Origin of the sequence: Streptomyces pseudovenezuelae, from assembly GCF_029892565.1 — a bacterium.
GTDB classification, from domain to species: domain Bacteria; phylum Actinomycetota; class Actinomycetes; order Streptomycetales; family Streptomycetaceae; genus Streptomyces; species Streptomyces pseudovenezuelae_A.
This window is the reverse complement of sequence record NZ_JARXVH010000017.1, coordinates 1-56,679: the sequence shown is the minus strand read 5'-3', so window position 1 is coordinate 56,679 and position 56,679 is coordinate 1. Positions and strand designations below refer to the sequence as shown.

Annotated in this window: 54 protein-coding genes (1 of these 54 only partly in view); 21 read left to right on the top strand and 33 right to left on the bottom strand. The window is 70.5% G+C overall.

The features are described 5' to 3' along the window. Nucleotides 1-330: the 3' portion of a hypothetical protein gene (locus M2283_RS39215; protein WP_432423187.1), read on the top strand. The gene continues 180 nt to the left of window position 1, outside the view; only the last 330 of its 510 coding nucleotides appear in the window; its start codon lies beyond the left edge, outside the window; it ends in the stop codon at nt 328-330. A 79-nt stretch (nt 331-409) separates the two neighbouring features. Here the strand turns inward: M2283_RS39215 and ppc are convergent, their stop codons facing one another. After that, the gene (gene ppc / locus M2283_RS39210; protein WP_280881300.1) at nt 410-3,169 is read right to left on the bottom strand and encodes a phosphoenolpyruvate carboxylase; all 2,760 of its coding nucleotides are present in this window, start codon (nt 3,167-3,169) and stop codon (nt 410-412) included. A gap of 317 nt (nt 3,170-3,486) precedes the next feature. Here ppc and M2283_RS39205 point away from each other — a divergent pair, with 317 nt between their 5' ends. Both M2283_RS39205 and M2283_RS39200 read left to right on the top strand, forming a co-directional pair. Beyond that, nucleotides 3,487-4,500 (top strand): acyl-CoA desaturase, encoded by a 1,014-nt coding sequence (locus tag M2283_RS39205; RefSeq protein ID WP_280881299.1) that lies wholly within the window; start codon nt 3,487-3,489, stop codon nt 4,498-4,500. After that, the gene (locus tag M2283_RS39200) at nt 4,497-5,174 is read left to right on the top strand and encodes a TetR/AcrR family transcriptional regulator (protein ID WP_030967668.1); all 678 of its coding nucleotides are present in this window, start codon (nt 4,497-4,499) and stop codon (nt 5,172-5,174) included. Before M2283_RS39205 ends, M2283_RS39200 begins: the two co-directional genes overlap by 4 nt. A 118-nt stretch (nt 5,175-5,292) precedes the next feature. On the opposite strand, the gene M2283_RS39195 is transcribed toward M2283_RS39200, so the two are convergent. The 3 genes from M2283_RS39195 to M2283_RS39185 form a co-directional block, all read right to left on the bottom strand. After that, the gene (locus M2283_RS39195; protein WP_280881298.1) at nt 5,293-5,466 is read right to left on the bottom strand and encodes a CsbD family protein; all 174 of its coding nucleotides are present in this window, start codon (nt 5,464-5,466) and stop codon (nt 5,293-5,295) included. A gap of 73 nt (nt 5,467-5,539) precedes the next feature. Next, on the bottom strand, nt 5,540-5,902 hold the full coding sequence (locus tag M2283_RS39190; RefSeq protein WP_280881297.1) for a glyoxalase: 363 nt from the start codon (nt 5,900-5,902) through the stop codon (nt 5,540-5,542). Nucleotides 5,903-5,904: 2 nt separating this feature from the next. Then, nucleotides 5,905-6,717: a trans-aconitate 2-methyltransferase gene (locus M2283_RS39185; RefSeq protein WP_280881296.1), complete on the bottom strand. Its 813-nt coding sequence runs from the start codon at nt 6,715-6,717 to the stop codon at nt 5,905-5,907. Nucleotides 6,718-6,806: 89 nt separating this feature from the next. Between M2283_RS39185 and tamR the strand changes: the two genes are divergently transcribed. Continuing rightward, on the top strand, nt 6,807-7,304 hold the full coding sequence (gene tamR, locus M2283_RS39180) for a MarR family transcriptional regulator TamR (RefSeq protein WP_280881295.1): 498 nt from the start codon (nt 6,807-6,809) through the stop codon (nt 7,302-7,304). A gap of 261 nt (nt 7,305-7,565) precedes the next feature. On the opposite strand, the gene M2283_RS39175 is transcribed toward tamR, so the two are convergent. Continuing rightward, on the bottom strand, nt 7,566-8,339 hold the full coding sequence (locus tag M2283_RS39175) for a response regulator transcription factor (protein WP_280881294.1): 774 nt from the start codon (nt 8,337-8,339) through the stop codon (nt 7,566-7,568). 258 nt (nt 8,340-8,597) lie between these two features. Here M2283_RS39175 and M2283_RS39170 point away from each other — a divergent pair, with 258 nt between their 5' ends. Next, complete coding sequence (locus M2283_RS39170) at nt 8,598-9,053, top strand: GNAT family N-acetyltransferase (RefSeq protein ID WP_280881420.1); 456 nt, start codon at nt 8,598-8,600, stop codon at nt 9,051-9,053. On the opposite strand, the gene galK is transcribed toward M2283_RS39170, so the two are convergent. The 3 genes from galK to galT are packed head-to-tail and all read right to left on the bottom strand — an operon-like array spanning nt 9,046 to nt 12,223. Beyond that, complete coding sequence (gene galK, locus M2283_RS39165; RefSeq protein WP_280881293.1) at nt 9,046-10,200, bottom strand: galactokinase; 1,155 nt, start codon at nt 10,198-10,200, stop codon at nt 9,046-9,048. The genes M2283_RS39170 and galK overlap by 8 nt on opposite strands. Then, nucleotides 10,200-11,165: a UDP-glucose 4-epimerase GalE gene (gene galE / locus M2283_RS39160; protein ID WP_280881292.1), complete on the bottom strand. Its 966-nt coding sequence runs from the start codon at nt 11,163-11,165 to the stop codon at nt 10,200-10,202. Before galE ends, galK begins: the two co-directional genes overlap by 1 nt. Then, entirely contained in the window at nt 11,162-12,223 is a 1,062-nt protein-coding gene (gene galT, locus M2283_RS39155; RefSeq protein WP_280881291.1) for a galactose-1-phosphate uridylyltransferase, read from the bottom strand. The genes galE and galT overlap by 4 nt, the downstream gene beginning before the upstream one ends. Before the next feature lie 125 nt (nt 12,224-12,348). On the opposite strand from galT, the gene M2283_RS39150 reads away from it, so the two are divergent. Together M2283_RS39150 and M2283_RS39145 are read left to right on the top strand one after the other, a co-directional pair. Beyond that, nucleotides 12,349-14,058 (top strand): sodium:solute symporter family protein, encoded by a 1,710-nt coding sequence (locus tag M2283_RS39150; protein ID WP_432423186.1) that lies wholly within the window; start codon nt 12,349-12,351, stop codon nt 14,056-14,058. A gap of 21 nt (nt 14,059-14,079) precedes the next feature. Then, nucleotides 14,080-14,400, top strand: coding sequence for a hypothetical protein (locus tag M2283_RS39145; protein ID WP_280881289.1), 321 nt, complete (start codon nt 14,080-14,082; stop codon nt 14,398-14,400). 14 nt (nt 14,401-14,414) lie between these two features. Here M2283_RS39145 and M2283_RS39140 read toward each other — a convergent pair whose 3' ends face one another. The 12 genes from M2283_RS39140 to rsmI form a co-directional block, all read right to left on the bottom strand. Continuing rightward, nucleotides 14,415-15,107, bottom strand: coding sequence for a helix-turn-helix transcriptional regulator (locus M2283_RS39140; RefSeq protein ID WP_280881288.1), 693 nt, complete (start codon nt 15,105-15,107; stop codon nt 14,415-14,417). Between the two features lie 322 nt (nt 15,108-15,429). Further along, nucleotides 15,430-17,253 (bottom strand): PQQ-binding-like beta-propeller repeat protein, encoded by a 1,824-nt coding sequence (locus tag M2283_RS39135; protein WP_280881287.1) that lies wholly within the window; start codon nt 17,251-17,253, stop codon nt 15,430-15,432. A gap of 49 nt (nt 17,254-17,302) precedes the next feature. Then, complete coding sequence (locus M2283_RS39130) at nt 17,303-19,114, bottom strand: PQQ-binding-like beta-propeller repeat protein (RefSeq protein WP_280881286.1); 1,812 nt, start codon at nt 19,112-19,114, stop codon at nt 17,303-17,305. Nucleotides 19,115-19,303: 189 nt separating this feature from the next. Further along, complete coding sequence (locus tag M2283_RS39125; protein ID WP_280881285.1) at nt 19,304-21,106, bottom strand: ABC-F family ATP-binding cassette domain-containing protein; 1,803 nt, start codon at nt 21,104-21,106, stop codon at nt 19,304-19,306. Nucleotides 21,107-21,177: 71 nt separating this feature from the next. Further along, nucleotides 21,178-22,269, bottom strand: coding sequence for a peptidoglycan recognition protein family protein (locus M2283_RS39120; RefSeq protein WP_280881284.1), 1,092 nt, complete (start codon nt 22,267-22,269; stop codon nt 21,178-21,180). 143 nt (nt 22,270-22,412) lie between these two features. Continuing rightward, nucleotides 22,413-23,681 (bottom strand): hypothetical protein, encoded by a 1,269-nt coding sequence (locus tag M2283_RS39115; protein WP_280881283.1) that lies wholly within the window; start codon nt 23,679-23,681, stop codon nt 22,413-22,415. Between the two features lie 61 nt (nt 23,682-23,742). Beyond that, nucleotides 23,743-24,642 (bottom strand): 4-(cytidine 5'-diphospho)-2-C-methyl-D-erythritol kinase, encoded by a 900-nt coding sequence (locus M2283_RS39110; RefSeq protein ID WP_280881282.1) that lies wholly within the window; start codon nt 24,640-24,642, stop codon nt 23,743-23,745. Further along, nucleotides 24,639-25,676, bottom strand: a complete 1,038-nt coding sequence (gene rsmA, locus M2283_RS39105) for a 16S rRNA (adenine(1518)-N(6)/adenine(1519)-N(6))-dimethyltransferase RsmA (RefSeq protein ID WP_280881281.1) — start codon at nt 25,674-25,676, stop codon at nt 24,639-24,641. The genes M2283_RS39110 and rsmA overlap by 4 nt, the downstream gene beginning before the upstream one ends. A gap of 118 nt (nt 25,677-25,794) precedes the next feature. Then, nucleotides 25,795-27,120, bottom strand: coding sequence for a resuscitation-promoting factor (locus tag M2283_RS39100; RefSeq protein WP_280881280.1), 1,326 nt, complete (start codon nt 27,118-27,120; stop codon nt 25,795-25,797). Nucleotides 27,121-27,228: 108 nt separating this feature from the next. Continuing rightward, nucleotides 27,229-28,128, bottom strand: a complete 900-nt coding sequence (locus tag M2283_RS39095; protein WP_280881279.1) for a TatD family hydrolase — start codon at nt 28,126-28,128, stop codon at nt 27,229-27,231. Between the two features lie 63 nt (nt 28,129-28,191). Next, on the bottom strand, nt 28,192-28,605 hold the full coding sequence (locus M2283_RS39090; RefSeq protein ID WP_280881278.1) for a hypothetical protein: 414 nt from the start codon (nt 28,603-28,605) through the stop codon (nt 28,192-28,194). A 248-nt stretch (nt 28,606-28,853) separates the two neighbouring features. Next, complete coding sequence (gene rsmI / locus M2283_RS39085) at nt 28,854-29,711, bottom strand: 16S rRNA (cytidine(1402)-2'-O)-methyltransferase (RefSeq protein ID WP_280881277.1); 858 nt, start codon at nt 29,709-29,711, stop codon at nt 28,854-28,856. 127 nt (nt 29,712-29,838) lie between these two features. On the opposite strand from rsmI, the gene M2283_RS39080 reads away from it, so the two are divergent. From M2283_RS39080 to M2283_RS39070, 3 genes are all read left to right on the top strand, one after another. Next, the gene (locus M2283_RS39080) at nt 29,839-31,581 is read left to right on the top strand and encodes a dolichyl-phosphate-mannose--protein mannosyltransferase (protein WP_280881276.1); all 1,743 of its coding nucleotides are present in this window, start codon (nt 29,839-29,841) and stop codon (nt 31,579-31,581) included. 170 nt (nt 31,582-31,751) lie between these two features. Next, on the top strand, nt 31,752-33,371 hold the full coding sequence (locus M2283_RS39075; RefSeq protein WP_280881275.1) for a penicillin-binding transpeptidase domain-containing protein: 1,620 nt from the start codon (nt 31,752-31,754) through the stop codon (nt 33,369-33,371). Nucleotides 33,372-33,469: 98 nt separating this feature from the next. After that, nucleotides 33,470-35,146 (top strand): penicillin-binding transpeptidase domain-containing protein, encoded by a 1,677-nt coding sequence (locus tag M2283_RS39070; protein ID WP_280881274.1) that lies wholly within the window; start codon nt 33,470-33,472, stop codon nt 35,144-35,146. Here the strand turns inward: M2283_RS39070 and M2283_RS39065 are convergent, their stop codons facing one another. Continuing rightward, nucleotides 35,147-35,494 (bottom strand): SsgA family sporulation/cell division regulator, encoded by a 348-nt coding sequence (locus M2283_RS39065; RefSeq protein WP_280881273.1) that lies wholly within the window; start codon nt 35,492-35,494, stop codon nt 35,147-35,149. Nucleotides 35,495-35,662: 168 nt separating this feature from the next. Here M2283_RS39065 and M2283_RS39060 point away from each other — a divergent pair, with 168 nt between their 5' ends. The 6 genes from M2283_RS39060 (at nt 35,663) to M2283_RS39035 (ending at nt 40,664) form a co-directional block, all read left to right on the top strand. Further along, on the top strand, nt 35,663-36,748 hold the full coding sequence (locus M2283_RS39060) for an energy-coupling factor ABC transporter permease (RefSeq protein ID WP_280881272.1): 1,086 nt from the start codon (nt 35,663-35,665) through the stop codon (nt 36,746-36,748). Between the two features lies 1 nt (nt 36,749). Continuing rightward, entirely contained in the window at nt 36,750-37,511 is a 762-nt protein-coding gene (gene cbiQ, locus M2283_RS39055) for a cobalt ECF transporter T component CbiQ (protein ID WP_280881271.1), read from the top strand. Continuing rightward, nucleotides 37,499-38,284, top strand: coding sequence for an energy-coupling factor ABC transporter ATP-binding protein (locus tag M2283_RS39050; RefSeq protein ID WP_280881270.1), 786 nt, complete (start codon nt 37,499-37,501; stop codon nt 38,282-38,284). The genes cbiQ and M2283_RS39050 overlap by 13 nt, the downstream gene beginning before the upstream one ends. 133 nt (nt 38,285-38,417) lie before the next feature. After that, complete coding sequence (locus tag M2283_RS39045) at nt 38,418-38,873, top strand: organic hydroperoxide resistance protein (protein WP_280881269.1); 456 nt, start codon at nt 38,418-38,420, stop codon at nt 38,871-38,873. 122 nt (nt 38,874-38,995) lie between these two features. Continuing rightward, a complete protein-coding gene (locus tag M2283_RS39040) occupies nt 38,996-40,162 on the top strand; it encodes a serine hydrolase domain-containing protein (protein WP_280881268.1) in 1,167 nt (388 codons plus the stop codon). A gap of 85 nt (nt 40,163-40,247) precedes the next feature. Next, nucleotides 40,248-40,664, top strand: coding sequence for a RidA family protein (locus M2283_RS39035; RefSeq protein WP_280881267.1), 417 nt, complete (start codon nt 40,248-40,250; stop codon nt 40,662-40,664). A gap of 9 nt (nt 40,665-40,673) precedes the next feature. Here M2283_RS39035 and M2283_RS39030 read toward each other — a convergent pair whose 3' ends face one another. Continuing rightward, entirely contained in the window at nt 40,674-41,378 is a 705-nt protein-coding gene (locus M2283_RS39030) for a Clp protease N-terminal domain-containing protein (RefSeq protein ID WP_280881266.1), read from the bottom strand. A gap of 280 nt (nt 41,379-41,658) precedes the next feature. Between M2283_RS39030 and M2283_RS39025 the strand changes: the two genes are divergently transcribed. Continuing rightward, entirely contained in the window at nt 41,659-42,522 is an 864-nt protein-coding gene (locus tag M2283_RS39025) for an LLM class flavin-dependent oxidoreductase (RefSeq protein ID WP_280881265.1), read from the top strand. A 27-nt stretch (nt 42,523-42,549) separates the two neighbouring features. Here the strand turns inward: M2283_RS39025 and M2283_RS39020 are convergent, their stop codons facing one another. Then, complete coding sequence (locus M2283_RS39020; RefSeq protein ID WP_280881419.1) at nt 42,550-43,080, bottom strand: kinase; 531 nt, start codon at nt 43,078-43,080, stop codon at nt 42,550-42,552. Between the two features lie 136 nt (nt 43,081-43,216). Here M2283_RS39020 and M2283_RS39015 point away from each other — a divergent pair, with 136 nt between their 5' ends. Further along, nucleotides 43,217-43,555, top strand: a complete 339-nt coding sequence (locus tag M2283_RS39015; RefSeq protein ID WP_280881264.1) for a hypothetical protein — start codon at nt 43,217-43,219, stop codon at nt 43,553-43,555. Nucleotides 43,556-43,559: 4 nt separating this feature from the next. Here the strand turns inward: M2283_RS39015 and M2283_RS39010 are convergent, their stop codons facing one another. The 5 genes from M2283_RS39010 to M2283_RS38990 are packed head-to-tail and all read right to left on the bottom strand — an operon-like array spanning nt 43,560 to nt 46,545. Further along, nucleotides 43,560-44,405, bottom strand: coding sequence for a DMT family transporter (locus tag M2283_RS39010; RefSeq protein WP_280881263.1), 846 nt, complete (start codon nt 44,403-44,405; stop codon nt 43,560-43,562). Beyond that, the gene (locus M2283_RS39005) at nt 44,402-44,917 is read right to left on the bottom strand and encodes a YbaK/EbsC family protein (protein ID WP_280881262.1); all 516 of its coding nucleotides are present in this window, start codon (nt 44,915-44,917) and stop codon (nt 44,402-44,404) included. The genes M2283_RS39010 and M2283_RS39005 overlap by 4 nt, the downstream gene beginning before the upstream one ends. 55 nt (nt 44,918-44,972) lie before the next feature. Further along, nucleotides 44,973-45,527 (bottom strand): isochorismatase family protein, encoded by a 555-nt coding sequence (locus M2283_RS39000; protein WP_280881261.1) that lies wholly within the window; start codon nt 45,525-45,527, stop codon nt 44,973-44,975. Next, the gene (locus M2283_RS38995; protein WP_280881260.1) at nt 45,524-45,703 is read right to left on the bottom strand and encodes a DUF397 domain-containing protein; all 180 of its coding nucleotides are present in this window, start codon (nt 45,701-45,703) and stop codon (nt 45,524-45,526) included. The genes M2283_RS39000 and M2283_RS38995 overlap by 4 nt, the downstream gene beginning before the upstream one ends. Next, complete coding sequence (locus tag M2283_RS38990) at nt 45,700-46,545, bottom strand: helix-turn-helix domain-containing protein (protein ID WP_280881259.1); 846 nt, start codon at nt 46,543-46,545, stop codon at nt 45,700-45,702. The genes M2283_RS38995 and M2283_RS38990 overlap by 4 nt, the downstream gene beginning before the upstream one ends. Before the next feature lie 139 nt (nt 46,546-46,684). Here M2283_RS38990 and M2283_RS38985 point away from each other — a divergent pair, with 139 nt between their 5' ends. Both M2283_RS38985 and M2283_RS38980 read left to right on the top strand, forming a co-directional pair. After that, nucleotides 46,685-47,134 carry an ATP-binding protein gene (locus M2283_RS38985; RefSeq protein ID WP_280881258.1) on the top strand — a complete coding sequence of 150 codons (450 nt, stop codon included), beginning with the start codon at nt 46,685-46,687 and terminating at the stop codon, nt 47,132-47,134. A gap of 25 nt (nt 47,135-47,159) precedes the next feature. Further along, nucleotides 47,160-48,275 carry a protein kinase family protein gene (locus M2283_RS38980; protein ID WP_280881257.1) on the top strand — a complete coding sequence of 372 codons (1,116 nt, stop codon included), beginning with the start codon at nt 47,160-47,162 and terminating at the stop codon, nt 48,273-48,275. Here the strand turns inward: M2283_RS38980 and M2283_RS38975 are convergent. The 3 genes from M2283_RS38975 to M2283_RS38965 form a co-directional block, all read right to left on the bottom strand. Then, nucleotides 48,257-48,670: a hypothetical protein gene (locus M2283_RS38975; protein ID WP_280881256.1), complete on the bottom strand. Its 414-nt coding sequence runs from the start codon at nt 48,668-48,670 to the stop codon at nt 48,257-48,259. The two genes, M2283_RS38980 and M2283_RS38975, sit on opposite strands and share 19 nt — an antisense overlap. Before the next feature lie 173 nt (nt 48,671-48,843). Beyond that, on the bottom strand, nt 48,844-51,060 hold the full coding sequence (locus tag M2283_RS38970; protein ID WP_280881255.1) for an MMPL family transporter: 2,217 nt from the start codon (nt 51,058-51,060) through the stop codon (nt 48,844-48,846). A gap of 167 nt (nt 51,061-51,227) precedes the next feature. Continuing rightward, a complete protein-coding gene (locus M2283_RS38965) occupies nt 51,228-51,830 on the bottom strand; it encodes a TetR/AcrR family transcriptional regulator (RefSeq protein WP_280881254.1) in 603 nt (200 codons plus the stop codon). Nucleotides 51,831-52,032: 202 nt separating this feature from the next. Here M2283_RS38965 and M2283_RS38960 point away from each other — a divergent pair, with 202 nt between their 5' ends. Next, nucleotides 52,033-55,275 (top strand): S41 family peptidase, encoded by a 3,243-nt coding sequence (locus M2283_RS38960; RefSeq protein ID WP_280881253.1) that lies wholly within the window; start codon nt 52,033-52,035, stop codon nt 55,273-55,275. A 158-nt stretch (nt 55,276-55,433) separates the two neighbouring features. Here the strand turns inward: M2283_RS38960 and M2283_RS38955 are convergent, their stop codons facing one another. Further along, nucleotides 55,434-55,619 (bottom strand): hypothetical protein, encoded by a 186-nt coding sequence (locus M2283_RS38955; protein ID WP_280881252.1) that lies wholly within the window; start codon nt 55,617-55,619, stop codon nt 55,434-55,436. A gap of 87 nt (nt 55,620-55,706) precedes the next feature. Then, a complete protein-coding gene (locus tag M2283_RS38950) occupies nt 55,707-56,591 on the bottom strand; it encodes an SDR family oxidoreductase (protein ID WP_280881251.1) in 885 nt (294 codons plus the stop codon). Nucleotides 56,592-56,679: the final 88 nt, after the last annotated feature.

Sequence of the window (56,679 nt, the reverse complement as noted above, 5' to 3'; positions counted from 1 at the left end):
GTCGAGGTCGCGCGGTGCGACGGGGACACCTGCACCGGCGCCTACACGCCCCTGTCCGCGGGTTCGCAGGCGCGCTCGCGGGTCGTCATGGTGAAGACGGTCGCGGTGCGGAAGGGCCAGTCCTACACGGTGGTCGTGAAGCCCGGCACGGACGAGGTCTTCCGCTGCGGCCTGGCGGGGGTCCTGTACGCGTGGGTGCCGCTGGGCGGCGCGCTGCTGCTCGCGTCGGTCGTGGTGGCCGGCGGGCTCGGACGGATCCGGCTCGGCTGGGTGCTGGCGGGGTCGGGGGTCGCGCTGCTGACGGCCACGTTCGTCGCCGTCCAGTCGTAGACGTACAAAAGAAGACGTACAAAAAAGGGGTGCCCCCGGGATTCGTACGATCCCGGGGGCACCCCCATGTCCGAGCGGCTCAGCCCGTGTTGCGCAGGCCCGCGGCGACGCCGTTGACCGTGAGCAGGAGGGCTCGGGCCAGCAGCGGGTCGGGGGTCTGGCCGGCGGCCGCCGCGTCGCGCTGGCGCTTGAGCAGGGTCACCTGGAGGTAGGAGATCGGGTCCAGGTAGGCGTCGCGGATGGTGAAGGTCTGCTTCAGCACCGGGGTGGCGGCGAGGAGTTCGCTCTCGCCGGTCACCGTCAGCACCTCGCGGACGGTCAGGTCGTGCTCGGCCCTGATGGTCTCGAAGACGTGCTTGAGCTCGTCGGGGACCAGGGTGTCGACGTAGTGCTGGGCGATCCGCAGGTCGGTCTTGGCGAGCGTCATCTCGACGTTGGAGATGAAGTTGCGGAAGAAGTGCCACTGCTCGTGCATCTCGTCGAGCACGCCCTCTCCTCCCAATGTCGCAGTCAGGCCCGCCTCACGCAGCGCCTTCAGGCCGGAGCCGACGCCGAACCAGCCGGGCACGATCTGCCGGGACTGGGTCCAGCCGAAGACCCACGGGATGGCGCGCAGACCGTCGAGCGAGACGCCCGAGCCGGGGCGGCGGGAGGGCCGCGAGCCCAGGTGCAGGTCGGCGAGCTGGTCCACCGGCGTGGAGGCGAGGAAGTACGTCGGAAGGTCCGGGTCCTCGACCAGCCTGCGGTAGGCCGCGTGGGCGGCATCGCTGACCACGTCCATGGCCGCGTCCCAGCGGGCGAGCGCCTCGTCGGACTGGCGGGGCGCGGTGTGCAGGGCGGACGCCTGGAGGGTGGCCGCGACGGTCAGCTCCAGGTTCTCCCGGGCCAGCGACGGCACGAGGTACTTGTCGGAGATGACCTCGCCCTGCTCGGTCACCTTGATCTCGCCCTCCAGGGTGCCCCACGGCTGGGCGAGGATCGCGTCGTGCGAGGGGCCGCCGCCGCGGCCGACGGTGCCGCCACGGCCGTGGAAGAGGCGCAGGCGTACGCCGTACCGGTGCGCCACGTCACGCAGGCGCCGCTGCGCCCGGTGGATCTCCCACTGGCTCGTCGTGATGCCGCCGAACTTGGAGGAGTCGGAGTAGCCGAGCATGACCTCCTGGACATCGCCCCGCAGCGCCACCAGGCGCCGGTAGGACGGGTCGGAGAGCATGTCCTCCAGGATCGTGTCGGCGGCCTTGAGCTCGTCCGTGGTCTCCAGGAGCGGCACGATGCCGATCTTCGCCCACCCGGCGTGCAGGTCGAGCAGCCCGGCCTCGCGGGCCAGCACGGCGGCGGCGAAGACGTCGTCGGCGCCCTGGCACATCGAGATGATGTACGACTCGATGACCTCGGGCCCGAACACCTCAAGAGCCCGCTTCACGGTCTGGAAGACACCGAGGGTCTTCTCGCCCGCCGCGTCCACCGGCGCCGGGGTCGGGGCCAAAGGCCGCCTCGACCGCAGCTCCTTGGCGAGCAGCTTGCCCCGGTACTCGCGGGGCATGTCGGCGTACCGCCAGGACTCCTCGCCGAGCCGGTCGAAGAGCTGGCCGAGGGCGTGGTGGTGGGCGTCCGCGTGCTCGCGCACGTCCATGGTGGCGAGCTGGAGGCCGAAGGCGGCCAGGGTGCGGATGGTGCGGTTCATCCGGCCGTCGGCGAAGAGGCCGCCGCGGTGCTCGCGCAGGGAGGTCTGGATGAGCGTGAGGTCCGTCAGCAGCTCGCCGGTGCCCAGGTAGTCGCGGCCGGGCTGGTGCGGGGTGCCCTTGGCCAGGCGCTGCTTGGTGTTCTCCAGCTTCTGCCGGATGCAGGTGGCCTTGAGCCGGTAGGGCTCCTCCGCGTTCAGCCGCTTGTAGCGGGGGCTGATCTCCGGCAGGCGCTGGAGGTCGGTGCCGAGGGAGTCCAGGAGCTCGTCGGTCGCGCCGGTGTAGCGGATGGAGTTGGACAGGAAGCCGCGCAGCTCGTCGATCTGCTCCAGGGCGTCGTTGATGCCGTGCTCGTGCTGGAGGATCAGGACGTCCCAGGTCACCTGCGGGGTGACGTTCGGGTTGCCGTCGCGGTCGCCGCCGATCCAGGTGCCGAAGGTCAGCGGGCGGGTGGCGTCGGGGAGTTGGACGCCGACGCGCTCCAGCTCGGCGGTGAGGTCTTCGAGTACGTCGCCGACGGCGCCGGCGTGCAGTTCGTCCAGGTAGTAGATCGCGTTGCGGGCCTCGTCGGCCGGCTCGGGGCGTACCACGCGCAGTTCGTCGGTCTGCCAGACCAGGTCGATGTTCTCGGCCAGCCTGGTGTCGTAGCGGCGGCGGTCGGCCTCGATGACGGGGGTCTCCAGGAGCGCGGCGATGCGCCGGAGCTTGTTGAGGACGGACCGGCGGGCGGCCTCCGTCGGGTGGGCCGTGAAGACCGGCCGGACGTTGAGGTTGCCGACGGTCTGGCGCAGGTGCTCGGGGTCGGCGTCCTTGAGGCGGTCGGCGGTGCGGGCCAGCAGACCGCCCTCGGCGGCCCGGCGGGCGCGCAGCTCGCGGCCGCGGTGCACCTGCTCGGTGACGTTGGCGAGGTGGAAGTAGGTGGAGAAGGCGCGCACCAGCTTGGCGGCGGTCTCCAGTTCGGTGCCGCGCAGCAGCTCGGCGGCGGCCTCGCCGTCCTCGCGGGTGAGGCGGCGGACCTTCTCGACCAGCTCCAGGAGCTCGGGCCCCTCCTGCCGGACGAGGGTCTCGCCGAGCAGGTCGCCCAGCCGCCTGATGTCGGCGCGCAGCTCACTGCTGGTCGAGGTGGTGCTCGTGGTCAGGTCGTCGGCACTGCTCACAGGTGCGGCTCCTTGCAGTGTTGAAGCTCGTCCGGGAGGGAACCCGGCTGACCGGGGCCGTGCGGCGAGGGTGCCGCATACGGCCCTGACATCCGGGAAGGAATCAGAGCGGACCGCGCTGTCCGACCGACTCCAAGGATAGGTGTCCATGCGGACGCGCAGACTTTCGGGCTCCTTGCCGCCCGACCATGCACTGCCATACTTACGATGCCGTAGGTTACGGAACCGTAGGGACTGTTGTAACGGAGCCCGGGCAAGGTTTCCGCTGCCGTCCCGGCACCACCCTCTCCACCATCGACCCCACAGGGGACGCCACCATGTCCACAAGTTCCGATGTGATCGACGACGCCCCGAAGGCGAACAACGACACCCCACTCCCCCCAGCGACCCTCGGCGGCGAGAAAAAGGGGTCGGTCGAGCAGATCGCGCTCCTCCTCTTCATCGTCGTGCCCTTCCTGGCCCTCGTCGCGTCGGTGCCGCTGGCCTGGAGCTGGGGCGGTGTGAGCTGGCTCGACCTCGGTCTGCTCGTCTTCTTCTACTTCCTCGGCTGCCACGGTGTGACGATCGGTTTCCACCGCTACTTCACGCACGGCTCCTTCAAGGCGAAGCGCCCGCTGCGCATCGCGCTCGCCATCGCCGGTTCGATGGCGGTGGAGGGCCCGCTGGTGCGCTGGGTGGCCGACCACCGCAAGCACCACAAGTTCTCCGACGCGGAGGGCGACCCGCACTCCCCGTGGCGCTTCGGCGAGACCCTGCCGGCGCTGATGAAGGGCCTGTGGTGGGCGCACATCGCCTGGATGTTCGACGAGGAGCGCACCCCGCAGGACAAGTACGCGCCGGATCTGATCAAGGACACGACGATCCGCGCGATCTCCCGGCAGTTCATCCTCTGGACGATGCTCTCGCTGGCCCTGCCCGCGCTGATCGGCGGTCTGGTGACGATGTCCTGGTGGGGCGCCTTCACGGGCTTCTTCTGGGGGTCGCTCGTGCGGGTGGCGCTGCTGCACCACGTGACCTGGTCGATCAACTCGATCTGTCACGCGGTCGGCAAGCGGCCCTTCAAGTCGCGGGACCGTTCGGGCAACGTGTGGTGGCTCGCGGTGCTGTCCTGCGGTGAGTCCTGGCACAACCTGCACCACGCCGACCCGACCTCCGCGCGGCACGGTGTGATGCGCGGCCAGGTGGACTCCTCGGCGCGCATCATCCGCTGGTGCGAGCAGCTCGGCTGGGCCTACGACGTGCGCTGGCCGTCACGCTCGCGTATCGATTCCCGCCGGAACCCCGACCAGGACGACTCCCGGCGCCGGAGGGAAACCGCCGAGGCGGCATGATTGACGCCGTGGCGACCGACTCCAGCAGCACCCCGAGCAATGAAAAGCCGCGGCGCGCCCGCCGCACCCGGATGACGGGTGCCGAGCGTCGCCAGCAGCTGCTGGAGATCGGCCGCACCCTGTTCGCCGCCAAGGGCTTCGAGGGCACGTCGGTGGAGGAGATCGCGGCGAAGGCCGGGGTCTCCAAGCCGGTGGTGTACGAGCACTTCGGCGGCAAGGAGGGCCTGTACGCGGTGGTCGTGGACCGCGAGATGCGCCGCCTCCTGGACATGGTGACCAGCTCCCTCACCGCCGGCCACCCCCGCGAACTGTGCGAACAGGCCGCCTTCGCGCTCCTGGACTACATCGAGGAGTACACGGACGGCTTCCGCATCCTGGTCCGCGACTCCCCCATCCCGCAGTCGACGGGGTCCTTCGCCTCGCTCATCTCGGACATCGCCACGCAGGTCGAGGACATCCTGGGCCGCGAGTTCAAGAGCCGCGGCTTCGACCCCAAGCTGGCCCCGCTCTACGCCCAGGCCCTGGTCGGCATGGTCGCCCTTACCGGCCAGTGGTGGCTGGACGTCCGCCGCCCGAAGAAGGCGGAGGTCGCCGCCCATCTGGTGAACCTGGCCTGGCACGGCCTGGACGGCCTGGAGGCGAAGCCGCACCTGATAGGGCGCCGCAAGAGCTGAGCCCCGGCGCACTGCTCCGGCACACGAGAAGGCGGGCCCCTGCCGTCCCAGGCAGGGGCCCGCCTTGTTTCCCCGGCGCCGGCCCTACTGTGCTCGAGCCCCTCGGCGCCCGAGCACGTCAGTGCTTGAAGACGTCCTTGGTCTTCTCCTTGGCCTGGCGCGCGTCGCCCTTGGCCTGCTCGGCGCGGCCCTCGGCGGTCATCCGCTCGTTGCCGACGGCACGGCCGACGGTCTCCTTGGCCTTGCCCTTCATCTGCTCGGCCTTGGCCTTGCCCTTCTGCTCTTCAGCCACCGTTCATCACTCCAAATTTCGGGTCGGATTCCGGTGTCGTCCTTCGGGTAACCGGCCCGCCCCGGAGCAAACCTCATCCCCTCGGCTCCAGGAACTCCAGCCGGTTGCCCACCGGGTCGTCCGCGTAGAACCGCAGCTGACCCGGGAGGTCGTCGTCCCAGGTCACCGCCACCCCATGCGTCTCCAGCCGGGTCGCGTACGCCTCGATGTCCGTGACCCGCAGACCGGGGTGCGCCTTCCTGGCGGGCCTGAAGTCGGCCTCGATCCCCAGGTGCAACTGCACAGCCCCCGCCCGGAACCAGCACCCGCCCCGCGCCGCGAGCACCGGCGGCTTGGGCATCTCGGTCATGCCGAGGACGTCGACGTAGTAGCCGCGCAGCAGCTCCTCGGAGCCGGGCGGGGCGGCGAGCTGGACGTGGTCGACGGCCGCGAGCACCGTCAGTCCCCCTTGCGGGCGACCGCGAAGATACGGCGGAACGGGAACGGGGTGCCGTACCCGGTCGCCGGATAGGCCTCGCGCAGGGCGGCCCGGTAGGCGGCGAGGAACTCCTCCCGCGCGGCCGGGTCGTCGGCGAGGGCGGTCAGCACCGGCCGCAGCCCGGTCCCCTTCACCCAGTCGCGGACCGGGTCCTCCCCGGTCAGGAGATGGACGTACGTCGTCTCCCAGACGTCGACCGCGCAGCCGAGCGCGGTCAGCCGCTCCAGATAGGTCTCCGGCGCGAGCACGGCGTCGTCGTGGCGCAGGGTCTCGGCGAGGCGGTCGCGGAAGCGGGCGGAGTGGGCGAGGTCGCGCATCAACCGGTGGCTGGGGGCCGAGAAGTTGCCGGGGACCTGGAAGGCGAAGGTGCCGCCGGGGGCGAGGGCGGCGACCCAGTCGGCGAAGCGGTCGACGTGTCCGGGGACCCACTGGAGGGTGGCGTTGCTGACGATCAGGTCGTACATGCCCTCGGGCGCCCAGGTGCGGACGTCGGCGTAGGAGAAGTCCAGGCGCCCGCCGCCGGCCGTCGGTCCCTCGTACTCCACGAGCGCCTTGTCGAGCATCTCCGGCGAGTTGTCGTAGCCGACGATGTGCGCCGTCGGCCAGCGCTCGGCGAGCAGGGCCGTCATGTTGCCGGGGCCGCAGCCGAGGTCGGCGACGCGGGGCGCCGGGGACGGCGGCTGGGGGATGCGGGCCAGGAGGTCGGTGAAGGGGCGGGCGCGGTGGTCGGCATGGCGGAGGTACTGGGCCGGGTCCCAGGTGGGAGTGGTCATGACCTCCACCTTCCCCGTCGATATATCTTGATGTCAAGAGACTTGACCTCAAGAGACTTCACGTCGACACAACCACTACACTGATCGTCATGGAGGACGAGGTCGATCGGCTGGTCGCAGCGTGGCGCCGGGAGCGTCCGGACCTCGACGTGGAGCCGTTGGAAGTGCTCAGCCGGGTGAGCAGGCTGGCCCGGCACCTGGATCGGGCGCGCCGGCTGGCTTTCGCCGAACACAGCCTGGAGCCCTGGGAGTTCGACGTGCTGACCGCGCTCAGGCGCGCGGGAACGCCGTATCAGCTCTCCCCGGGGCAGTTGCTGACACAGACTCTGGTCACCTCGGGCACGATGACCAACCGCATCGACCGGCTGGCCCAGAAGAGCCTGGTGGAGCGGCTGCCCGATCCGAGCGACCGGCGCGGGGTGCTGGTCCGGCTGACCGACGAGGGCCAGGACCGCGCGGACCAGGCCCTGGCCGGACTCCTCGCGCAGGAGCGCGCGATCCTCGCCGAGCTGTCACGTGCCCAGCGCGGCGAACTCGCGGGCCTGCTACGCCAGCTGACCGCCCCGTTCGACAACATCCCCGGCTGAGGGCTCCGCCGGTCGCGCGGTGCCGAACCCGCGGGCCGGTGGAACTGGCCTGCGGACCGATGGGGGCTGGTGGGCGCTCATGCGACAGCAGCCGCACCGCCCCGTGCCCCCTGGGACTGCCCGGCGGATCATGACGGCGTCGCGGGAGTTGCCCGGCCGAGGCGCACCGCACCTCACAGTCGGCCCGCTCCGCCGGACGGACGCCAGCCCCGCTCGGCCCGGACACGCTGTCCCCCACAGCCCGTCCGATCCGCCGGAGGCCTACGCGCTGTGGGTCTCCTCCGCCCCGATTCGTGCCGTGGGCTCCAGGTCGACGGGCCCGACCCCGGCCCGGCGCGCGAGCGCGACCGCGGCGAGGGTGGAGTGGACGCCCAGCTTGCCCAGCACGTTCTGCATGTGGGTGCGGACGGTGTGCGGCGAGAGGAACAGCCGCTCGGCGACGGCCTTGCGGCCGAGTCCTGCCACCATGCACCGCAGCACTTCCCGCTCCCTCGGCGTGAGGGACTCCACCAGCCGCTCGCTCTCGGTGCGGTGCTTGCGCGCCGCCGTGAGCTCCCGCAGGACACCCGTGAGCAGGGCCGGCGGCAGATGCGTCTCGTCGCGCAGCACCCCCCGGATGACCGTAAGGAGCCGGGACAGCGAGCAGTCCTTCGCCACCCACCCCGAGGCCCCGGCCTGCAGGGCCAGTGCGGCCCGCCGGGGATCGTCCTTCTCGGCGAGCACGACGATCCGGACGCCCGGCTGGGAGGTACGGACGCCGGCGACCAGAGAGATCCCGTCGACCAGCCCGTCCTCGCCGGCTTCCTGGAGCGGCACCGCGGGCCGGACTCCCGGCACGTTGCCCCCCAGGTCCGAGTCGACGAGCAGCACGTCGTAGCGGCGCCCCTCGGCGGATGCGCGCTCCAGACTGCGCACCGCGGCGGGACCGCTGCCGGCGGCGGATACGTCGACATCGGGCTCGGCGGCCAGTGCGGCAGCGAGCGACTCGGCGAAGATGCGATGGTCGTCGACGACCAGGACACGAATGCGAACCACGAAACCCCCTTCCCCAAGCTCTCGAAGAGCAGGGGATACCTCATCGTCGGGAGACGACACGGGCGCAGGTACGACGCCCGAAGCGCGATGGCTGTGCACGGCCGCCGCCATGCGAAAACTGCTACCCCCACTTCGGGTGCCGTACCCGACTTGTCTCGCCCCCTGATCAGCACCGGCCCCCACCGGTGCCGTTCATCAGGGTACGGCTGGGGGGCGGGAGCGGAAGGTAATTTGCAGAACTGGTTGGCCAGCGCGTTTATGGTGAGCCGCATGTTTCGTCTTGAGACAGAAATCGACAGGGCTCGGCGCGATCTTCTCCGTTCCCGGCTCCTGGACACCAATACGGCGGCCTCACCGGTGCTGCGCGCGCTGCGCGGAACGCCCGCGGAACGTGAACTTCCGCTCCATGTCTGGGCGTTGGACGAGGCGGGCGAGCTCGCCGGCGGACTGGTCGGGCACACCTGGACGACCTGGCTGCACGTGACGTACCTGTGGGTCGACGGCCGCCACCGCGGCTCGGGGCTCGGCTCGCGGATCCTGTCCACGGCTGAGCGCATCGCGCGTGAGGAGCGGGGCTGCGGAGCGTCCCGGCTGGAGACGTGGGACTTCCAGGCGCCGGAGTTCTACAAGAAGCAGGGGTACGAGGTGGTGTGCGTGATCCCCGACTATCCGCCGGGGACCACCGAGTACACCTTGACCAAGCGGCTCAGCTGAGCCGGCGCGCGCCCGGCGAGGGCACCGCCTCGAACACCCGCGGCGCGAGGAAGCCCGCCGTGGCGAAGGCCTCTTCGACGGCCTTGGTGATGGTGTCCACGTCCGCGGTCTCCGCCAGCACGATCGCCGAGCCGCCGAAGCCGCCGCCGGTCATCCGGGCACCGAGCGCGCCGGTGGCGACGGCGGTGTCCACGACGAGGTCCAGCTCCGGGCAGGAGACCTGGAAGTCGTCGCGCAGCGAGGCGTGACCGGCGACCAGCACCGGGCCGATCGCGCGGGTGTCGCCGGCCTCCAGGAGCCCGACCACCTGCTCCACCCGCTCGTCCTCCGTGACGACGTGGCGGACCAGGCGGACCACTTCCTCGTCGTCGCCGAGCCGGGCCAGGGCCGCGTCCAGCTCGTCGTAGGGGATGTCCCGCAGGGCGTCCACGCCGAGCAGCGCCGCGCCCTTCTCGCAGCCCGCGCGCCGCTTGCCGTACTCGCCCTCGCTGTGCGAGTGCTTGACCCGGGTGTCGACGACCAGCAGACGCATGCCCTCGGCCGCGAGGTCGAAGGGGATCTGCTTCTGCGAGAGGTCCCGGGTGTCGAGGAACAGGGCGTGGCCCTGCTCGCAGCACGCCGACGCGGTCTGGTCCATGATGCCGACCGGGGCACCGACGTAGACGTTCTCCGCGCGCTGGCACAGGCGGGCCAACTGCCAGCGCTTGAGGCCCAGTTCGTACAGGTCGTTGAGCGCGAGGGCGACGACGACCTCCAGGGCCGCCGACGACGACAGGCCCGCACCCGCCGGGACCGTCGAGGCCAGGTGGATGTCCGCGCCGGTGACCGGGTGCCCGGCCTCGCGCAGCGCCCAGAGCACACCCGAGGGGTACGCCGTCCAGTCGCGGTCGCTCTCGGGCACGAGGTCGTCCAGGGACAGCTCCACGACCCCGCTCTCGACGTCCGAGGAGTGCAGCCGCAGCACCCCGTCCGTGCGGCGCGAGACCGCCGCCACCGCGGTGTGCGGCAGCGCGAACGGCATCACGAAGCCGTCGTTGTAGTCGGTGTGCTCGCCGATCAGGTTGACCCGGCCCGGCGCCGCCCAGACGCCCTCCGGCTCGGCTCCGTACAGCCCGACGAAGTCCTCACGGACCTGCTCTGCCCCCACTACTGCTCCCTTGCGATCTGCTGCGCGAACTCCCAGGCGTCCGCGACGATACCCGCGAGGTCCGCGCGGGACGGCTGCCAGCCCAGCTTCTCGCGGGCGGCCTGCGCCGAGGCCACCAGCGACGCCGGGTCGCCGCCCCGGCGCGGGGCCACCACCTCGGGGATCGGGTGGCCGGTGACCTGGCGGACGGTCTCGATGACCTGGCGGACCGAGAAGCCCTCGCCGTTGCCCAGGTTGCAGATGAGGTGCTCGCCGGGGGTGGCGGCGCCGAGGGCGAGCAGGTGCGCCTCGGCCAGGTCGGCGACGTGGATGTAGTCGCGCACACAGGTGCCGTCCGGCGTCGGGTAGTCGTCGCCGAAGACCGAGATCGCCTCGCGCCTGCCCTGGGCGACCTGGAGGACCAGCGGGATGAGGTGCGACTCGGGGTCGTGCCGCTCGCCCTGCGCGCCGTACGCGCCCGCCACGTTGAAGTAGCGCAGCGAGACCGCGCCCAGGCCGTGGGCCGCCGCCTCGCCGGTGATCATGTGGTCGACGGCGAGCTTGGAGGCGCCGTAGGGGTTGGTCGGGGCGGTGGGCGCGGTCTCGACGATCGGGACCTCGGTCGGCTCGCCGTAGGTGGCGGCCGTGGAGGAGAAGACCAGCTTGCGCACGCCCGCCTCGCGCATCGCGCCGAGCAGCGCCATGGAGCCGCCGACGTTGTTCTCCCAGTACTTCTCGGGCTTCACGACCGACTCGCCGACCTGCGAGGAGGCGGCGAAGTGCAGGACGCCCTCGTAGGAGGAGTCGAGCCACTTGGCGGCGTCACGGATGTCGCCCTCGACGAAGGCGGCCCCGGCCGGGACACCCTCGCGGAAACCGGTGGACAGGTTGTCGAGGACGGTGACCTCGTGGCCGGCTTCCAGCAGATGCCGGGCGACCACGCTGCCGACGTACCCGGCGCCGCCGGTGACCAAGTACTTGCTCATGAACTCGCTACCTCTCGCAGACGCTGGGCCGCGCGCTCCGGCGGCACGTCGTTGATGAACACGCTCATGCCGGACTCGGAGCCCGCGAGGAACTTCAGCTTGCCGGAGGTGCGGCGGATGGTGAAAAGCTCCAGGTGCAGCGCGAAGTCGTCACGGCTGACGCCGTCGAACTCCGCCAGCGCGCCGAACGGCGCCTGGTGCCAGCCCGAGATGTAGGGCGTGGGCGGTTCACCTTCGCCGAAGATCCGGTCGAAGCGCCTCAAGAGTTCCAGATAGACCTGGGGGAACTCTGTGCGCGCGTCCTCGTCCAGGCCCAGCAGATCGGGCACCCGGCGCTTGGGATACAGGTGGACCTCGTAGGGCCAGTGCGCCGCGTACGGCACGAAGGCCGCCCAGTGTTCACTCTCCAGGACGACCCGCTCACCGCCGAGTTCACGCTTCAGGACGTCATCGAAGAGGTTCTCCCCGCCGGTCGCCTTTTTGTGCTGCGCGAGTTGACGCAGCATCAGGGCGGTGCGGGGGGTGGTGAAGGGGTAGGCGTAGATCTGGCCGTGCGGGTGACCGAGCGTCACGCCGATCTCCTCGCCGCGGTTCTCGAAGCAGAACACCTGCTCCACGGAGGGGAGATGCGACAACTCCGACGTACGGTCCGTCCACGCGTCGAGCACCAGCGCCGCCTGTTCCTCGGTGAGGTCGGCGAAGGAGGCGTTGTGGTCGGAGGTGAAACAGACGACCTCGCAGCGGCCGGAGTCGCCGGCCAGCGAGGGGAAACGGTTCTCGAAGACCACGACGTCGTACGACGAGTCGGGGATCTCGCTCAACCGGCCGTCCCGCGAGGGACACAGCGGGCACTCGTCGGCCGGCGGGTGATAGGTGCGGCCCTGGCGGTGCGAGGCGACGGCGATGGAGTCGCCGAGCAGCGGATCACGGCGGATCTCGGAGGACGTGACGGTCGGCTCCAGCGGGCGCCGGTCCACCGCGTCCCGCACGGTGTCGTCGCGCAGATCGTAATAAATCAACTCGCGACCGTCGGCCAGCCGGGTCGAGGTCTTCTTCACTGCGGACTCCCGTTGTTCGAGCCAGCCAACCACCAAACAGAACCGAACACACCAAAACACAACTCACCACCTCAGTCAACATCACAATCAATCAAGGTGAGACAACGAACGTGTTGAATTACTGGGTGCAGAACCCCACATATGCCCCTGAGTCCCCCCAATCGACTGTGCAACTGGCAGCCGAGCTGCGACTCCCCACCAACTGGCTCGACTACACGATCCTCGGCATCTACTTCGTCGTCGTGCTCGGCATCGGCTTCGCCGCCAAACGCTCGGTGAAGACCAGCCTCGACTTCTTCCTCTCCGGTCGATCGCTGCCCGCCTGGATCACCGGTCTCGCCTTCATCTCGGCCAACCTCGCCGCCACCGAGATCCTCGGCATGGCGGCCAACAGCGCGCAGTACGGCGCGTACACCGTGCACTGGTACTGGATCGGCGCCATCCCGGCCATGGTCTTCCTCGGCCTGGTGATGATGCCCTTCTACTACGGCAGCAAGGTCCGCTCGGTCCCTGAGATGCTGCTGCTGCGCTTCGACAAGGCCGCACACCTGCTGAGTTCGATCCTGTTCGCCTTCGCTGCCATCCTGATCGCGGGTGTGAACCTGTACGCCCTTGCGATCGTGGTCGAGGCGCTGCTCGGCTGGCCGCAGTGGGTGGCCATCCTGGTCGCCGGCTTCTTCGTGCTGGCGTACATCACCCTCGGCGGTCTCTCGTCCGCGATCTACAACGAGGTGCTGCAGTTCTTCGTGATCCTCGCCGCGCTGATCCCGCTGGTCGTGCTCGGCCTGAAGAAGGTCGGCGGCTGGGGCGGCCTGACCGACAAGCTCGACGCGAGCCACGGCCACAACTTCACCACCGCGTGGGGCGGCACCGGCATCGGCAGCGACAACCCGCTCGGCGCGAACTGGCTGACCATCGTGCTGGGTCTGGGCTTCGTGCTGTCCTTCGGCTACTGGACGACCAACTTCGCCGAGGTGCAGCGCGCCCTGTCCGCGAAGAACCTGTCCGCGGCCCAGCGCACCCCGCTCATCGCCGCGTACCCGAAGGTCTTCATCGTGTTCCTGGTGATGATCCCGGGCCTGGTCGCCGCGGCGCTCGTCCCGAAGATCGGCACCAGCGGCTCGGACCTGCAGTACAACGACGCGATCCCGTACCTGATGGAGCAGTTGCTGCCCAACGGCGTCCTCGGCATCGCGGTGACCGGACTGCTCGCCGCGTTCATGGCCGGCATGGCGGCCAACGTGTCGTCCTTCAACACGGTGTTCACCACCGACATCTGGGGCAAGTACGTCGTCACGGACCGCGAGGACGCGTACTACGTCCGCTTCGGCCGGCTCATCACGGTCATCGGCGTCGCGGCCTCGGTCGGCACGGCGTTCCTCGCCTCGTCGTTCTCGAACATCATGAGCTACCTCCAGACCCTGTTCTCCTTCTTCAACGTGCCGATGTTCGTCGTCTTCATCGTCGGCATGTTCTGGAAGCGGGCCACCCCGAAGTCCGGCTTCTGGGGGCTGCTCGCGGGCACGGTCACCGCGATGGTGAACTACTTCTGGATCTACAAGCAGGGGATCATCTCCATCCCCTCCGACCAGGGCGCCAACTTCGTCTCCGCGATCGCCGGCTTCGTGGCCGGTGCGGTGGTCATGTTCATCGTGTCCCTGTTCACCCAGCCCAAGCCGGCCGAAGAGCTCCAGGGCCTGGTCTACGGCACCACCTCGCCCGGCATGACCGAGGCGCCCGCCGAGGGCGACGACGCGTGGTACCGGCGGCCCGCCCTGCTCGGTTGGGGCGCCGTGATCCTGGCGGCCCTCTGCTACATCCCGTTCTCGTTCTGATCGCGGGAGGATTGAGAGACCATGTCTGAAAACTCCGGGCACCCCGGACACTCAGGGCACGACGTCCAGCGCGAGGTCAGTGAGCTGGAGGGCAAGTCCACGACGGCCTCCCGGCTGTTCGACCTGCGGTTGATCATCGGTGGCCTGTTCGTCCTCTACGGCGTCATCGTCACGATCGCCGGGATCAACCCGTCGGACTCCTCGCTCGACAAGTCCGAGGGCATCAACATCAACCTGTGGACCGGGATCGGGATGCTGCTGCTCGGCATCTTCTTCCTGGGGTGGGTGAAGCTTCGGCCGGTACCTCCGGTGGAGATCGCGAAGGAGGACGAGGGGGCCTAGGCCGCTTCCGTTGGTTACAGGTCCGGGCCCGCTGAGTTGTTCACCGGGCCCGCCCTGTCCAGCAACCCCGTCCTCGCCGCCAGCGCCGCCGCCTCCAGCCTCGACCCGACCCCCAGTTTCATCAGGACCCTCTGCACGTGGGTGCGGGCCGTGGACGGGGCGATGCCCATGCCGGCGGCGATCAGGCGGGTGTCCTCACCGTCTGCCACCCGGACCAGGACCTCGACCTCTCGCGGGGTGAGCATCTGCAGCAGGCGTTGGCCCTCGTCGTCGGGCTGGGCCGCCGGGTTGAGCAGTTCGCTGAAGGCGCCTTGGAGCAACTGCGGTGCTACGGCTGCCTCGCCCGCCCTCGCCTTCATGATCGCCCGCTCGACGCCCTCGATGCGTTCGTCATGGCGTACGTAGCCGGAGGCACCCGCCGCGAAGGCCGCGGCGATGCCGCGTGGGCTCGGTACCGGGCCCAGGACCAGGACCGCCACCTGCGGACGCTCCCGTTTGATCTTCACCACCGGGTCGAACATGCCCGGTTCGGCCGGTGTGGCCGTCCCCATCAGGCACACCTCCGGTGCCCGGCTGATCACCAGTTCCGCCGCACCGGCGGCAGGTGCCGCCGCGGCCAGGACCCGGTGTCCCCGCAGCTTCAGCGCCGAGGCCAACGCCTCGGCGAGCAGTCGGTGGTCGTCGACCACCATCAGCCGCACTCCCATCGAGCAACCCCCCAGTCCCCCCAATGGATCCCCATGGACGCGCCACCGCGGACGCCGTAATGCGGACGCCCCCTGTGGACGCCCCACTATGGACGCCCGCTGGTCCGCGCGGCCAGAAGCCCCCCTCCGGCTCCCCCGCCCTCCATGACCCCGGAAGCTACACGCTTGTTCGACGTTGCGCTCCCCCTACCGGTGAGAAGTGCCCTGGATCGACGGATTTTCTGGCTTTCCACTCATTCGAGGGTGATGAGCGGTACGCGCACGGCCCCGCCCCTGAGCAGGGGCGGGGCCGTCACGGAACGGAGGTGGTTCAGCCGTCGGTTCAGCCGCTGGTGCCGAAGGCGAGCGCCAGATACTCCTTGTCGCCCGCGGTCGACGAGGAGTCGGCGTAGACCGCGGACATGTAGAGGTGGCCCTGCCGGTAGATGATCTCCGAGTACTCCGGCAGCATGCGCGACTCGGCGTCGCGCACCGACTCGGTCGCCGGGTTCTCCAGCAGGGTGGTCTCCTTGAAGGAGCCGGCGTCGAGGCTGACGATCTGGCCGCCTTTGTCGTAGGGCGGGCGCTTGTACGCGATCAGGTTGGTGCCGTCCATGCGCAGCGGGGTGATGGTGTAGCCGTCGCCCGCGTCGCCGCGCTGGCCGGTCTGCTTGCCGGTGGCGAGGTCGAAGACGACGACCTCGTTGCTCTCGCCGTGCTCGCCGCCGCTGTCGTGCTCCTCGGTCGGCACGTACAGCCGGTCGTTGCCGACCGCGAGACCCGTGCAGTTCTCGATCCGGGAGATGCCGTCGCACTTGGCCGCGTACTGGTCGCCCGGCGCCGAGATGCGGGTGCGCAGCTTGCCGGTCTTGTTGTCGATGGAGAAGAAGTCCGAGATGCCGCTGCCGTCGCCCGCGGTGTCGCCGACGTCGGCGGCCACCACCAGCGGGTTGGTGGACACGACGGCCGCGTACTCGATGCCGTCGGACATCTTGTACTCCGAGATCACCTTCCCGGACTTCGGGTCGATGGTCTGGATGTGCAGCTGCCGCTGGCCGTACGCGCCGCACTTGCGCACCGCGACCAGCTTCTCGCCGCCGGCGTACCCGGCGTCGTAGCAGCTGTCGGTCGGCTTGGGAGCCCACAGCGACTTGCCGCTGGTGATGTCGAACGCGCCGCCGCCGCTGGTGCCGCCGACCGCGACCGTGTTCGCGCTGACGGTGACGTTGTCGAAGTTGATCGGGGTGTCACCGGTCTTGACCGTCTTGGTCCACAGCTTCTTGCCGGCGGAGAGGTCCAGCGCCGCGACCTGGCTGCAGCCGTGCGCGGGCTCGGCCTTGGTCGGCATGGCGGGCTCGTAGACGACCGCCGTCAGGCCGCCGTCGGTGGCGTACTTGCTGGACTGGCAGATCGGGCCGGGCAGCTTGATCGTCCACAGCTTGGTGCCCTTGTCGGGGTCGTAGCCGTCGACCTCGGCGATGCCGCTCTTGACGTACGCCTTGTCGGTCAGCCACGAGCCGTTGACGGCGACGCTGTTGACGCCCTTGGCGACCTGGGGCTCGGGGACCTGGAAGAGGACCTGGGAGGCTGTGTTGGCGGGCACCTTCTCCTCGCCGCCGGAGGACGTGCCGCCGGTGTCGCCCTTGTCGTCCTTGCCGCCGGTGGGGCCGGCCGAGCTGGCCTGCTTGTCCTTCTTGTCGTCGTCCTTGCCGGACGAGGAGTACCAGATGCCGCCGCCGACGATCAGCGCGATCGCCACGACCGCCGACACGATGATCGCCACCTGCGCGTTGACCTTCCGCCCGCCGCCCGGCTGCCCCGGCTGCGGGTGCAGCGGCACGGTGGTCGGCTGCGGATAGCCGTAACCGGGCTGCTGGCCATAGGGGTTGGGCGCCTGGCCGTACGGATTGGGCTGCTGTCCGTACGGGTTGGGCTGCTGGCCCGGGTAGCCGTACCCCGGCTGCTGCGGCTGCTGCGGCGGCGGCTGGGGCGCCTGCGGGGCGCCGAAGCCGGGCTGCTGCGGGGGTGCGGGCGGCGGGCCCTGGGGCGGCGGCGCCTGCGGATAGCCGTAGCCCGGCGGCTGTTGGGGCTGCTGCGGCTGGTCCTGCGGTGGGCCGAAACCGGGCTGCTGCGGAGGCTCGTTGGGCGGTGGTGGCGGCTGGGTCATGGCGTGAGTACCTCGGGGACGGGAGCGGCGGCGGGTCGCGGGAGAAGGGTCACTTGCCGAAGGCCAGCATCAACTTCTCCTTCGTGTCGTCGTTCCCGGACAGCCGTGTGGTCGCGAGGTAGAAGCGCCCGTCGACCCAGTCGAAGACCTTGGAGTAGAAGCCGCTCTCGACGCCCGCGGTGCTCGCCGGGTTCTGCAGCAGCTTGACCGGCTTGTGCGACGAGCCGCCGATGGGGATCGACACGACCTGGCCGCCGGTGGCGTACGACGGCTCCACGTACGCGAGGAGCTTGCCGCCCTCGGTGCGCAGCGGCAGCATCGACTCGTCCGCCGGGGACTTGACGCGCCACTTCTCCTTGCCGGTCGCCAGGTTGATCGCGACGACGTCGTTCGGTCCGCCGGAGGCCTCGGTCGGCAGGTAGAGCGTGGTGGAGTCGACCGCCACGCCCTGGCAGCCCTGCAAATCGCGCTGGAGGATCGCCCAGCCGCACGAGGGCGCGAAGTCCTCGTCGAAGCTGACCTGCGAGCGGAAGGTGCCGTTGGAGCCGAAGGTGGAGATGTTCCAGGCCTTCTTGTCCTCGTTGGTGCTGTAGACGACGACCGGATCGACCGAGTACGTCCGCGCGACCCGCCAGCCCTTGTCGAACTTCTGCGTCCACTTGACCTTGCCGGTCCGCGGGTCCAACTCCTGCATCTCGTCGTGCTCGTTGGTCCCGGTGGCGTCGCAGGACGCGACGGAGAGCAGCCTGCCGCCGCCCGCGAACGCGGTCGGGAAGCAGGCGTTGCCGTACTTCGACTTGTCGAACAGCTTCTTGCCGGTGCCGACGTCGTAGGCCACCCCGGACTGCGAGCGGCCCACCATCAGCGTCTTGCCGGTGATGGACATGCTGATGGTGATGGTGCTGTCGAACAGGGCGCCGTCGGCGAGCGTGGCGCTCCAGCCCTTGGCGCCGGTGTTCAGGTCGATCTGCTGGAGCTTGTTGCACTCGGCCCGGTCGCTGGTGCCGCTCTCGTAGGCCACCACGACCTTGTCGTCGGCGGACTTCTGCGGAGTGACCGAGCAGATCTTCTGCGGGAACGTGAGCGCGTCCCAAGTGGGGTTGCCGTCACCGACGTTGAAGGCGAAGACCTGCTTGTACGCCGCCTTCACCACCGTCTTGTCGGTGATCCACAGGCCGGGTGCGTCGGCGCCCGAACCGGGCGCGTTCGGCGCCTCCTTGTACCAGAGCACCTTCGACTCGCCCGCCTTGCGGCCGGAGTTGAGGTCCTCTGGGTCGGCCCCGCCGTCGCCGCTGCCGTCACCGGGGTTGACCGGGGCGGACGCGGACGGCTTCGCGTCGTCGCTCTTCCGGGCGACCGGCTTCTTGTCCTTGCTGTCGTCGCCACCGCCACTGGTGACGGCGAAGACCACACCGCCGATGAGGGCGAGCGCGACGACGGCCGCCCCGACGGCGAGCCCGGGCTTGCCCTTGAAGGGATTGCGGGAGCCGCCCCCCGGGGGCGGCGGCATGCCGGGGCCGCCCGGGTACTGGGGCTGCGGCGGGTAGCCGTACCCCGGCTGTCCGTACGGGCCCGGCTGCTGCGGCTGGCCGTAGGGACCCGGCTGCCCGTAGGGGCCGGGCTGTTGGGCGTACTGGCCGGGCTGGGCGTACGGTCCCGGCTGGCCGTAGGGACCGGGCTGCTGCTGGGGTGCCTGCGGGTAGCCGTAGCCCGGCTGGGGCGCGGCGGACGGCGGGCCCTGCGGAGGCGGCGGGGTCTGCGGCGGGCCCTGCGGAGGCGGCGGCATCTGGGGCGGCGGCGCGCCGAATCCGCCTTGCGGCTGCTGCGGTGGCTGCTGCGGCTGGTCCGGCGGCTGAGTCATCAGCGCGTCTCCCCCTCGTTCACTGATTTTTAGCCACCCCGGACTGTGTCGGGCCCGGAGTCGTCCTCAGAAAGTTCTCAGACGGCTCTTTCTATCACCCGGCACCGACAAAGCATCGGGCCGGTTCAACCCCTGTTCCCAAGGGAGAACCGGCCCGTGATACCGCCGTTACGCGCCTTCACGCACCCTTCACGCGTCCTCGGCGAGATCCAGCCAGCGCAGCTCCAGCTCCTCGCGCTGCCCGGCGAGATCGCGGAGTTCGGCGTCCAGTTCGGCCACCTTCGCGAAGTCCGTCGCGTGCTCGGCGATCTGCGCGTGCAGCTTGGTCTCCCGCTCGGAGACCTTGTCCAACTGCCGCTCGATCTTCTGGAGTTCCTTCTTCGCGGCCCGCTGGTCGGCGGCGCTCTTCTCGGCGACGGGCTTCACCGTGACCGGCGCCGCGGCGGCGGCCGCCTCCTCCATCCGCTTGCGCCGCTCCAGGTACTCGTCGATGCCGCGCGGCAGCATCCGCAGGGTGGCGTCGCCGAGCAGCGCGAAGACCCGGTCGGTGGTGCGTTCGACGAAGAACCGGTCGTGCGAGATGACGATCATCGAGCCGGGCCAGCCGTCGAGGAGGTCCTCCAGCTGGGTCAGCGTCTCGATGTCGAGGTCGTTGGTGGGCTCGTCGAGGAAGAGGACGTTGGGCTCGTCCATGAGCAGGCGCAGCAGCTGAAGCCGCCTGCGCTCACCACCCGACAGGTCCCCCACCGGCGTCCACTGCTTCTCCTTGTTGAAGCCGAACGTCTCGCACAGCTGCCCGGCGGTCATCTCGCGCCCCTTGCCGAGGTCGACGCGCTCGCGGACCTGCTGGACGGCCTCCAGGACCCGCAGGGTCGGGCTCAGTTCGGCGACCTCCTGGGAGAGGTAGGCGAGCTTGACGGTCCGGCCGACGGTGACCTTTCCCGCGGCCGGCTGGGTGTCGCCCTCGCTGCGGGCGGCCTCGGCCATGGCCCGCAGCAGGGAGGTCTTGCCGGCGCCGTTCACGCCGACGAGGCCGATCCGGTCGCCGGGGCCCAGCTGCCAGGTGACGTGCTTCAGCAGCACCTTGGGGCCGGCCTGGACGGTCACGTCCTCCAGCTCGAACACCGTCTTGCCCAGACGCGAGGAGGCGAACTTCATCAGCTCGCTGCTGTCCCGGGGCGGCGGCACGTCCGCGATCAGCTCGTTGGCGGCCTCGACGCGGAAGCGCGGCTTGGACGTCCGGGCGGGGGCACCGCGGCGCAGCCAGGCCAGCTCCTTGCGGACCAGGTTCTGCCGCTTGGTCTCCTCGGTGGCGGCGATGCGCTCGCGCTCGGCGCGGGCGAAGACGTAGTCGGTGTAGCCGCCCTCGTACTCGAAGACATCGCCCTTCTGCACGTCCCACATCTGGGTGCAGACCTGGTCCAGGAACCACCGGTCGTGGGTCACGCAGACGAGCGCGGAGCGGCGCTCGCGCAGGTGCCGGGCGAGCCAGGAGATGCCCTCGACGTCGAGGTGGTTGGTGGGCTCGTCCAGGATGATCAGGTCCTGGTCCTCGATCAGCAGCTTGGCGAGCGCGATACGGCGCCGCTCGCCGCCGGAGAGGGGCGCGATGACGGTGTCCAGGCCCTGCGGGAAGCCCGGCATGTCGAGCCCGCCGAACAGTCCCGTGAGTACGTCGCGGATCTTGGCGTTGCCGGCCCACTCGTGGTCGGCCATGTCCCGGATGACCTCGTGGCGGACGGTGGCCGTGGGGTCGAGCGAGTCGTGCTGGGTGAGTACGTCGAACCGCAGCCCGCCGGAGTGGGTGACGCGTCCGGTGTCGGCCTCCTCCAGCTTGGCCAGCAGCCGGATCAGCGTCGTCTTCCCGTCGCCGTTGCGACCGACCACCCCGATCCGGTCACCCTCGGAGACTCCGAGCGAGATGCCGTCGAGCAGCGCACGCGTGCCGTACACCTTGCTGACGTTCTCGACATTGACCAGATTGACGGCCATTACTCTCCTGACAGGGGGGACGGTCAGCCACCCAGACTAATGCGCGCCGGGCGGCTGCCGATCCCCGCAGGTCAGGACGCTGCCGCTGATCTGACTTCGGCCAGGAGGTCGTACATCGTCTGGCCCGGGCAGTCCGTCTCCAGCCAGTCGCGGTGGCCGCTGACCGTCTCGTTGTCCTTCTTCACGCCGTTGACCGGGTTGGTGTACGTGATCTTCGCCTGCGGGTCGAGGCCCTTGAAGCGGGCGATGACCTTGATCAGGCGGGTCAGCGAGGCCTTGGCCGCGTCGGTCGGGGCCTGGTCGACGAGGTTGCCGATCAGGGCGATGCCGAGGTTGCCGGAGTTGAAGCCCGCGGTGTGGAAGGCGGTGACGAGGTCGCCGTCGGGGTCGAAGGCGGGGACGCCGTCGTCGCCGGAGTAGCGGCCCTCGTAGACGTTGCCGTCCTCGTCGATCAGGAAGTGGTAGCCGATGTCGCCCCAGTCGAGGGTGACCGCGTGGTACTCGTAGATCGCGCGGACGGTCGCCGCCGGGTCGGGATCGTTGTTCGGCGTGTCCGTGTGGTGGACCGTGATCGCCTGCAACGCGTAGTACGCCTCGGGCGAGTTGACCTTGCCGTCCTTGTACCGCTTCGACTCGTCGGCGCCCCAGGCCGGCCGGGACAGGTACTGCACTCCACGCACGCGCGTGGCTTCCGTCGGCACCTTGAAGGTGCGGTCCGGGCCGCCCGTGGTGTCGATCGCGAGCGAGCGCAGCGCCGTCGTGGCGTCCGGCGCCTTCAGCGCGTACGCCGTGGCGCCGCCGGACGGGACCAGGGCCGTACCGCCGTCATCGACGGTCGCGCAACCACCGCCGAGGGTCTGCCAGTTCGCGTCGCCCGGGAAGCGGATCCCGGCACCGTCCTGCGCGCCGCTCCAGCGGACGCCGACGTAGGTCGCGGTGAACGCGGTCGTCGCCGTGCCGGTACCGGTCGAGGCGGCGGACCGGGTCGCCGGGAACGACTCGGGCTTCGTACCGGAGTCGGCCTCGGCGTCCCCGGACTCGGTGGCCGCGAAGACCGCCGGGGTGAGCGCGGCGCCACCGGCCACGGCCGCGGCGGCTCCGATCACTCCGCGTCGGGACAGGGGGCGCTTCCTGCGGTGGGTGGGGGTGGGGGGTTCGGACACGTGCGTGACCCTTCGGGGAGTTCGCGTGGACGCCAGCGTTTGAAGTGTCAACGACCCTATCCACCCCACCCGCCCCGTCTGTACCGCGAACGCGGTACTTCCCTGTGGAGATCGGGCGAAGATCGGCCGGCCACGAAGACCGGTCAGCCCGGCTCCCGTTGGCGCCACTGGTAGCGCCACACCGCGTCCAGCAGCCAGGTGTCCGGCCACTTCTCCCGGTCCACGGGACCGATGTGACGCTCGGCCTCGACACAGCGCGGATCGTCGTGCAGGGCGAGGCCGTACACCGCGTAGATACGGATCAACTGGTCCTCGTGGTCGATGAGTTCGGCCAGCGCGTCGGCGATGGCGGGGTCGCGGCCCGGGTACTCGGCGAGCCAGTAGCCCGCCACCGCGCGGACCCGGGAGTCGGGGTCGCGGACGAGCGTGAGCACTGCCGACAGATGCTCGGGACGGACCAGCACGCGTCCCTCGTCCCGCTGGAGGCCGTGCGGGACCAGCATGCGGATCCGCGGGTCGGGATGCGTGAGGTGGGAGAGCAACAGCGGCTCGATCTGCGGACCCGTGCTCTCCGTCAGCGCGTTGAGCACCGCGGCCAGCACCTCGATGTCCTCCTCGGCCGCGGCCCACGGCACCAGCACCTCGGGCCCGCGGTCCTCGAAAAGGTCGTCGGGTTTCAGGGGGTAGCTCCCCAGCCCCATGATCAAGCACTTCAGCACGTCCGCCGCGAACAGGCGCCGCAGCCGGTCGGGGTGACGGCCCAGGGCCACGGCGGCGGCCCAGGTCTCCTCGTCCGTCCGGGCCGAGAGGGTCAGCGACACCGTGGACCAGACGGCGTGATCCGGGTCGGGGTGTGCCAGGGCGCGCGCCACCAACTCGTCGAAGGGCGTGCGCACCCCGAAACGCGCCTCCAGGTTGCTCAGGATCCCCGCGTGCCCGTCGCGCACGCTCACCCCGCCGAGCGTGAGCTGCTCCCAGTGGCAGCACCAGCCCAGGTGTTCGCCCCGGCTCCGCTCGGCCGCCCCCGACACACCGGTCCTGCGCCGCAGTTCGGCCTCCGCCCCCGCCTCCGTCCACTGCCGGGCGCGGGCGAGCAGTTCGGCGCGTACGGCGGACGAGAGGTGGACGAGTTCCGGCAGTACGGCGGCGACCATGACGTCGGAGCCGCCGTCCGCCGCGCGCAGCAGCGGGGTGTCATCGTCGGAGAGGGCACGCAGCGGATCGGCGCCCGCCTCGACCAGCGCCTCGGCGACCGGTTCGTCGTACGCGGCGACGGCCAGGCACAGCACGGGAAGTCCGTCGGCCACCGCCTCCGGGTCCGCGCCGGCGTGCAGCAGATCCCTGACCTCGTCCACGTCACCACGCCGTACGGCGGCCACGAGCACGTCCGCCGACACCGAGTCCTCCGTCAACTTCCCCAACTCCCCCGTCCCCGGCGGAGCCTAGAGGCCCGGTACGGGACCCGGCACCTGGTTAACCGCCCAGCACCGTCGCTCCGAGCGCCGGCCCCGACGTCACCCGCACCGTCCGGCACGTGCCCGAAGTCGCCAGCGCCGCCGCCACCTTGGCCGCGGACTCCGGGTCGCGGGCGAGGAACGCCGTCGTCGGGCCCGAGCCGGAGACCAGCGCGGCGAGGGCGCCTGCGGTGCGGCCGGCGGCGAGGGTGTCGGCGAGTTCGGGGAAGAGGGAGAGCGCGGCGGGCTGCAGGTCGTTGGAGACGGCGGCGGCGAGGGCGTCCGGGTCCCCCTTGGCGAGGGCGTCGAGAAGCTCCCGCGAGGCCACCGGCTCGGGGATGTCGGTCCCCTCCCCCAGCCGGTCGAACTCACGGAACACCGCCGGGGTCGACAGCCCCCGCTCCGCCATCGCGAACACCCAGTGGAAGGCGCCGCCGACTTCGAGGACGGCGAGCTTCTCCCCGCGCCCGGTGCCGAGCGCGGCCCCGCCCACCAGGCTGAACGGCACATCGCTGCCCAACTCGGCGCAGATGTCGAGCAGTTCCTCACGCGTGGCCTCGGTGCCCCACAACTCGTCGCACGCCACGAGCGCGCCCGCGCCGTCCGCACTGCCGCCCGCCATGCCACCGGCGACCGGGATGTCCTTGGCGATGTGGATGTGCACGGCGGGGTCGATGCCATGCCGCGCGGCGAGCGCGACGGCCGCGCGGGCGGCGAGGTTCGTCCGGTCCAGCGGCACCTGGTCGGCGTCCGGCCCCGCGCAGGTGACGCGCAGCTCGTCGGCGGGCGTCACCGTGACCTCGTCGTAGAGGCCGACCGCGAGGAAGACGTTGGCCAGGTCGTGGAACCCGTCGGGCCGCGCGGCACCCACCGCGAGCTGGACGTTGACCTTGGCGGGGACGCGGACGGTGACGCTCACTTACCGGGCTCCTTGGGTGGGGCGGTGTCGGCCGGGGCGGTGTCGGTGAGGGCCGTGTCGGTGGGAGTCGTGTCGGTGTCGGCCTGAGCCTCGCTCGCGGCGCCCGCCGCACGGGCCTCGCGCCCGGCACGCGCGCGTCGCGTGCCCTCGGCGCCCGCCCCACCTTCACCGCCCACCTTGTTCTCCGCGATCCGCGCGAACTCCTCCACCGTCAGCGACTCCCCGCGAGCCTGCGGAGACACCCCCGCCGCCACCAGCGCCACCTCCGCCGCCGCGGCCGAACCCGCCCAGCCGGCGAGAGCCGCCCGCAGGGTCTTGCGGCGCTGGGCGAAGGCCGCGTCGACCACCGCGAAGACCTCGCGCTTGGAGGCCGTCGTCTTGACCGGCTCGGTCCGGCGGACGAGGGCAACCAGGCCGCTGTCGACGTTCGGGGCGGGCCAGAAGACGGTGCGGCCGATGGAGCCGGCGCGCTTGACCTCGGCGTGCCAGTTGGCCTTCACGGACGGGACGCCGTACACCTTCGAACCGGGCGGGGCGGCGAGCCGGTCGGCGACCTCCGCCTGGACCATGACGAGGGTGCGCTCGATGCTCGGGAAGGTGTCGAGCATGTGCAGCAGGACGGGCACGGCGACGTTGTACGGCAGGTTCGCGACGAGTGCCGTCGGCGGCGGGCCAGGGAGGTCGGTGATGTGCATGGCGTCCGAATGCACCAGGGCGAAGCGATCCGCGCGGGTGGGCATGCGGGCGGCGACGGTCGCCGGCAACGCGCCGGCGAGAACGTCGTCGATCTCCACGGCGGTGACACGGTCGGCGACTTCGAGCAGCGCGAGCGTGAGTGAACCCAGGCCGGGGCCGACCTCCACGACCACGTCGTCGTCGCGGACGTCTGCGGTGCGGACGATACGGCGGACCGTGTTCGCGTCGATGACGAAGTTCTGACCGCGTTGTTTTGTCGGGCGTACGCCCAGGGCTGCCGCCAGTTCGCGGATGTCGGCGGGGCCCAGGAGGGCGTCGGGGGCGGGGTTGCTGCTCACGGCACCCAGGGTACGGGGCTGCCATTTGGCTGCGGCACCGTCGTGGCTGGTCGCGCCCAAGCGGCGAAGCCGCATCTCGACACAGCCCCGCGCCCCTCTGGGGGGCGAGCCCCCCATCTCAGCCGTGCAGCCTTGTCCCGCAGTGCGGCCACGGGCTCGCGCCCCGGCGGACGTACAGCTTCTTCGCGCGGAACGTCTGCTCGGCCGCCGGTGCGTCCTGCGGGCGTCCGCTGCCGCCGAGGCCCTGCCAGGTGCGGGTGTCGAACTGGTAGAGGCCGCCGTACGTGCCCGACGGGTCCACCGCGTTCGGACGGCCGCCGGACTCGCAGGTCGCGAGGCCGTTCCAGTTGAGGCCGTCCGCCCCGCCCACGGAGGTCGGCAGCGGCTTGGTGCCCACCTTCACGATCTGCTTGCGGGGCCGGCGCACCACCTCGTCGTCGGTCTTACGCGGCTTCTGCTTCACGCCGTTGACCGTGCGCAGGGCGTACGTCACCCGGCGCAGGCCCGCCTGTCCCGCCTGCTCGACGACCTCCGTGCCCTTGAACAACGAGAGGTCGTCCGTGCGCTGCACCTCGAACGGGATCGGCTCCTCGCGGACCTCCTTCGTGCCGGTGATCCGCAGCACGGTGACGGTCTGCCCGTCGCGCGGGAAGCTGTCCTGCGGGACGGACGTGGTGTCCTCGTCGCGCAGGGTGATCCCGGACTCCCCGATGACCTCGCCGACCGTCGCCGCGTTGGTGCGGACCGTGCGGGCACGGCCGTCGGCCATGACGGTGACCGAGCGCTCGGTGCGCACGTCGAGTTCGAGACCGGCGCGTCCGATGGGCTGGGAGCGCGAGATGGACAGGTACGCGCCCTCCGCGCGCACCCCCAGCTGTTTGAGCGCCCCGTCGACCGTGTGCGCCGTCGTCCACACCTCGCGCCGCTGGCCGTCGAGCGTGAGCCGGACCGGACGCCCGTAGTGCACGGCGACCTCGTCGCCGCTGGTCAACTCCGTGCCGGGGGCGGGCGCCACCACGTCGTGCGCGCCGACGTCGACGCCCTCCTGCGCGAGCAGCTCGGTGACGTCGTCCGCGAAGGTGTGCAGGGTGCGCGGTCTGCCGTCGACGCTCAGCTCGACGGCCTTGTCCTCGGCGACGAAGGCGGTGGTGCCGCCGGCGAGGAACGCGACGACCAGTGCCTGCGGCAGCAGCCGGCGCATCGCGCTGTCCGGGCGCTCGGTGTACCGCCCCTTGCGCCGCCGTTCGGCCCGCCCCGCCTGCCGCGGCAGCGTCGGTTCCAGTGGCTCGGGCGCTTCGTACGCGGGCCGGTACGTGTCGTCGTACGTGTCCGGCGCCGCGTACACGCCATAGGCCAGCGTCTCCGCAGTGTGCAGGTCACCGCGCAGGTCGCTCTGCGGCTCGACGCCGTACGGCTCGTACGTCTGGTACTTGGAGTTGCTCACGCCGACACGCTCCAGTGGCCGGAGGGGTCCGGAAAGGGCCCCCAGAACCTAGCGGAGCATTCGTCACTCTCCAAAGCGACGCGACTACTCAAAGTGGTGTTCGAGGCCTCAATAACCGAAGGCGCGGGCCGTGTTCGCCGCGAGAGCCGTCGCCAGCGCGTCCTCGTCGATGCCGCGTACGGCGGCCAGCGCGCGCACCGTGACCGGAATGAGATAGGGGGCGTTGGGCCGTCCGCGGTACGGCACCGGCGTCAGGAAGGGCGCGTCCGTCTCCACCAGGAGCAGCTCCAGCGGGGCCACCGCCACGGCGTCGCGCAGGTTCTGGGCGTTCTTGAAGGTGACGTTGCCGGCGAAGGACATGAAGTATCCGGCGCGGGCGCAGAGGTCCGCCATCTCGGCGTCGCCGGAGTAGCAGTGGAAGACGGTCCGCTCGGGGGCGCCGGCTTCCTTGAGGACGCGCAGGACGTCGGCGTGGGCGTCGCGGTCGTGGATGACGAGCGCCTTGCCGTGCCGTTTGGCGATCTCGATGTGGGCGCGGAACGAGCGCTCCTGCGCCTCCTTGCCCTCGGGCCCGGTGCGGAAGTAGTCGAGGCCGGTCTCGCCGACGCCCTTGACCTGCGGGAGCCCGGCCAGGCGGTCGATCTCGGCGAGCGCCTCGTCGAGCGCGCCCGCGCCGCCCGCCGGGCGCTCGCCCTGCCGGGACCAGCCGTCCGGGTCGCCGTGGACGATGCGCGGGGCCTCGTTGGGGTGAAGGGCGACGGTCGCGTGGACGTTGTCGAACGCGGCGGCCGTCTCGGCGGCCCATCGCGAGCCCTTGATGTCGCAGCCGACCTGCACGACCGTCGTCACCCCGACCGACGCGGCCTTCGCGAGGCCCTCCTCGACCGTGCCGGACTGCATGTCCAGGTGGGTGTGGGAGTCGGCGACGGGCACCCGGAGGGGTTCCGGGAGCGGCGGGGCGGCGTTCTTGCCGGAGGCGCCGGAAGAGCCGGAAGAGGGGGAGGGCATGCCCCGATCCTACGAAAGGGGCACGCCCTCAGGTCCGGCAGGTGCCGAGAGGCTCCGGGAGCCTCAGCTCGCCTTGCGCTGGAACGGGTGCAGGAGATCCGACAGGTGCCAGTGGTGCCGCTCGCCCCGGTCCTGCGCGGGCACTTCGGGCACGCCGGACTCCGCCACGGGCGCCGCGACCGACGTCCGCTGAGGACGGTGCGCCGCGTCGCGCACCGAGGAGACCTGGCCAGGCCGCATGATCCGTACGACATGGCCGTCGCACTGCACGCACGAGGGCCTACTCAGCGGGGAGGGCACGACCCGGCCGCCGGCCACGTACGTCACGAACTGGTGGCCCTCGGCATCCTTGTGGTGCTCTATCTCGTAGGACTGCTCCCAGCCGTGCCCACAGCGCATGCAGGCGAAGGAATACGACTCGTGGACCACCGCGGTCGCCGCACCGCGGCCGCCGTTCTGTCCGGAGATCTCGCTCATGCCAGCTCCTCTTGTCCGCTGGGCACAGGGACGGGTGCGTCCCCACAACCCAGTGGACGCCTCCACCGGCATGAATGCATCAGGCCTGTCGAGTGTTGGAGCCGATTTGGACTTTCCTTGCCATACCGGCCTCGGCACCGGCCCGGACTTTGCCATCGCCCCGGCTGGCTTTGCCTGTCCGTGGGGCGCGCGCTCAGAAGAAATGCGCCCTGCTCAGAGCGGGTATGAGCCGGATCACGCAGGCCTCGTCAGGAGCTTGCGGAAGCGGCGTTCTTCGCAGCCACAACCGCGTCGAAAACCTCCCGTTTGGGCAGCCCGGCCTCCGCCGCCACCGCCACGATGGCCTCCTTGCGCCGCTCCCCCGCCTCCTCGCGCACCCGCACCCGCCGCACCAGCTCCGCCGCGTCGAGTTCCTCCGGCCCCTTCTCGGGCGCACCCTCCACGACGACGGTGATCTCACCCCGCACACCCTCGGCGGCCCACGCGGCCAGCTCCTCCAGGGGACCCCGCTTGACCTCCTCGTACGTCTTGGTCAGCTCCCGGCAGACGGCGGCCCGCCGCTCGGCGCCGAACACCTCGGCCATCGCGGCGAGGGTGTCGTCGAGCCGGTGCGGGGCCTCGAAGTAGACGAGGGTCCGCCGCTCGTCGGCGACCTCCCGCAGCCGGGTCAGCCGCTCGCCCGCCTTCCGCGGCAGGAACCCCTCGAAGCAGAACCGGTCGACGGGCAGCCCGGACAGCGCGAGCGCGGTCAGCACGGCGGACGGGCCGGGTACGGCGGTGACGCGGACGTCCTTCTCGACGGCGGCGGCGACCAGCCGGTAGCCGGGGTCGGACACCGACGGCATCCCGGCGTCCGTCACGAGCAACACGCGTGCGCCGCCCACGAGTTCCTCGACGAGTTCGGGCGTACGGGCCGACTCGTTGCCCTCGAAGTACGACACGATCCGCCCCTTGGGCGTGACGCCGAGTGCCTGGGTCAGCCGCCGCAGCCGGCGGGTGTCCTCGGCGGCGACGACGTCGGCACCGGCCAGTTCGGCGGCGAGCCGGGGCGGCGCGTCCGCGGTGTCGCCGATGGGGGTACCTGCGAGGACGAGGATTCCAGTCACGCCCCCATCCTCCCAGCCGCGCCCGTATCCACCCAGCCGCACCCGAACTCTCCTCGCTTCCCGGTCCGAAGCGGACGCATCCGCCCATGCACGGGACTCACACAGCGCTGTTCCCTACGATGGCGCGGTGACCAGTACCGCGTCCTCCACGGACACCCGGCAGGGCCCGACCCCGCAAGACCAGCGGCCCTCGTGGCAGCAGCGGCTGCGCCGTTTCGGCTACCAGCCGGGGGCCAGAGACAGCGATGTGCGCGAGCGGCTCGTACCGCCGTACGTCCAGCCCAGCCCGCGTCTGTGGCAGGTCCTCGGCGTACCGCCGGCGCTCGCCGAGCGCATCGCCCGCTGGTCCGGCTGGGGCGGCCCGCTGCTGGTCACGCTGATGGCGGGCGTGCTGCGCTTCTGGAACCTGGGCAGCCCGAAGGCGGTGATATTCGACGAGACGTACTACGCCAAGGACGCCTGGGCGCTGGTCCACCGCGGCTTCGAGGTCAACTGGGACAAGAACGCCAACGACCTGATCCTGTCGACGAACGGGCACGTCACGGTCCCGGCGGACGCGGCGTACGTCGTGCACCCGCCGGTCGGCAAGTACGTCATCGGGCTGGGCGAGCTGGTCTTCGGCTTCGACCCCTTCGGCTGGCGCTTCATGACCGCGCTGCTCGGCACCCTCTCGATCCTCATCCTCTGCCGCATCGGCCGCCGCCTCTTCCGCTCCACGTTCCTCGGCTGCCTCGCGGGCGCGCTGATGGCGGTGGACGGCCTGGCGTTCGTGATGAGCCGTACGTCGCTTTTGGACGGCGTGCTGATGTTCTTCGTGCTGTCCGCGTTCGGCTGTCTGCTGATCGACCGGGACAAGGTGCGAGCGAAACTGGCCGCCGCGCTCCCCCTCGACGCCGACGGCAGGGCCCGCCCGGACGCGCACATCGCGGAGACGACCCGCTTCGGCCCGCGCCCCTGGCGCTGGATGGCCGGCCTGACCCTGGGCCTGGCCCTCGGCACCAAGTGGAACGCCCTCTACATCCTGGCCGCGTTCTGCGTGATGGCCCTCCTCTGGGACGCCGGTTCCCGCAAGGTCGCGGGCGCCCGCCACCCGTACAGCGCGGTCCTGCGCCGAGACACCGGCCTCACCTTCCTGGCCACGGTCCCGGTGGCGATCGCCGTCTACCTGGTCTCCTGGATCGGCTGGATCCTCTCCCCCACCAACGGCTCCGGCGGCTACTTCCGCAACTGGGCCGCCACCGACGGCAAGGGCGGCAACTGGACCTTCCTGCCCGACTGGCTGCGCAGCCTGTGGCACTACGAGCACGAGGTCTACGAGTTCCACGTGGGCCTGTCCTCACCCCACACGTACATGTCCAACCCGTGGAGCTGGCTGGTCGACGGCCGCCCGGTCTCGTACTTCTACGAGTCCCCCTCCCCCGGCAAGGACGGCTGCCCGGCCGACGCCGGCGAGAAATGCGCCCGCGAAGTCCTCGCCCTCGGCACCCCCCTCCTGTGGTGGGCGGCCTGCTTCGCCCTCGCCTACGTCCTGTGGCGCTGGTTCTTCCGCCGCGACTGGCGAGCCGGCGCCATCGCCTGCGGCATCGCGGCCGGCTACCTCCCCTGGTTCATGTACCAGGAGCGCACGATCTTCTTCTTCTACGCCATCGTCTTCGTCCCGTTCCTCTGCCTGGCGGTCGCGATGCTGCTCGGCGCGATCATCGGGCCACCGGGGTCGAGCGATACCCGCCGGGTGGCCGGGGCGACGGGGGCGGGGGTGTTGGTGCTGCTGATCGCGTGGAACTTCATCTACTTCTGGCCCCTGTACACGGGGACGGCGATCCCGATCGACAACTGGCGGTCGCGGATGTGGCTGGACACCTGGGTGTAGCCGACACCGTCTCCCCTCGGTCCCACTTCGCTCCCTCTTCAACAACAAACGAAAACTTGGACCACAGCCGCCCCCCATCTCGCATACAGTGCGAGCATGGACAGCCCTTTCTGAACGTGTTCAGAAGACCCTGGAGGCGTGGGGAGGGCTCGCGGGGAGGGGAACGTTTCATGGGCCGGGGGGTCAGGACCGCCGTCATAGGCGGGGTGTTCGCCGTGATGGTGGGTGGGGCCGGGTACGGGGCCTACAACATCGTCGGTGCGGTGAGCGGCGACGAGGGATCCGGGACGGGTGCCGTGAAGACCGGGCCGCCCGGTGCCGGGGAGGTCAAGGACGCGTCGGCCAAGTTCTTCGCGGCCTGGGAGCAGGGCGACGGGGCGAAGGCGGCCACGTACACGAACAACGATGTCGGTGCCGAGCCGTTGTTGACCGCTTATGGCACCGACGCGCACATCACTCACGTGAAGATCACGCCGGGGACCGCCACCGGGGCCACCGTGCCGTTCTCCGTGAAGGCGACCGTGTCGTACGAGGGGAAGTCCAAGCCGCTCTCGTACAGGAGTGAGCTGACCGTCGTCAGAGGAAAGACCACCGGGCGTGCGCTCGTCGACTGGCAGCCGTCCGTGGTGCATCCGCAGCTCAAGAAGGGCGACACGCTGGTCACCGGCGAGGCCGCCAATCCGCCGATCGAGGCCGTGGACCGGGACGGCACCGTCCTCACCGCGGCCAAGTACCCCTCGCTGGGGCCGATCCTCGACGAGCTGCGCGCCAAGTACGGCGACAGCGCGGGCGGTACGCCCGGGGTCGAGCTGTCGATCCGGCACGAGACCGAGGGTTCCGCCGACACCTCGCTGCTGACCCTCGCCAAGGGCAAGCCGGGCGAGTTGCGGACCACCCTGAGGGCGAGCGCGCAGGCGGCGGCCGAGACCGCGGTGAAGAAGTACGCGGAATCGTCGGTGGTGGCCGTCAAGCCGAGCACCGGCGAGGTCCTCGCGGTCGCCAACCACCGCGCGGACGGCTTCAACGCCGCGTTCCTGGGCCAGTTGGCGCCCGGCTCCACGATGAAGATCCTCACCGCGGCCACGCTCATCGACAACGGCATCACGAGCATGAACGGCCCGGCGCCCTGCACGAACGACGCGGTGTGGCAGAGCCAGACCTTCCACAACCTCAAGGGCATGGCCCCGAACCTGAACGCGACGCTCTCGGAGAGCTTCGCCCGCTCCTGCAACACCGCGTTCGTGAAGTACGCGGACGAGGTGCAGGTCGACTCGCTCACCAAGGAGGCCGAGGACCGCTTCGGGCTCGGCCGGGACAACTGGAAGAGCGGCATCCCGTCCTTCGACGGCTCGGTCCCGGCCTCCGGCGGCCCGGACACCGCGGCGAACATGATCGGCCAGGGCCAGGTCCAGATGAGCCCGCTGAACATGGCGTCGGTGACGGCGACCGCGATGACGGGCGCCTTCCGGCAGCCGGTCATCGTCTCCCCGAAGCTCGACGACCGCCAACTGGCCACCGCCAAGGGCCTGTCCGCGAGTACGGTCGAGCAGCTGCGCGCGATGATGAACCGCACCGCGACCAGCGGCACCGCGGCCGGCGTGATGGCGGGCCTGGGTCCGAACTTCGGCGCGAAGACCGGTTCCGCCGAGGTCGACGGGCAGTCCAAGTCGAACAGTTGGTTCACCGGCTACCGGGGCGACGTGGCGGCCGCGGCGATGACGCAGGACGGCGGCCACGGCATAGACGCGGCCGGGCCGATTGTCGCAGCTGTGCTACGGAGTGGTGGCTGAAGTCACCCGTACAGGACGGGACTCTAGGGTGACTACCGTCGTTGAGGTGTGCGTGAGGGCAACGGGGACCCTGGGGAATCGGCGGAGGAATCGGAACTGTGGGTAAAAGAGGGCGCGTCGCCGAGCGACGGAAGACCAAGCCCGCCGTGATCGGCGGGATGATCGCCGTGGTCGTCGGCGGCGCCGGTTTCGGCGTCTACGCGCTGTACGGGAGCGGGGCGGCGGCCGACGACCGGACGACCAACACGTCCGCGTCCGCCGACCACAAGGACGTCAAGACCGGCCCGCTGTCGGCGACCGAGGTCACCACCGCGGCCACCCGGTTCCTCACGGCCTGGCAGCAGGGCAAGGTCCCGCTGGCCGCCGCCGTCACCAACGACACGACGGCCGCCACCACGCTACTCACCGGCTACACCAAGGACGCCCACATCGAGGGCGTCACCCTCACCCCGGGCACCCGCACCGGCGACAAGGTCCCCTTCTCCGTGAAGGGCACGGTGTCGTACAAGGGCACCAGCAAGCCGCTGGCGTACGAGAGTTCGCTGACGGTCGTGCGGAACAAGGAGGACGGCAAGCCGCTGGTCGACTGGGCCTCCGCCGTCGTCCACCCGGACCTCAAGGACGGCGACACCCTGGTCACCGGCGAGTCCGGGACCCCGCCGATCAAGGCCTACGACCGTGACGGCGGCGAGCTGACGACCGCCAAGTACCCGTCGCTGGGCCCGGTGTTGGACGGGTTGCGGGAGAAGTTCGGCAAGGTCGCCGGCGGCAAGGCGGGCGTCGAGCTGGACGTGGTGCGCGGCAAGGCGTCCGAGAAGGCCAAGCTGTCCGACAAGACGCTGCTGACGCTGGCCAAGGGCACGCCGGGTTCGGTGAAGACGACGCTCAGCCCGACCCTCCAGGCCGCCGCCGAGCAGCAAGTGGCCAAGCAGGCGCGGGCGTCGACGGTCGTGATGCGCCCCTCGACCGGCGAGATCCTGGCCGTGGCCAACACCTCGCACGGCTTCAACGTCGCCTTCCAGGGCTCCCTCGCGCCCGGCTCCACGATGAAGATCGTGACGTCGACGATGCTGTTCGAGAAGAACCTCACCACTCCGACCGCCTCGCACCCCTGCCCCAAGACGTACAAGCTCGCCGGCTGGACCTTCCACAACGACGCCGACTCCGAGATCAAGCAGGGCACGTTCAAGATGAGCTTCGGGGCGTCCTGCAACAACGCCTTCATCAACTTCGCGCCGAAGCTGTCCGACAGCGACCTGACGAAGGAGGCCCAGCAGGTCTACGGACTCGGCATGAACAACTGGGCCATCGGTGTCCCGACCTTCGACGGCGCGGTCCCGGTGCAGAGCGGCGCGCAGATGGGCGCCTCGCTGATCGGCCAGGGCGGGGTGCGGATGAACCCGCTGAACATGGCGTCGGTGGCGTCGACGGTGGCGACGGGCTCCTTCCACCAGCCCTACCTGGTCTCCCCGACGGTGGACGACCGCACGCTGGCGAAGGCCTCGCGGACGATGTCGTCGACGACACAGGCCGAGCTGAAGGACGTCATGCAGTACACGGCCGCGTACGGCACGGCGGCCAAGGCGATGGCGGGTCTCGGCCCCAACTACGGTGCCAAGACCGGCTCCGCGGAGGTCGACGGCCAGGAGAAACCGAACGGCTGGTTCACCGCGTACCGCGGCGATCTCGCCGCGGCCGGCGTGGTCCAGGCGGGCGGCCACGGCGGCGACACGGCGGGACCGATCGTCGCGGCACTGCTTCGGATGGGCGGCTGATCAGCTGTTGGCCGGCGCCGTCGCCATGTAGGTGCGGCGCAGGAACCTCAACAGGGCCTTCGACTCGAACTGCACCACCGAGACACCCTTCGCCGAGTGGAACTCGACCACCGCCTGTACCCGCCCACACGGCCAGACGCGGACCTCACCGCTGCCTGCCGGGGCACGCAGACCCTGTTCGAGCAGCGCACGCGAGAAGGTCCACTCGTGCACTCCGGGCAGTCCGAAGCGCACCGAACGCGGGTCGGCCTCCGGGTCGTAGCGCAGGACGACCGGAACGGTCGCGTCGTCCGGGATCTCGGCGTCCGTGACGATATGGGCTCGCGCGTACTGTTCGACTACAGACATCGGGCGGCCCCTAACGCTGCGTAACCTATGTGAAAGCTGTGCGTCCGCTTCTCCTCCAATGTCGCACATTTTCCTGTTCTCGCTCCTTGACGTCGGACAAGTCACATGCACGATTCAGGAGCTTCTAGCTCTTGCAAAGGGTTCGCAATAAGCCTCTATTATCGAACGGTGCATGTGCCTGACGGATTCATCAACGCCCCCACCTCCGCCGTGACCGGAGTCGTCGCAGCGGGCGCCATCGCCGTGAGCCTGCGCGGCGCGCGCCGCGAGCTCGACGAACGCACCGCGCCACTGGCAGGTCTGGTGGCCGCGTTCATCTTTGCCGTACAGATGCTCAACTTCCCCGTCGCGGCCGGAACAAGCGGCCATCTGCTCGGCGGAGCGCTGGCGGCGATACTCGTCGGCCCCTACACAGGGGTCCTCTGCGTCTCCGTCGTCCTGCTCATGCAGGGCATTCTCTTCGCGGACGGCGGCCTGACCGCGCTCGGCGTGAACATCACCGACATGGCGATCGTCACGACGGTCGTCGCGTACGCGGTGTTCCGGGGACTGGTGAAGGTGCTGCCGCGCAAGCGGCGTTCGATCACCGTCGCCTCCTTCGTCGCCGCGCTCCTCTCGGTCCCGGCCGCCGCGGTCGCCTTCACGCTCCTCTACTCCGTCGGCGGCACGACGGACGTCTCCATCGGCAAGGTCGCGACCGCGATGATCGGCGTGCACGTCCTGATCGGCATCGGCGAGGCGGCGATCACGGCGCTGACCGTGGGCGCGGTGATCGCCGTACGCCCCGACCTCGTCCATGGGGCGCGCGGTCTGGAGCAGAAGCTCAAGCTGCGGGTGGGCGGCGCGCTCGTCGACGTACCGGCGGCCGAGGCAGCGCATACGGCGCCCGTCGCGGCGCGCACCTCCCGGCGCGCGCTGTGGATCACCGGTCTGGTGACCTCCCTCGTCCTCGCCGGGTTCGTGAGCTTCTACGCCTCCTCGAACCCCGACGGCCTGGAGAAGGTCGCCGCCGACAAGGGCATCGACGAGAAGGCCGAGCAGCACGCGTCGGCCGACTCCCCCCTCGCCGACTACGGCGTCAAGGCTGTCGAGAACGCCCGCCTGTCCGGGGGGCTGGCGGGCGTTCTCGGCGTGGGTGTGACCATCGTCGCGGGCAGCGCGGTGTTCTGGGCGGTGCGCCGCCGGCGTACGTCCGACGACGTCTCGCCCACGAGCACCGCGGGCACCACCGGCGCCGCGAACACGAGCGTCTGACGTGGGAGCGGGGCACGCGCACCGGCTGTACCGGCACGGGCACTCGCCCGTGCACGCGCTGCCGCCGCACACCAAGCTCGCCGCCGTCCTCGCCTTCGTGGTGGTCGTGGTCTCCACACCGCGCGAGGCGATGTGGGCGTTCGCGCTGTACGCCGTCCTGCTGGGCGTCGTCGCGTACGTCGCACGCGTGCCGGCCGGCTTCCTCCTCGGCCGGCTGCTGATCGAGGTGCCGTTCGTCGCGTTCGCCGTGCTGATGCCGTTCGTCGCGGAGGGCGAGCGGGTGGACGTGCTGGGCCTGTCCCTGAGCGTCAACGGCCTGTGGGGCGCGTGGAACGTGCTCGCCAAGGGCACCCTCGGCGTCGCCGCCTCCGTCCTGCTGGCCTCCACCACCGAACTACGCGAACTCCTGCTGGGCCTGCAGCGGTTGAAGCTCCCGCCGCTGCTCGTGCAGATCGCGTCCTTCATGATCCGCTACGGCGATGTCATCGCGGACGAGATGCGGCGGATGCGGATCGCCCGCGAGTCACGGGGTTTCGCGGCCCGGGGTGTCCGGCACTGGGGCGTGCTCGCGAAGTCGGCGGGGGCGCTGTTCATCCGCTCCTACGAGCGCGGCGAGCGCGTGCACCTGGCGATGATCAGCCGCGGGTACGCCGGTTCGATGCCAGTCATCGACGAGGTGACCGCCTCCCGGGCGCAGTGGTCGTACGCCCTCGCGCTCCCCGTCGCGGCCCTGGCCGTCTGCGTGTTGGGATGGACCCTGTGAGTACCGCTTCCCCCGCGTCCGCCGGGCCGCCCGCCTCCCTGGAGGTCTCCGGCCTCGCCTACGCCTATCCCGACGGCCATCAGGCCCTGTTCGGCGTCGACTTCACCGTCGGACGCGGCGAACGGGTCGCGCTGCTCGGCCCGAACGGCGCCGGCAAGACCACCCTCGTCCTGCACCTCAACGGCATCCTGACCGGCGGCGCGGGCACCGTGCACGTGGCCGGACTGCCGGTCGGCAAGCGGCACATGGCGGAGATCCGGCGCCGGGTCGGCATCGTCTTCCAGGACCCGGACGACCAGCTCTTCATGCCGACGGTCCGCGAGGACGTGGCGTTCGGCCCGGCGGCGGCCGGGATGAAGGGCGCCGAACTGGAGGAACGGGTGCGTACGGCCCTGGAGTCGGTCGGCATGGCGGACTTCGCGGACCGTCCCCCGCACCACCTCTCCTTCGGCCAGCGCCGCCGGGTCGCCGTCGCCACGGTCCTCGCCATGGAGCCGGAGATCCTCGTGCTGGACGAGCCCTCCTCCAACCTCGACCCGGCCTCCCGCCGCGAACTCGCCGACATCCTGCGCTCGTTGGACGTCACGGTCCTGATGGTCACGCACGACCTGCCGTACGCCCTGGAACTGTGCCCGCGCGCGCTGATCCTGAGCGAGGGCGTGATCGCGGCCGACGGGAAGACTGCGGAGGTGCTCGCGGACGAGGAGCTGATGCAGGCGCACCGACTGGAGCTGCCGTTCGGCTTCGATCCGCGGTCGGTGACGGCTCGCTGAACCCGGGTCGGCCCCCCTGAACTCGGGTTACCGACGGTTGCTACCCCCGGGTAACACCTGCGGACCTACCGACCAGTACCGTGGGCAGGATGTATGTGGCACCTATGCACACTCGCCCCGGGGGAGGCCGGTCATGACGGACGACGCGGTCGCAGTCGCCGTGGACACCCGTCCGACGAAGATCATGTACGTCGCCGAGGCGACCGCGCACGGCGGGCGGGACGGCTACGTCACCAGCCAGGACGGCCAGATCGAGCTGAAGGTCGCGATGCCGCCGGAGCTGGGCGGCGACGGCAACGGCACCAACCCGGAGCAGCTCTTCGCTGCCGGTTACAGCTCCTGCTTCCACAACGCGCTGGTGCTGGTGGGCCGCCGTTCGGGCTTCGACCTGACCGGTTCCACGGTCGCCGCGAAGGTCGGCATCGGTCCGAACCCGCAGCGCGGCTACGGCCTCGCGGTCGCCCTCAGCGTCTCGCTCCCGGTCCTGGACCCGGACATCGCCGCGAAGCTGGTGGACGCGGCGCACGAGGTGTGCCCGTACTCGAACGCGACGCGCGGGAACGTCGACGTCACGATCCTGCTGGGTTGAGGCCTGCCGTCGGGGCATCGGGACATGGGGCCGCCGGGGAATCGCATGCCGGAGGAGGGCGTTTCTCCCCACAGTGAGGGCGTTTCCCCACAGTCGCGGGTGATCCGGAGGGAAGTACGGGCGTGGACGTGAACGGCGTGGTGGCCGAGGGCTTCGAGCCGGTCAGGGAGGCGTTCGCGCGGAACTTCGAGGTGCTCGGGGACCGGGGCGCGGCCGTCGTCGTCTACCGGGACGGGCACCGGGCCGTCGACCTGTGGGGCGGCACGAAGGACATCGACGGCACCGAGCCGTGGCAGCCGTCCACCGCGCAGATCGTGCGCTCGGCGACCAAGGGCGTCGCCGCCGCCGTACTCCTGCTGCTGCACCAGCGCGGAGAGCTGGACCTGGACGCGCCGGTGGGCGAGTACTGGCCGGAGTTCAAGGCGGCCGGCAAGGACCGGACGCGGGTGTGGCACCTGCTCGCGCACCGCGCCGGCGTCCCGGTCCTCGACCGCCCGCTGACCCCCGCGCAGGCCGCGGACCCCGTGCTGGGCGCCGAGGCGGTCGCGGCACAGGCGCCGGTCTGGGAGCCGGGCACGGACCACGGGTACCACGCGCAGACGTACAGCTGGCTGACGGGCGGGTTGATACGGCGGATCACGGGCCGTTCGCCGGGCGAGCTGATCGCCGACGAGATCGCGGGCCCGGTCGGCGCCGATCTGTGGCTGGGACTGCCGGCTTCGGAGGCGGCACGCGTGGGCCGGGTCGCGCAGGTGGACCCGCCCCCGGAGCCGGCCGGCCTGCGGACCCGCCCCAAGCGGGCGGTCGCCGACGCGTACGCCGACCCGCACTCCCTCACCAACCGCGCCTTCGCCACGATCACCCCGCTCCCCGACGAGAACGACCCGGCGTACCGCGCCGCCGCGCTCCCGGCCTCCAACGGGATCGCGACGGCGGACGGTCTGGCGCGCTTCTACGCGGCCCTGATCGGTGAAGTGGACGGCGGGCAGCGGCTGTTCACGCCGGAGACGATGGAACTGGCCCGCACGGAGCGCTCCGCGGGACCGGACCGCGTGCTCGTGGTGCCGACCCGCTTCGGCCTCGGCTACATGCTGCACGGAGCCGCCTCCCCGCTCCTCTCCCCCACCTCCTTCGGCCACCCCGGCCGCGGCGGCGCCCTCGGCTTCGCCGACCCGGATTCGGGTATCGCCTTCGGCTATGTGACGAACGGTTTCCGGGCGAGCGTGACGGCGGATCCTCGGGCACAGGCGTTGGTGCGGGCGGTGCGGGCAGCCTTGTCGGCGGAGTAGGCGGGGGCGGCGCGTAGGCGCGGGGTCGGCGGACGGGAACGGGCGGGGCTGGAATGGGCGGAGGTGTGCGGGATGTTCCCCGTCCATGACGCCCAAGGACGACGACGCCCGCACGATCACCAACCCGCCCGCGCTCCACGACCCCACCCCCTTCGGCTACAGCCACGCCGTCTCGGCACCCGGTGAACTCGTCTTCATCGCCGGGCAGTACGCGTCCGACGCGACGGGGTCACCCGTGCCGGGCGACTTCGCCGCGCAGGTGGACGTGGCCTTCGACCGACTGCGGTCGGCGCTGGCGGGGGTGGGGCTCGGCTTCGAACACGTGGTGCGGCTGGGCACGTTCGTCGTCGACCACGACGTCACGAAGCTGGAGGCCCTGGGCAAGGCGCTGCACACGCACTTCGGGGACCGCCTGCCGGCCCAGACCCTGAGCGGCGTCGCGTCTCTCGCGCTGCCGGGGATGCTGTTCGAGGTGGACGCGGTGGCGGTACGGCGGGTCTGAGTCTTTTGGTCAGTCCTTGTCGGGCGCGGCGAGCCGTTTGGCGACCTCGGTCTTCACCGTCTCGTGCAACTCGTCCGATGTGAAGCCGAGGTTGCGCAGGATCTGCGCGGCCGGGCTCTCCTCGACGTGGATCAGGCCCAGCAGCGAGTGTTCCGTGCCGACCCAGTCGTGGCCGAGTTCGGCCGCCACGCGGCGGGCCTGCCCGATGGCGTCCTTGCTCTCCGGCCGGAACGCGATGTGACCCCGCAGCGCCTTCGCCCCGGCCGGCGGCAGGGCTTCCTCGATCGCGTCGCGGACGCGTTGCTCCGACTCGGTCTTCGCCACCAGCACCTCGTACGCCAGGCCGCGCGGTTCGCCGAGCAGGCCGAGCAGCATGTGTTCGGTGCCGATGGAGTCGTGCCTGTGCGTACGGGCGGCCTCCTGCGCCAGCACGATGCTGTGCCGGTTCAGGTTGGTGAACCTCTCGAACGGGCCGGGCGCGTGGCGCTGTTGGGCGGCCTGTTTGGTCACGCCGATGGCGTCGCCGATCTCGGTCCACGACGCGCCGCCCTGCTTGGCCTTGCTGACGTAGTGGTCGATGAGCTGGTCACCGAGGTCGGACAGGGTCTGGGCGCGCAGTCGTGCCTCGCTGATGCGGCCCAGTTCGTCGGATTCGGGCAGTTCCTCGTCGAGACGGGCGATCAGGTCGGCGAGGCTGATGTCGAGTGGGCTCATGCGTCAACTTTAAATTGACGGCCTCCAATCGTCAACCGGTAATTGACGATTGATGTGGCTGCCGGGGCGGGTGCGTGGCTGTCGGGGCCGGGCAGTGGCCGTCAGGGCCGAGGTCGGCCCAAATCCAGTTGTCCCCGCCCTCCACAACGCCCTACGGTGAGGGCACTTCGACGAGACGTTCCCCAGAAGCAAGCCGCAGGGCGGGAGCGTCCCACCTCCTCGATGAGGTGCCGGAGGGGCGGCAGCAGCTTTGTCGACCCTTCCTTTCGGAGGCTCCTTCATGAACGTCGGTATCGGCCTGCCCATCGGCGACCCCGCCGCCCTGCTGACCTGGGCGCAACGCGCGGACGCCGGCCCCTTCACCACCCTCGGCCTGCTCGACCGTCTCGTCTACGACAACCCCGAGCCGTTGGTCGCCCTCGCCCTCCTCGCGGGCGCCACCTCCCGCATCCGCGTGCAGACCGAGGTCCTGCTCGCCCCGCTGCGCGACACCGCACTCCTGGCCAAGCAGGCGGCCACCTTGGACCGCATGACCGGCGGCCGCCTCGTCCTCGGCCTGGGCGTCGGCGGCCGTGAGGACGACCACCGGGCCTCGGGCACCGACATGCACACGCGGGGCCGGCGCCTGGACGAACAGATGGCGGTGATGCGCCGCCTCTGGGCGGGCGAGCCGTACGAGGACGGTGTCCGGGGCGGAGTCGAGGTCGGCCCGATCGGCCCCGCCCCCGCTCGGCCCGGTGGCCCCGAGGTCCTCTTCGGCGGCTTCCAACCCGCCGCGATCGAACGCGTCGCCCGCTGGGGCGACGGTTTCCTCGCCGCCGCGGCCCCCTCCTGGGCGGGCGGCCTGTTCGACACCGCGCGCCGGTTCTGGAAGCAGTACGACCGCCCCGGCGAACCGCGCATCGTCGCCCAGGTCAACGTCGCGCTGGGCCCGGACGACGTGATCCAGGACGCCCGCACCAACATGCACGCGTACTACGCCTTCACGGGCATCGCCGACCGCATGGTGTCCGGCATGCTCACCACGCCCACCGAGATCCACGAGGCGATCACCGCCTTCACCGACCTCGGCGCCGACGAGGTGATGCTCTACTGCTACGGCGTCGACCCGAACCAGGTGGACCGCCTGGCGGACATCCTGTGACGGCCGCCGGGGCGTAACCGGCCGAGGTCAACGGTCCACGGCAGGCAGCGTGGCCAGGCCGGTGTCGAGCATGATCCGGTCGACGGTCTCGGTGAGGGTGCTGTCCGCCCCGATGACGGTCTCGACCGCGCCGGGCAGCAGATCGCGCGGCCGGTACCAGTCCCTCAACTGCGCCTCACCGACCTCGTCGGCGATCGGCTTGGTGGCGTGCCGGGCCACGGTCTCCTCGAACGGGATGTCCAGGTAGTAACTGTGCGTCGGCCCACGGTGGTCGGCGCACAGCCGGGCAAGCATCTCGCCGTAGTGGTCGGCATACAGGATGCCCTCCACCACGACATGGAAGCCGGCGTCGAGGGCGTAGCGCGCGGTCAGGCCGATCAGCCCGATGTTCGCCGCCCCCGGCCGGTCCCGCTCGCGCAGCACGATGCGCCGCAGGTTGTCCTGACCGACCAGCGCCAGTCCACGTCCGAACCGCTCCCGCAGACCGGCGGCGACGGACGACTTGCCCGAACCACTGTTGCCCCGCAGCACGACCAGCCGAGTCTCATCGCCACCCATCTCCACGCCGAGCAAGCTACCCACCCATCCGCTCACGCCGCGGCCCGACTACCGTCACCTGCGGCGTTGGCTGTCCTCCCGCACCGCCGAATCACCGAATGAAACGACTCAAGGGGACCTGATGCGATCTAGGGCCGTGTTACTCGTCCTGTTCCTGATTCCACTGCTGTGGGGTGTGGTGTCCCTGCTCAGAGCAGGCTCCGCCTACGGCATCCCTGACTGCCCCGGGCTTCACCTGGGCGCGGACGGCGAGGACCACCCCGGCCGCATGAGGCGTGGCGACACGTGCCAACTCTCCTACGACACCGTCACCGGTCACTCGGTCGGCACCAGCACGTACCAGCAACTGAAGTTCGCCCAGGACCTGAAACGCCGATCCCTCTACCGTCAGGGAACTTGCTTCACGCTGTACGGAATGGCGGGGACGGGCATAGTGATCGCCGCTACCAGGAGGCGCAGCCCAGCCGCTCAGTGACGTCTCAACCGGCCCGCAGCATCAACCCGATCCCCGCCACCAGCAGTACGGCGGCCACGATCCGGGAGACTCCGAAGCGTTCCTTGAAGAAGATGGCGCCGATGGCCGCGCCGACGATGATCGACGATTCGCGGAGGGCGGAGATCGGTGCCAGTTCCGCCTTGGTCTGGGCCCACAGGACAAGGCCGTACGCGGCGACCGACAACGCCGCACCCAGTAGGCCGAGTGTGGCGAACGGGCGTAGGACCGTGAGGAGTTCGCCTCGCCAGCGGGTGGCCGCGTACGCCGGGATCGCCACGCCCTCCGCCGCCATCAGCCAGGCGATGTAGCCGAGCGACGAGCCCGAGGCGCGGACGCCCAGGCCGTCGACGACCGTGTACGCGGCGATGGTCAGGCCGGTGGCCAGGGCGGCGCCGATCGCCGGCCAGTTGGGACGGCTGCCGCGCAGGCCCCAGACGGCGACGCCGGTCAGGCCGGCGCAGGACAGGGCGATGCCCGCGGCGGCCCAGGCGTTGGGGACCTCGTGGGCGAAGACGGCGGCCAGGAGGGTGACCACCAAGGGCGCGGTGCCGCGGGCGATGGGGTACGCCTGGCCGAAGTCGCCGAGCCTGAACGACCGCATCAGCAGCACGAAGTACGCGATGTGGATGACGGCGGAGACAAGGAGGTACGGCCACGCTGCGGCCGCCGGCACCGCCACGAACGGCATCATCGCCAGGCCGATCAGCACCCCGCCGCCCGCGATCAGCGTGAACCCGACCAGCTTGTCGGTGATCTGGTGGGCGATCGCGTTCCAACTGGCGTGCGTGACCGCGGCCAGCAGGACGGCCGTGGCCACCACGGGGGTCACGAGTCGCGCTCGCGCACGTCCACGAGGGTGGCGCCGGCGTGGGCGACGAGTTCCTTGGGTTCCATCGGGAAGACGGTGTGCGGGTTGCCGGCCGCGGCCCACACCACGTCGTGGTCGAGCAGCGAACGGTCCGCGAGTACGCGGGTCTTGGTGCGGTGTCCGAAGGGCGGCACCCCGCCGATGGCGTACCCGGTCGTCTCCCGTACGACGTCCACCTTGGCCCGCGTGACCTTCTCGGCGCCGAGTTCCTGACGGACGCGTTCGACGTCCACCCGCGACGCCCCGTCCATCAGCACCAGTACCGGGACGCCGTCCGCCGCGAAGATCAGCGACTTGCAGATCTCGCTCAACTCGCACCCGATCGCGGCGGCGGCCTCGGCGGCGGTACGGGTCGCGTCCGGGAAGCGGCGGATCCGGCCGAGCAGGTCCGCCAGCCCCAACTCCCGCAGCGCCTCGGCGAATCGGGGGCTGGCTCCGGAGTCCTGGGTGTCTTCGGTGTCGTTCGTGGTCATGCAGGCACGGTAATGGTGGGTGCCCGGGGCATGCGACCGAGTTCTGGCCGCCTCCTCAGTTCCCGAACGTCACTTCTTTCGTCTCGGCGACCTCCGCCGTGCGGCCCGGGGCCTCGTGGTACTTCCAGTACAGGTTCGTGTGCGCGATGACCTGCTCCGGCGGCGGCGCACCCCACCGGCTCAGGTCCGACGTCGTGTGGGCGTCGCCGACGAGCGTCACGTCGTAGCCGCGTACGAAGGCGCCGTGGATCGTGGACCGGATGCACGCGTCGGTGGACGCGCCGACCACGACGAGGCGTCCGACCTCGGCCTCGGCCAGTACGTCCTCCAGGCTCGTGTCCTCGAAGGAGTCGGGGTAGCGCTTCGGCACGAGGGGTTCCGGGTCGCGACGGGTCAGCTCCGGCACGTACTGCCAGGCGTCGCTTCCCTGCGGCACGTTGTCGTCGGAGTGCTGCACCCAGACGACCGGCACGGAGCGCTCTCGCGCGCTGTCGACGAGCCCGGCGATATTGGCGACGACCGCGTCACGCGCGTACGCCTCGGCCACGACGCCGACCTGCACGTCGATCACCAGCAGAGCGGTGTTGGGACGGTCGGACAGGGTGGTCATAGCCGCTCCAGGAAGTCGGTCCAGGTGGTCGGGGTGACAGTGACGTGGGCTGACCGGGGGGACTTGGAGTCACGGATGTGGATCGTGGTGGGGGCCACGGCCACTTCGACGCAATCGCCGGGTTCGTTGTCATCGCTGTAGCTGCTCTTGAACCAGTGGAGTTGCGTGGTGCTCATAGTCGCCCCAGTAGTCGTTCGATGAGCTCTCGTGACTCTCCTGGTGTGAGAGCCTGCGCCCGGATCATTCCATAGCGCAACTCAAGGATCCGAAGATCCCGCGGGTGCTCAACCGGACGCCCGCTGAACGCTCCGGGGGACCGCCCGATCGCCGTGCCATCAGCGAACTTCAGCACCTGGATCCGGCCCGAGCCTCCTGCGTGCTCCTCCAGATCGGTAGGCATGATCTGCAGTGAGACGTTCCGCAACTCCGATACCTCCAGAAGGTGTTCGAGCTGACGCCGTAGAACCATCCTTCCCCCGATGGGTCGTTCGGGCGTCACCTGTTCCTGGACAAAGCTGAGCATTGGGGCGGGCTCCCTTCCGAAGATCTCCTTTCGGACCATGCGGGCGGCCGTTTCACGCTCCACGACCTCTTCGCTGAGCGGAGGCTGCCTCATCCCGAACAGCTTCCGCATGTACTCCGGCGTCTGCAGCAACCCGTTGATGTTGTGGCTGCTGTAGAACAACAGCTCGACCGCCCGCTCCTCCAGTTGCGTCAGCTCCCGCAGCTTCTTCGGGTACCGAGCCCTCCGCATGTCTTCCATGAAGGCCCTCAGATGTCCTTGGGCGTTCAGCAGTTGGTCCGCCTTGTCCAGGAACTCCGGCCTCGGAATGCGTACCCCGCGCTCGATCTTCCGGATCATGTCCTCGCCGTGGCGCATCGCCTCCGCCAGGTCGGCCACACGCATCCCCGCCGCTTCACGGAAAACCCTGAGCATCCGTCCCACCGCCTGGACCAACGGCTCGATCTCGTCGCAGGGTTCGATATCCCAACCGGCCTCGTCCTCAATCACGTTCATGCCCCACCTCCACATCGCAATTCCGTACCCGTACGACCTCCGAGACCGACGAGACAGTGCGGGACAAAGCCGAGACAGTCACGCTACGTACCAGCACCACCACTCACCCAGGGAAGCAAAAGCGGCCACTCTGAGTGACATGAATCAAGAAGTCACCACCCCTCCCCAGCCTCAACCCCAGCCCGACCCCCAACCCGACAACCCCATCCGCAACTTCTCGGTCCCCCTCTCCCCCACCCCCCGAGGCGCCCGCCTCGCCCGACTGCTCGCGTCCGAACAACTCCGCGCCTGGGAACTCCCGTTGGAGAAGGCAACGCAGATCGTCGCCGAGCTGGCCGCCAACGCGGTGACGCACGGTCGCGTACCGGGAAGGGACTTCCGTCTGACCCTCTACGTCGTCGGCGACACCCTCCGTATCGAGGTCACCGACACCCGCGCCGACGTCCTCCCCCGCCTCGCCCCCACCGCAGACGCCGAGTCGGGGAGAGGCCTCGTCCTGGTGGAGGCCCTGTCGGATCGATGGGGCGTGGGCATGGGGCCGTATCCACGGAAGACGGTGTGGGCCGAGTTGAATACCGACCAGCGCTGAACACCCCATACTTCTGGAGCCGCCGATGTCCGAGACCGAGCCTCTCCCCGCAACCGCAACCGCAACCGCCGCCGCAGACACAGGCACAGGCGCTCGCCTCGCCGCCCACACCACCGTCGGCACCCGGCTCTCCCTGCTCAGCGACCTCCGGCTCGCCGACGCCGTGGCCGCCGCACCAGCCGTCGGTTCGGGGATCGGGGGGCGGCGGGCCGAGATGGAGGTCGAGGGGACGGCCGTATTCGTGAAGCGAGTCCCGCTGACGGACGTCGAGTTGAGGCCGGAGCATGTGCGCTCGACGGCCAATCTCTTCGGGCTGCCCACCTTCTACCAGTACGGCGCCGGGTCGGCGGGGTTCGGCGCCTGGCGGGAACTCGCCGCGCACCTCATCACCACCGCCTGGGTCCTGCGGAACGAGTACGCCGGTTTCCCGCTGCTGTATCACTGGAGGGTGCTGCCCGATCAGCCCCCGACCGACTTCGCGGACGAGTTCGGCGGGATCGAAGGAGCCGTCACCCACTGGGACGGGTCGGATGCCGTACGCCGTCGGCTGGAGGCCATCGGGCGGGCCGACTTCAGCCTCGTACTGTTCCTGGAACACCTGCCCCGCACGCTCGGGGACCGGCTCGCCGACGTCCCTGACCATCGCTGGGCGGCGGACGCCCTGTCGCGGGGGACGGAGTTCATGAGTTCACGCGGGTTCGTGCACTTCGACGCGCACTTCGCCAACGTGCTCACCGACGACCGGCAGATCTACTTCGCCGACTTCGGTCTCGCCCTGAGCCGCGACTTCGAACTCTCCCCGCAGGAAGCCGAGTTCCTCACCGACCACCTCGTGTACGACCGCAGCTACGCGCCCACCCACCTGCTGCGCCACCACCTGCCGGAGGCCGTACGCGGCGGGAAGGAGCACGGGGTCTTTCTTCGCGAGTGGAGCGAGGGGCGCCGACCGGCCACCGCCCCCGACGCCACCACCACCGTCCCCCCGGACATCGCCGCTGTTCTCGACCGCCACGCCCCGCACGCTCTCGTCCTCGACGGCTTCCACCGCCGGCTGCTCACGGAGAGCAAACGGACTCCGTTCCCGGCGGCCGAGGTCCGGCGGGCGCTGGACGCCCGCCCGGCTCACGCCCACGGAGTCTGAGCGGGAGCCGCCTGCCGAGCCGCCTCCGCGCGCTGGCGGCGACCGGCGATCAGACCGCCCGCCGCTCCCAGCGAGACCAGGCCCATCATCGCGGCGGCCAGGATGCCCTTGATGCCGTCCATCGTGAAGTACATGGCGACCGCGGTACCGCCGTTGAAGAGGAACAGGAACCAGAGGGTCCCCGGTCGGGACAGGAACGCCTTGATCTTCGGCTTCTTCGCGATGCGCGAGCCGGCGACGAGCGCGACCACCGCTCCGGCGGCCGTGGCGATGTTCTTGCCGGTGCCGTCGAGGACCGTACCCGCGGCCGTGCTGGCGGCGAGGCCGCCGACGAAGCAGCTCCACAGGACGAGGTCGGCGACGAACTTCTTGACGGCGGCAATGGGAGAACGCATCGGAGGGCCTTTCTGACCAGGGAAGACATGGAGTTCCGGATCTCTTCGATCCGGTGTCCACGATCCCGTCCGGCGCCTCCCGCAACGAGGGAGCGGCCTCCCGAACCCGGGGTGTAGCGCACTACACCCTGCGGGTTCGAGAGGCCGCCGTGACTACCTCCGGGCCAAGCCTTCTAGGCCCGGACCAGCTCCTTCTTCTCGTCCGGATCCGCCTGCGCGTCCGACAGGGCCTTGAGGCCCTCGCCCTCGACGTCGACGTTCGGCAGCACCCGGTCCAGCCACTTCGGCAGCCACCAGGCCCGCTTACCGAGCAGCGCGAGAACCGCCGGCACGATCGCCATGCGGACGATGAACGCGTCGAAGAAGACCGCGATCGCGAGGCCGAAGCCGATCATCTTGATCATGGACTCGCTGGAGCCGATGAAGCCCGCGAAGACCGCCATCATGATCACCGCTGCGGCCGTGACCACCCGTGCGCCGTGCCTGAAGCCGGTGACGACGGCCTGGCTCGCCTTCTCGCCGTGGACGTAGGCCTCTCGCATACGGGTCACGAGGAAGACCTCGTAGTCCATCGCGAGGCCGAAGACCACGCCGACCATGAAGATCGGCATCATCGACATGACCGGGCCGGTCTCCTCGACGCCCAGCAGGCCCGCGAACCAGCCCCACTGGAAGACCGCGACCACCGCGCCGAGCGCCGCCATGACGGAGAGCAGGAAGCCGAGGGCCGCCTTCAGCGGAACCAGGATCGAGCGGAAGACCACGATCAGCAGGAGGAAGGCCAGGCCCACGACCAGGATCAGATACGGGATCAGCGCGTCGTTCAGCTTCTGCGAGACGTCGATGTTCATCGCCGTCGTGCCGGTGACCAGCACCGTCGCGTCGGTGTCGGCCTTGATGTCGGCGCCCGCGTCACGGATGGAGTGCACCAGGTCCTCGGTCGTCACCGACGAGGGCTTGGAGTCGGGGACGACGGTGATCGTCGCGGTGTCGCCGGCCTTGTTGAAGTTCGCCGGGGTGACCGACTGGACGTCCCCCAGACCCTTGATCCGGTCGCGGACCTCGGTCACCGCCGCCTTGGGGGAGTCGCTGTCCTTGGCGTCGACCGCGATCATCAGGGGGCCGTTGAAGCCGGGCCCGAAGCCGTCCGAGAGGAGGTCGTACGCCCGTCGCTGGGTGGTGGACGTCGGCTGCGAACCGTCGTCGCCCAGGCCCAGTTCGAGGGAGCTCGCGGGGATGGCCGCGGCGCCCAGGGCCACGACGCCGAACAGCAGCACGGCGACCGGACGGCGTACGACGAAGCTCGCCCAGCGCGTGCCCATGTTGGGCTTGTCGGCCTTCTTGGCGGCGCGGGCCCCGCCCAGGAACCTGCTCTTCTGGCCGGCCGGCTTGACCTTGCGGCCCGCGTAGCCGAGCAGCGCCGGGATCATCGTGAGGGCGATGAAGACCGCGATGGCCACCGTGCCGGCGGCCGCTATGCCCATCTTCGTCAGCATCGGGATGTTGACGACGGAGAGGCCGACCAGTGCGATGACCACCGTCAGGCCCGCGAAGACCACCGCGGAGCCCGCCGTGCCGACGGCCCGTCCGGCCGCCTCCTCGCGATCTCGGCCGTCGGCCAGTTCGGCTCGATAGCGGGAGACGACGAACAGGGCGTAGTCGATACCGACCGCGAGGCCGATCATCATCGCCAGGGTGGAGGTCGTCGAGCCGAGGTCAAGTGCGCTGGCCAGGCCGGTGATCGCCGCGACCCCGATGCCCACGCCGATGAGGGCCGTCAGCAGGGGCAGACCGGCCGCGATCAGCGAGCCGAAGGTGATGACGAGGACGACGGCCGCGACCGCGATGCCGATGATCTCGGTGGATCCGGTCTCCGGCGTCGTCTGCAGGGCGTCACCGCCGACCTCGACGGTCAGCCCGGCGTCCTGCGCCTGCTTGGCGGCGTCCTCCAGGGCGTCCCGTGAGGAGTCCTTGAGCTCCATGCCGGAGACCTTGTAGCTCACCGAGGCGTAGGCGATCGTGCCGTCCTTGCTGACGGCTTTCGACTTGAACGGATCGGCGACGGAGGTGACCTCCGAGCCGTCGGCCAGTTCGTCGACGGTCTTGGTGACGGTCGCCTTGTTGGCGCCGGCGGAGATCTTCTCGCCGGCCGGTGCCTTGAAGACGACCCGCGCGGTGGCGCCGTCGGCGGTCGTACCGGGGAAGCGCTGTTCCAGCAGGTCGAAGGCCTTCTGGGCCTCGGTCCCCGGGACCGTGAAAGAGGTCGTTCCCGCGGCCGGGGCGCTGGCCGCGCCCACACCCACGAGGGTCAGCAGTGCCACCCAGAACAGGGCGACGAAATGCCGTCGCCTGAAGGCGAACCGGCCGAGTTTGTAGAGGATCGTGGCCACGAGGGCGTCTCCCGGTCAGGTCGTGTGGTGGTGCGGGGCAGGGGTGATCAACCCGGCGGGGAGGCAGGGGTGATCGTCCCGACGACTTGAGCGGTGACGTCAGGTGGCGAGGTGGTGCAGTGGGTGCGGGGAGGCTTCAGCTGGTGGGTACGCCTGAGGCGGGGGGATCAGCTGGTGGGTACACCGAGGGCGGGGAGAACCACGGCGTCGATGTACGAGACGAGGAAGGCCTGGCTGGGCGGCTCGTCCTCGAGCAGCGCCTTGGTCGCGAAGCCGCCGACCATCATGTGCACCACGAATTCCAGCGCGGGGCAGTCCGCGCGGACCTCGCCCCGGTCGATGGCACGCCGGATCATCAGGTTGAAGCCGGTCATCTCCGGCTCGACGAGCTGCGCCCGGAAGGCCCGGCGCAGATCCGGGTTGTTGTGCATCGCCATGGCGACGCCCCGCATCAACGACGAGTTCTTCTCGATGGTGCAGTCGTCGTCGAGCCTGATGGAGGCGTGCAGGTCGCCCCGGAGCGAGCCGGTGTCGATGCCCTCGCTGTGGTCCGGCTTGGTGTGCTTGATGGCCCGTACCACCAGCTCGGCCTTGCCGCCCCACTGGCGGTAGAGCGTGGCCTTGCTGGAACGGGTGCGGGCGGCGACGGCGTCCATGGTCAGGGCGTCGTAGCCGACTTCGCGGAGCAGGTCGAGCACGGCCTCGTAGAGCTCGGCCTCACGCTCGGGCGTGATCCGACTGCGACGCGCCGTTGCGACAACCTCGGTCATGCCTCTCACCTTCTCACTCCGCGTGCTCACTCGTTCGTACAACCATGAAGATACCCCGATCGCCAACGAAACGAAACCGTTTCGTACGTGCGCTGGGTCACGTGTGTGAGGGATCCGTAAGAACGACCCGCCACAAGGGCCCGTGAAAGTTCGAGACGGTTCACGAGTTGCTGGTGCCCATCAGCCGGAAAAGCATGGGGAGGTGAGCTATCTGCGCCTGCCTCATCTCAGCGGTGACCTGTTGTGCTTCGTGGCCGAGGACGACCTCTGGCTCTCCCCGCTCGACGGCCGGGAGCGTGCCTGGCGGCTGACCGTCGACCGCACGAAGACCGGCCACCCCCGCTTCTCGCCCGACGGCCGGCAGATCGCGTACACGAGCTGGCGCAGTCTGGTGCCCGAGATCCATCTCGTGCCGGTGGACGGCGGGCCCGGGCGGCAGCTCACCTACTGGGGCTCGCCCGACACCCAGGTCTGCGGCTGGGACCCGGGCGGCACGATCCTCGCCGTCGCCTCCCACGGCGAGCCCTTCTCGTACTTCACCTGGGCCTACAAGGTCGCCACCGACGGCGACCCGGGGCGCAAGCTGCCCTGGGGCCCGGTCTCCGACATCCAGGTCGCCGACCTCGACGACGAACGCAGGACCCTGCTCCTGACCGGCACCCCGCCGCACGAACCGGCCGCCTGGAAGCGTTACCGGGGCGGCGCCACCGGCCGCCTCTGGCTGCACGGGGAACGGCTGCTGGCCGACCTCGGCGGGCACCTCGACTCCCCCATGTTCGTCGGCGGCCGGATCGCCTTCCTCTCCGACCACGAGGGCGTCGGCAACCTCTACTCCTGCGCGTACGACGGCTCAGGGCTGCGCCGGCACACCGACCACGACGCCTTCTACGCCCGGCACGCGGCGAGCGACGGCACCCGGGTGGTGTACCAGTGCGCGGGCGATCTGTGGATCGTCGACGACCTCGCCGCCGGCTCCGAACCGCGCCGCCTGGAGGTACGGCTCAGCGGGCCGCGCGCGGGCCGGCGGACGTACCAGGTGCCGGCCGCCCAGCACGTCGACGGGCTCTCGGTCGACGAGACGGGCCGCGCGAGCGCCGTCGTGGTGCGTGGCAGCCTGTACTGGCTGACCCACCGCGACGGTCCCGCGCGCACCATCACCGACACCCCGGGCGTACGGGCCCGGCTCCCGGAGATGCTCGGCTCGCTCGGCCAGGTCGCCTACGTCACGGACGCCGAGGGCGAGGACGCGGTCGAGATCGCCTCCCTGCCCCGCGCGAGCGGCGACCGCGAGCCGCGCCGCCTCGCCTCCGGCGAGCTGGGCCGGGTCCTGGAACTGGTCGCCGACCCGCGCGGCGAGCGCCTCGCCATCGCTTCCCACGACGGCCGGCTGCTCCTCATCGACGCCACGGAAGACTCCAACGGGGAGGTCACCGAGCTGATCCGGTCCATCAACGGGCCGGTCCGCGACCTCGCCTTCTCCCCGGACGGGGCCTGGCTGACCTGGTCGCACCCCGGCATCGGCCGCTCGCTGCGCCAGATCAAGATGGCCCGCATTGCGGGACTCGCGGGCGGCGAGCGCCTGATCGTCGACGTGACGAACGGCCGCTTCGAGGACGAGAACCCGGTCTTCACCCGGGACGGCCGCTACCTCGCGTTCCTGTCCTGGCGCGGCTTCGACCCGGTCTACGACGTCCACACCGGAGACCTCTCCTTCCCGCTCGGCTGCCGCCCCTACCTGGTCCCGCTCTCCTCCGCGACGCCCTCCCCCTTCGCGCTGAGCCCCGAGGGCCGCCCGGCCGCCGGTGGCCTGGACCCGGTGGAGGAGGAGGGCGCGGACGGCGCGGTGACCGTCGAGGTGGAGGGCCTGGAGAGCCGGGTCACGCCCTTCCCGGTCACCGCCTCCAAGTACTCGGCGCTGTACCCGGTCGCGGGCGGCGGACTGGTCTGGCTGCGCTGGCCGATCTCGGGCGCGCTGGGCGAGACCTTCGCCAACCCGGACGACACCAGCGGGCGGCCGACCCTGGAGTACTTCAACATCAGCAAGGCCAAGAAGTCCGAACTGGTCGACCACCTCGACTGGTTCGCGATCAGCGGCGACGGCACCCGGCTGGTCGTGGTCGACGAGGACGAACTCCGCGCGGTCCCCTCCACCGAGTCCGGCGACGGCGACTCGACCGTCTGGATCGACCTCCGCCGCATCCTCCACGAGGTCGACCCGCCCGCCGAGTGGCGCCAGTCCTACGAGGAGGCCGGCCGCCTCATCCGCGCCTACTTCTGGGACCCCGGCATGTGCGGCATCGACTGGGACGCGGTCCTCGACCAGTACCGCCCGCTGCTCGAACGGGTCGCCTCCCCCGACGAGTTCGCCGACCTGCTGCGCGAGGTCCTCGGCGAACTGGGCACCTCCCACGCCTACGTCACCCCCGCCCGCCGCAACGAGGGCCCACCGCACTACCAGCGCCGACAGGGCCTGCTCGGCGCCAACTTCGTGCGCAGGGAGGAGGGTTGGACGATCCACCGCATCCTCCCCGGCGACTCCTCCGACTCCAAGGCCCGCTCCCCGCTGGCCGGCACGGGCATCCGCGAGGGCGCCGTCCTCACCCACGTCGACGGCCGCCCGGTGGACGAACTGACCGGCCCGTACCCCCTGTTGGCGGGCGCGGGCGGCACCACGGTGGAGCTGACCTTCACCCCGGCCGAGGGCGAGGCGGGCCGCGCCCGCCGCGTCGCCGTCGTCCCCCTCCTCGACGAACGCCCCCTGCGCTACCAGGACTGGGTGGCCAAACGCCGGGCGGTGGTACGGGAGTTGAGCGGCGGCCGCTGCGGCTACCTCCACATCCCCGACATGGGCGGCTCCGGCTGGGCCCAGTTCAACCGCGACCTGCGGATGGAGGTGTCACGCCCGGCGCTGCTGGTCGACGTACGCGGCAACGCGGGCGGCCACATCAGCGAGCTGGTCGTCGAGAAACTGACCCGAGTGATCCTGGGCTGGGACCTGACCCGCAACGCCCAGCCGGTCTCGTACGCCGGAAACGCTCCCCGAGGCCCGGTAGTAGCCCTGGCCGACGAAGCGACGTCCTCCGACGGCGACATGATCACCGCCGCGTTCAAGCTGCTCAAGCTGGGCCCGGTCGTCGGCCAGCGCACCTGGGGCGGAGTCGTCGGCATGACCGGCCGCCACCGCCTCGGCGACGGCACGGTCATCACGGTCCCGATGAACGCGGCCTGGTTCGACGCGTACGGCTGGAGCGTCGAGAACCACGGCGTCACCCCCGACCTGGAGGTCCTCCGCACGCCCCTGGACTGGGCGGAGGGCCGCCACGTCCAACTGGACGACGCGATCCGCCTGGCCGTCGACCTACTGGAGACGAGGGCACCGGCGACACCGCCGGACTACTCGGCGGTCCCAGACCGGTCGAGGCCAAAGTTGCCGCCGCGAGAGTGAGGGGCAGGCGGCAACGCCCTGTCTTTGTCTTTCAGGGGCGCGGGGAACTGCGCGACCAGCCCCCACGCACCCGCACCCGACAACGCACCCCTCCCAGCAACACAAACGTGGGGCACCCCAGCACACAGGGCACCCCACGTCCGTAGGACAGGACAGACCTAGACGTCGAAGTCCTGGTCCATACGGTCCTGCTCCTCCTGCTGACGCTGCGGAGCACCCCGCTCGGACTCCTCGTCACGGCGGCTGGACCGCTTGGAGGCCTCGTCCTTGGCCTCCTCCATCTTCTTCTTGGCCTGGTCCTGCCACTCCTGCGACTTGTCCTGGAACTGGTCCTTCATACCCATGTGGGTTCACTCCCGTATCGAGTGGGGGGAAGGCCCTTGGTCGGGCCTCGACCAGATTCACACGCCAGGACAACCCTCGCATTTCGATCAGTCACGGTGCGTAGCGCGAGCCTCCTCATCCGCCGTCCCACCTGCACCGACGAGCCCGCCGCGCATGCCCTCCAACCGTGACCCGAACCGCTTCATCTCCCGCTGCCCCACCGTCCCGATGACCCCCGGCAGATACCCGCGCACCCCCTGCATCCCCCGCAGCCACCACTGCCCGTACACATGGCTCGACCGCCGCTCGATCCCGGCGACGATCCGGTCGACGGCGGGCCCCAGCGGATACGTCTTGTTGGACGGCCACGGCAACCGCTGGCGCAGCTCCCGCATCACCTCGTCCTGGTCCGCCCCGCGCACCATGTCGGTGTCGGTCCAGGACAGATACCCGACCCCGACCCGCACGCCCTTGTACCCGACCTCGGCCCGCAGGCTGTGCGCGTACGCCTCCACACCGGACTTGGAGGCGCAGTACGCGGTCATCATCGGCGCCGGCGTCATCGCCGCGAGGGAGGCGATCTGGAGCAAGTAGCCCCGGCTCTCCATCAGTTGGGGCAGGAACGCCCGGGCCGTCACCGCCGACCCGATCAGGTTCACCTCGATCACCCGCCGCCAGGCGTCCGGATCGGAGTCGACGAACGGACCGCCCGTCGCCACACCGGCGTTGGCGACCACGATGTCGATCTTCCCGAACCGCTCCTTCACCTCCCGCGCCACCCGGGCCATCGCCTCGTGGTCGGTGACGTCGGCGTACCAGTGGTCGCTGTCGCTGTGCAGCCGCTCGGAGACCTGCTTGAGGGCGTCCGGTTCGAGCCCGACCAACGCCACCTTCACGCCGCGCGCGGACAGCTTGCGGGCGAGCAACTCCCCGACGCCCCGCGCCGCTCCGGTGACGACGGCGACCTGTCCTTCGAGACCGACCCTGCTCATTAGAGGACCATCCTTTCTGCAGCCCTCACGAGTAGGGTTGTGACCTCTCGGTCCCGGTGGGTGCATGGCCAGTAGTGCGAGCCGTTCG

Excerpts from the sequence above, each read along its gene's own strand:
- M2283_RS39050 (WP_280881270.1), top strand. The coding sequence starts at position 37,499 with ATGGACCCTGTGAGTACCGCTTCCCCCGCGTCCGCCGGGCCGCCCGCC.
- tamR (WP_280881295.1), top strand. The coding sequence starts at position 6,807 with ATGGAGGACGAGGTCGATCGGCTGGTCGCAGCGTGGCGCCGGGAGCGT.
- M2283_RS39045 (WP_280881269.1), top strand. The coding sequence starts at position 38,418 with ATGACGGACGACGCGGTCGCAGTCGCCGTGGACACCCGTCCGACGAAG.
- M2283_RS39035 (WP_280881267.1), top strand. The coding sequence starts at position 40,248 with ATGACGCCCAAGGACGACGACGCCCGCACGATCACCAACCCGCCCGCG.
- M2283_RS39205 (WP_280881299.1), top strand. The coding sequence starts at position 3,487 with ATGTCCACAAGTTCCGATGTGATCGACGACGCCCCGAAGGCGAACAAC.
- M2283_RS39125 (WP_280881285.1), bottom strand. The coding sequence starts at position 21,106 with ATGGCCGTCAATCTGGTCAATGTCGAGAACGTCAGCAAGGTGTACGGC.
- M2283_RS38975 (WP_280881256.1), bottom strand. The coding sequence starts at position 48,670 with ATGCGTTCTCCCATTGCCGCCGTCAAGAAGTTCGTCGCCGACCTCGTC.
- M2283_RS39140 (WP_280881288.1), bottom strand. The coding sequence starts at position 15,107 with ATGGGAGTGCGGCTGATGGTGGTCGACGACCACCGACTGCTCGCCGAG.
- M2283_RS38950 (WP_280881251.1), bottom strand. The coding sequence starts at position 56,591 with ATGAGCAGGGTCGGTCTCGAAGGACAGGTCGCCGTCGTCACCGGAGCG.
- M2283_RS39065 (WP_280881273.1), bottom strand. The coding sequence starts at position 35,494 with ATGTCTGTAGTCGAACAGTACGCGCGAGCCCATATCGTCACGGACGCC.
- M2283_RS38990 (WP_280881259.1), bottom strand. The coding sequence starts at position 46,545 with ATGAACGTGATTGAGGACGAGGCCGGTTGGGATATCGAACCCTGCGAC.
- M2283_RS39000 (WP_280881261.1), bottom strand. The coding sequence starts at position 45,527 with ATGACCACCCTGTCCGACCGTCCCAACACCGCTCTGCTGGTGATCGAC.
- M2283_RS39130 (WP_280881286.1), bottom strand. The coding sequence starts at position 19,114 with ATGACTCAGCCGCCGGACCAGCCGCAGCAGCCACCGCAGCAGCCGCAA.
- M2283_RS38985 (WP_280881258.1), top strand. The coding sequence starts at position 46,685 with ATGAATCAAGAAGTCACCACCCCTCCCCAGCCTCAACCCCAGCCCGAC.
- M2283_RS38955 (WP_280881252.1), bottom strand. The coding sequence starts at position 55,619 with ATGGGTATGAAGGACCAGTTCCAGGACAAGTCGCAGGAGTGGCAGGAC.
- M2283_RS39185 (WP_280881296.1), bottom strand. The coding sequence starts at position 6,717 with ATGACCACTCCCACCTGGGACCCGGCCCAGTACCTCCGCCATGCCGAC.
- M2283_RS39135 (WP_280881287.1), bottom strand. The coding sequence starts at position 17,253 with ATGACCCAGCCGCCACCACCGCCCAACGAGCCTCCGCAGCAGCCCGGT.
- M2283_RS39030 (WP_280881266.1), bottom strand. The coding sequence starts at position 41,378 with ATGAGCCCACTCGACATCAGCCTCGCCGACCTGATCGCCCGTCTCGAC.
- M2283_RS39200 (WP_030967668.1), top strand. The coding sequence starts at position 4,497 with ATGATTGACGCCGTGGCGACCGACTCCAGCAGCACCCCGAGCAATGAA.
- M2283_RS39090 (WP_280881278.1), bottom strand. The coding sequence starts at position 28,605 with ATGAGCGAGATCTCCGGACAGAACGGCGGCCGCGGTGCGGCGACCGCG.
- M2283_RS38980 (WP_280881257.1), top strand. The coding sequence starts at position 47,160 with ATGTCCGAGACCGAGCCTCTCCCCGCAACCGCAACCGCAACCGCCGCC.
- M2283_RS39075 (WP_280881275.1), top strand. The coding sequence starts at position 31,752 with ATGGGCCGGGGGGTCAGGACCGCCGTCATAGGCGGGGTGTTCGCCGTG.
- galE (WP_280881292.1), bottom strand. The coding sequence starts at position 11,165 with ATGAGCAAGTACTTGGTCACCGGCGGCGCCGGGTACGTCGGCAGCGTG.
- M2283_RS39005 (WP_280881262.1), bottom strand. The coding sequence starts at position 44,917 with ATGACCACGAACGACACCGAAGACACCCAGGACTCCGGAGCCAGCCCC.
- M2283_RS39145 (WP_280881289.1), top strand. The coding sequence starts at position 14,080 with ATGTCTGAAAACTCCGGGCACCCCGGACACTCAGGGCACGACGTCCAG.
- M2283_RS39095 (WP_280881279.1), bottom strand. The coding sequence starts at position 28,128 with ATGCCCTCCCCCTCTTCCGGCTCTTCCGGCGCCTCCGGCAAGAACGCC.
- M2283_RS38995 (WP_280881260.1), bottom strand. The coding sequence starts at position 45,703 with ATGAGCACCACGCAACTCCACTGGTTCAAGAGCAGCTACAGCGATGAC.
- M2283_RS39020 (WP_280881419.1), bottom strand. The coding sequence starts at position 43,080 with ATGGGTGGCGATGAGACTCGGCTGGTCGTGCTGCGGGGCAACAGTGGT.
- M2283_RS39170 (WP_280881420.1), top strand. The coding sequence starts at position 8,598 with ATGGTGAGCCGCATGTTTCGTCTTGAGACAGAAATCGACAGGGCTCGG.
- M2283_RS38965 (WP_280881254.1), bottom strand. The coding sequence starts at position 51,830 with ATGACCGAGGTTGTCGCAACGGCGCGTCGCAGTCGGATCACGCCCGAG.
- M2283_RS39025 (WP_280881265.1), top strand. The coding sequence starts at position 41,659 with ATGAACGTCGGTATCGGCCTGCCCATCGGCGACCCCGCCGCCCTGCTG.